This is a genomic window from Paenarthrobacter sp. NPDC089322 (genome assembly GCF_040684895.1).
Lineage (GTDB): Bacteria > Actinomycetota > Actinomycetes > Actinomycetales > Micrococcaceae > Arthrobacter.
In genome coordinates this window covers 57,672-114,907 of sequence record NZ_JBFBGW010000011.1, presented here as the reverse complement: position 1 = coordinate 114,907, position 57,236 = coordinate 57,672, and the positions used below count along the sequence as shown (strand labels likewise).

The 57,236-nt window shown below is 63.1% G+C and carries 54 protein-coding genes (1 of these 54 only partly in view); 29 read left to right on the top strand and 25 right to left on the bottom strand.

Annotation, left to right across the window (positions count from 1 at the left end; genetic code table 11):
• Positions 1-146: 146 nt before the first annotated feature.
• The 3 genes from AB0N65_RS12900 (at position 147) to AB0N65_RS12890 (ending at position 4,930) form a co-directional block, all read left to right on the top strand.
• Complete coding sequence (locus AB0N65_RS12900) at positions 147-1,436, top strand: IniB N-terminal domain-containing protein (protein ID WP_364161863.1); 1,290 nt, start codon at positions 147-149, stop codon at positions 1,434-1,436.
• A 144-nt stretch (positions 1,437-1,580) separates the two neighbouring features.
• On the top strand, positions 1,581-3,467 hold the full coding sequence (locus tag AB0N65_RS12895) for a dynamin family protein (protein WP_364161860.1): 1,887 nt from the start codon (positions 1,581-1,583) through the stop codon (positions 3,465-3,467).
• A complete protein-coding gene (locus tag AB0N65_RS12890; RefSeq protein ID WP_364161857.1) occupies positions 3,464-4,930 on the top strand; it encodes a dynamin family protein in 1,467 nt (488 codons plus the stop codon). Before AB0N65_RS12895 ends, AB0N65_RS12890 begins: the two co-directional genes overlap by 4 nt.
• Before the next feature lie 2 nt (positions 4,931-4,932).
• Here the strand turns inward: AB0N65_RS12890 and AB0N65_RS12885 are convergent, their stop codons facing one another.
• Together AB0N65_RS12885 and AB0N65_RS12880 are read right to left on the bottom strand one after the other, a co-directional pair.
• Positions 4,933-5,553, bottom strand: coding sequence for a hypothetical protein (locus AB0N65_RS12885; RefSeq protein ID WP_364161854.1), 621 nt, complete (start codon positions 5,551-5,553; stop codon positions 4,933-4,935).
• A 5-nt stretch (positions 5,554-5,558) separates the two neighbouring features.
• Positions 5,559-6,002, bottom strand: a complete 444-nt coding sequence (locus AB0N65_RS12880; RefSeq protein WP_364161851.1) for a PLD nuclease N-terminal domain-containing protein — start codon at positions 6,000-6,002, stop codon at positions 5,559-5,561.
• Positions 6,003-6,090: 88 nt separating this feature from the next.
• Between AB0N65_RS12880 and AB0N65_RS12875 the strand changes: the two genes are divergently transcribed.
• A complete protein-coding gene (locus AB0N65_RS12875) occupies positions 6,091-6,402 on the top strand; it encodes a DUF4229 domain-containing protein (protein WP_364161915.1) in 312 nt (103 codons plus the stop codon).
• 29 nt (positions 6,403-6,431) lie between these two features.
• On the opposite strand, the gene AB0N65_RS12870 is transcribed toward AB0N65_RS12875, so the two are convergent.
• The 5 genes from AB0N65_RS12870 to AB0N65_RS12850 all read right to left on the bottom strand — a co-directional run bounded on the left by AB0N65_RS12870 (position 6,432) and on the right by AB0N65_RS12850 (position 10,778).
• Complete coding sequence (locus AB0N65_RS12870; protein WP_364161848.1) at positions 6,432-7,313, bottom strand: 1,4-dihydroxy-2-naphthoate polyprenyltransferase; 882 nt, start codon at positions 7,311-7,313, stop codon at positions 6,432-6,434.
• Positions 7,314-7,374: 61 nt separating this feature from the next.
• Complete coding sequence (locus AB0N65_RS12865; protein WP_364161845.1) at positions 7,375-8,505, bottom strand: AMP-binding protein; 1,131 nt, start codon at positions 8,503-8,505, stop codon at positions 7,375-7,377.
• A 10-nt stretch (positions 8,506-8,515) separates the two neighbouring features.
• The gene (locus AB0N65_RS12860; protein WP_364161842.1) at positions 8,516-9,466 is read right to left on the bottom strand and encodes a 1,4-dihydroxy-2-naphthoyl-CoA synthase; all 951 of its coding nucleotides are present in this window, start codon (positions 9,464-9,466) and stop codon (positions 8,516-8,518) included.
• Positions 9,467-9,488: 22 nt separating this feature from the next.
• Positions 9,489-9,926, bottom strand: coding sequence for a VOC family protein (locus tag AB0N65_RS12855; RefSeq protein WP_364161840.1), 438 nt, complete (start codon positions 9,924-9,926; stop codon positions 9,489-9,491).
• Positions 9,927-10,049: 123 nt separating this feature from the next.
• Positions 10,050-10,778: a CPBP family intramembrane glutamic endopeptidase gene (locus tag AB0N65_RS12850; protein ID WP_364161837.1), complete on the bottom strand. Its 729-nt coding sequence runs from the start codon at positions 10,776-10,778 to the stop codon at positions 10,050-10,052.
• A 52-nt stretch (positions 10,779-10,830) separates the two neighbouring features.
• Here AB0N65_RS12850 and AB0N65_RS12845 point away from each other — a divergent pair, with 52 nt between their 5' ends.
• From AB0N65_RS12845 to AB0N65_RS12785, 13 genes are all read left to right on the top strand, one after another.
• Positions 10,831-11,775: a metal ABC transporter substrate-binding protein gene (locus AB0N65_RS12845; RefSeq protein ID WP_364161912.1), complete on the top strand. Its 945-nt coding sequence runs from the start codon at positions 10,831-10,833 to the stop codon at positions 11,773-11,775.
• Positions 11,772-12,506, top strand: coding sequence for a metal ABC transporter ATP-binding protein (locus AB0N65_RS12840; protein ID WP_364161834.1), 735 nt, complete (start codon positions 11,772-11,774; stop codon positions 12,504-12,506). The genes AB0N65_RS12845 and AB0N65_RS12840 overlap by 4 nt, the downstream gene beginning before the upstream one ends.
• A gap of 1 nt (position 12,507) precedes the next feature.
• A complete protein-coding gene (locus AB0N65_RS12835) occupies positions 12,508-13,371 on the top strand; it encodes a metal ABC transporter permease (protein ID WP_364161831.1) in 864 nt (287 codons plus the stop codon).
• A 126-nt stretch (positions 13,372-13,497) separates the two neighbouring features.
• Positions 13,498-15,165 carry an ABC-F family ATP-binding cassette domain-containing protein gene (locus AB0N65_RS12830; RefSeq protein WP_364161828.1) on the top strand — a complete coding sequence of 556 codons (1,668 nt, stop codon included), beginning with the start codon at positions 13,498-13,500 and terminating at the stop codon, positions 15,163-15,165.
• A gap of 198 nt (positions 15,166-15,363) precedes the next feature.
• The gene (locus tag AB0N65_RS12825; protein WP_364161825.1) at positions 15,364-16,827 is read left to right on the top strand and encodes an amino acid permease; all 1,464 of its coding nucleotides are present in this window, start codon (positions 15,364-15,366) and stop codon (positions 16,825-16,827) included.
• 154 nt (positions 16,828-16,981) lie between these two features.
• The gene (locus tag AB0N65_RS12820; protein ID WP_364161822.1) at positions 16,982-17,440 is read left to right on the top strand and encodes an SRPBCC family protein; all 459 of its coding nucleotides are present in this window, start codon (positions 16,982-16,984) and stop codon (positions 17,438-17,440) included.
• Positions 17,440-18,096: a pentapeptide repeat-containing protein gene (locus tag AB0N65_RS12815; protein WP_364161819.1), complete on the top strand. Its 657-nt coding sequence runs from the start codon at positions 17,440-17,442 to the stop codon at positions 18,094-18,096. Before AB0N65_RS12820 ends, AB0N65_RS12815 begins: the two co-directional genes overlap by 1 nt.
• Positions 18,097-18,250: 154 nt before the next feature.
• A complete protein-coding gene (locus tag AB0N65_RS12810; protein ID WP_364161816.1) occupies positions 18,251-19,477 on the top strand; it encodes an acetyl-CoA C-acyltransferase in 1,227 nt (408 codons plus the stop codon).
• Positions 19,477-20,271 carry an enoyl-CoA hydratase/isomerase family protein gene (locus AB0N65_RS12805; RefSeq protein WP_364161813.1) on the top strand — a complete coding sequence of 265 codons (795 nt, stop codon included), beginning with the start codon at positions 19,477-19,479 and terminating at the stop codon, positions 20,269-20,271. Before AB0N65_RS12810 ends, AB0N65_RS12805 begins: the two co-directional genes overlap by 1 nt.
• Positions 20,268-21,131 carry a 3-hydroxyacyl-CoA dehydrogenase family protein gene (locus AB0N65_RS12800; protein WP_364161810.1) on the top strand — a complete coding sequence of 288 codons (864 nt, stop codon included), beginning with the start codon at positions 20,268-20,270 and terminating at the stop codon, positions 21,129-21,131. The genes AB0N65_RS12805 and AB0N65_RS12800 overlap by 4 nt, the downstream gene beginning before the upstream one ends.
• 25 nt (positions 21,132-21,156) lie before the next feature.
• Entirely contained in the window at positions 21,157-21,753 is a 597-nt protein-coding gene (locus AB0N65_RS12795) for a GNAT family protein (RefSeq protein ID WP_364161807.1), read from the top strand.
• Positions 21,750-22,208, top strand: coding sequence for a hypothetical protein (locus AB0N65_RS12790; RefSeq protein ID WP_364161804.1), 459 nt, complete (start codon positions 21,750-21,752; stop codon positions 22,206-22,208). Before AB0N65_RS12795 ends, AB0N65_RS12790 begins: the two co-directional genes overlap by 4 nt.
• Before the next feature lie 164 nt (positions 22,209-22,372).
• Positions 22,373-23,281: an SGNH/GDSL hydrolase family protein gene (locus AB0N65_RS12785; protein WP_364161801.1), complete on the top strand. Its 909-nt coding sequence runs from the start codon at positions 22,373-22,375 to the stop codon at positions 23,279-23,281.
• A 90-nt stretch (positions 23,282-23,371) separates the two neighbouring features.
• Here the strand turns inward: AB0N65_RS12785 and AB0N65_RS12780 are convergent, their stop codons facing one another.
• From AB0N65_RS12780 to AB0N65_RS12750, 7 genes are all read right to left on the bottom strand, one after another.
• Positions 23,372-24,544, bottom strand: a complete 1,173-nt coding sequence (locus AB0N65_RS12780; protein ID WP_364161909.1) for a Gfo/Idh/MocA family oxidoreductase — start codon at positions 24,542-24,544, stop codon at positions 23,372-23,374.
• Between the two features lie 20 nt (positions 24,545-24,564).
• Positions 24,565-25,713: a Gfo/Idh/MocA family oxidoreductase gene (locus tag AB0N65_RS12775; protein ID WP_364161798.1), complete on the bottom strand. Its 1,149-nt coding sequence runs from the start codon at positions 25,711-25,713 to the stop codon at positions 24,565-24,567.
• Positions 25,710-26,486: a ThuA domain-containing protein gene (locus tag AB0N65_RS12770; protein WP_364161796.1), complete on the bottom strand. Its 777-nt coding sequence runs from the start codon at positions 26,484-26,486 to the stop codon at positions 25,710-25,712. Before AB0N65_RS12770 ends, AB0N65_RS12775 begins: the two co-directional genes overlap by 4 nt.
• Positions 26,487-26,513: 27 nt before the next feature.
• On the bottom strand, positions 26,514-27,371 hold the full coding sequence (locus AB0N65_RS12765) for a carbohydrate ABC transporter permease (RefSeq protein WP_364161793.1): 858 nt from the start codon (positions 27,369-27,371) through the stop codon (positions 26,514-26,516).
• A 7-nt stretch (positions 27,372-27,378) separates the two neighbouring features.
• Positions 27,379-28,380, bottom strand: coding sequence for a sugar ABC transporter permease (locus AB0N65_RS12760; RefSeq protein WP_364161790.1), 1,002 nt, complete (start codon positions 28,378-28,380; stop codon positions 27,379-27,381).
• Between the two features lie 11 nt (positions 28,381-28,391).
• Positions 28,392-29,627: an extracellular solute-binding protein gene (locus AB0N65_RS12755; RefSeq protein ID WP_364161788.1), complete on the bottom strand. Its 1,236-nt coding sequence runs from the start codon at positions 29,625-29,627 to the stop codon at positions 28,392-28,394.
• A 101-nt stretch (positions 29,628-29,728) separates the two neighbouring features.
• Entirely contained in the window at positions 29,729-30,754 is a 1,026-nt protein-coding gene (locus AB0N65_RS12750; RefSeq protein ID WP_364161785.1) for a LacI family DNA-binding transcriptional regulator, read from the bottom strand.
• A 196-nt stretch (positions 30,755-30,950) separates the two neighbouring features.
• On the opposite strand from AB0N65_RS12750, the gene AB0N65_RS12745 reads away from it, so the two are divergent.
• The 3 genes from AB0N65_RS12745 to paaZ all read left to right on the top strand — a co-directional run bounded on the left by AB0N65_RS12745 (position 30,951) and on the right by paaZ (position 34,995).
• Positions 30,951-31,697 carry a tyrosine-protein phosphatase gene (locus AB0N65_RS12745; protein ID WP_364161782.1) on the top strand — a complete coding sequence of 249 codons (747 nt, stop codon included), beginning with the start codon at positions 30,951-30,953 and terminating at the stop codon, positions 31,695-31,697.
• 29 nt (positions 31,698-31,726) lie between these two features.
• Positions 31,727-32,710 carry a glycosyltransferase family 2 protein gene (locus AB0N65_RS12740; RefSeq protein WP_364161779.1) on the top strand — a complete coding sequence of 328 codons (984 nt, stop codon included), beginning with the start codon at positions 31,727-31,729 and terminating at the stop codon, positions 32,708-32,710.
• 185 nt (positions 32,711-32,895) lie between these two features.
• Positions 32,896-34,995 carry a phenylacetic acid degradation bifunctional protein PaaZ gene (gene paaZ, locus AB0N65_RS12735; protein WP_364161776.1) on the top strand — a complete coding sequence of 700 codons (2,100 nt, stop codon included), beginning with the start codon at positions 32,896-32,898 and terminating at the stop codon, positions 34,993-34,995.
• 89 nt (positions 34,996-35,084) lie between these two features.
• Here paaZ and AB0N65_RS12730 read toward each other — a convergent pair whose 3' ends face one another.
• The 4 genes from AB0N65_RS12730 to AB0N65_RS12715 all read right to left on the bottom strand — a co-directional run bounded on the left by AB0N65_RS12730 (position 35,085) and on the right by AB0N65_RS12715 (position 38,579).
• Entirely contained in the window at positions 35,085-35,909 is an 825-nt protein-coding gene (locus AB0N65_RS12730) for a hypothetical protein (protein WP_364161774.1), read from the bottom strand.
• Between the two features lie 205 nt (positions 35,910-36,114).
• Entirely contained in the window at positions 36,115-36,717 is a 603-nt protein-coding gene (locus AB0N65_RS12725) for a TetR/AcrR family transcriptional regulator (RefSeq protein WP_364161771.1), read from the bottom strand.
• Between the two features lie 53 nt (positions 36,718-36,770).
• Positions 36,771-38,108, bottom strand: coding sequence for a phenylacetate--CoA ligase PaaK (gene paaK, locus AB0N65_RS12720; RefSeq protein ID WP_364161768.1), 1,338 nt, complete (start codon positions 38,106-38,108; stop codon positions 36,771-36,773).
• 9 nt (positions 38,109-38,117) lie between these two features.
• On the bottom strand, positions 38,118-38,579 hold the full coding sequence (locus tag AB0N65_RS12715; RefSeq protein WP_364161765.1) for a hotdog fold thioesterase: 462 nt from the start codon (positions 38,577-38,579) through the stop codon (positions 38,118-38,120).
• A gap of 156 nt (positions 38,580-38,735) precedes the next feature.
• On the opposite strand from AB0N65_RS12715, the gene AB0N65_RS12710 reads away from it, so the two are divergent.
• Entirely contained in the window at positions 38,736-39,320 is a 585-nt protein-coding gene (locus AB0N65_RS12710; RefSeq protein WP_364161762.1) for a GNAT family protein, read from the top strand.
• Between the two features lie 38 nt (positions 39,321-39,358).
• Here the strand turns inward: AB0N65_RS12710 and AB0N65_RS12705 are convergent, their stop codons facing one another.
• Both AB0N65_RS12705 and AB0N65_RS12700 read right to left on the bottom strand, forming a co-directional pair.
• Positions 39,359-40,915 (bottom strand): EAL domain-containing protein, encoded by a 1,557-nt coding sequence (locus AB0N65_RS12705; RefSeq protein ID WP_364161759.1) that lies wholly within the window; start codon positions 40,913-40,915, stop codon positions 39,359-39,361.
• A 2-nt stretch (positions 40,916-40,917) separates the two neighbouring features.
• Positions 40,918-42,000 (bottom strand): hypothetical protein, encoded by a 1,083-nt coding sequence (locus tag AB0N65_RS12700; RefSeq protein WP_364161757.1) that lies wholly within the window; start codon positions 41,998-42,000, stop codon positions 40,918-40,920.
• A gap of 105 nt (positions 42,001-42,105) precedes the next feature.
• Between AB0N65_RS12700 and AB0N65_RS12695 the strand changes: the two genes are divergently transcribed.
• Complete coding sequence (locus AB0N65_RS12695) at positions 42,106-42,273, top strand: hypothetical protein (RefSeq protein WP_364161755.1); 168 nt, start codon at positions 42,106-42,108, stop codon at positions 42,271-42,273.
• 146 nt (positions 42,274-42,419) lie between these two features.
• Here the strand turns inward: AB0N65_RS12695 and AB0N65_RS12690 are convergent, their stop codons facing one another.
• Positions 42,420-44,057, bottom strand: a complete 1,638-nt coding sequence (locus AB0N65_RS12690; protein WP_364161752.1) for an ATP-binding protein — start codon at positions 44,055-44,057, stop codon at positions 42,420-42,422.
• 267 nt (positions 44,058-44,324) lie between these two features.
• Between AB0N65_RS12690 and AB0N65_RS12685 the strand changes: the two genes are divergently transcribed.
• From AB0N65_RS12685 to AB0N65_RS12675, 3 genes are all read left to right on the top strand, one after another.
• Positions 44,325-44,708, top strand: a complete 384-nt coding sequence (locus AB0N65_RS12685) for an STAS/SEC14 domain-containing protein (RefSeq protein WP_364161749.1) — start codon at positions 44,325-44,327, stop codon at positions 44,706-44,708.
• A gap of 19 nt (positions 44,709-44,727) precedes the next feature.
• Positions 44,728-45,537, top strand: a complete 810-nt coding sequence (locus AB0N65_RS12680) for a class I SAM-dependent methyltransferase (RefSeq protein WP_364161746.1) — start codon at positions 44,728-44,730, stop codon at positions 45,535-45,537.
• Positions 45,538-45,598: 61 nt separating this feature from the next.
• Positions 45,599-45,856, top strand: a complete 258-nt coding sequence (locus AB0N65_RS12675; protein ID WP_364161743.1) for a hypothetical protein — start codon at positions 45,599-45,601, stop codon at positions 45,854-45,856.
• 26 nt (positions 45,857-45,882) lie between these two features.
• On the opposite strand, the gene AB0N65_RS12670 is transcribed toward AB0N65_RS12675, so the two are convergent.
• From AB0N65_RS12670 to AB0N65_RS12655, 4 genes are all read right to left on the bottom strand, one after another.
• Positions 45,883-48,102, bottom strand: coding sequence for a S9 family peptidase (locus AB0N65_RS12670; RefSeq protein ID WP_364161740.1), 2,220 nt, complete (start codon positions 48,100-48,102; stop codon positions 45,883-45,885).
• 93 nt (positions 48,103-48,195) lie between these two features.
• Entirely contained in the window at positions 48,196-49,125 is a 930-nt protein-coding gene (locus AB0N65_RS12665; protein ID WP_364161737.1) for a diguanylate cyclase, read from the bottom strand.
• Complete coding sequence (locus AB0N65_RS12660) at positions 49,122-52,523, bottom strand: response regulator (protein WP_364161735.1); 3,402 nt, start codon at positions 52,521-52,523, stop codon at positions 49,122-49,124. Before AB0N65_RS12660 ends, AB0N65_RS12665 begins: the two co-directional genes overlap by 4 nt.
• A 306-nt stretch (positions 52,524-52,829) precedes the next feature.
• Positions 52,830-54,494, bottom strand: coding sequence for an alkaline phosphatase D family protein (locus tag AB0N65_RS12655; RefSeq protein WP_364161732.1), 1,665 nt, complete (start codon positions 54,492-54,494; stop codon positions 52,830-52,832).
• A 122-nt stretch (positions 54,495-54,616) separates the two neighbouring features.
• Between AB0N65_RS12655 and paaA the strand changes: the two genes are divergently transcribed.
• The 4 genes in view from paaA to paaD are tightly spaced (each overlapping or abutting the next) and all read left to right on the top strand, a layout consistent with a single transcriptional unit that may run on beyond the window.
• The gene (paaA, locus tag AB0N65_RS12650; protein WP_364161729.1) at positions 54,617-55,612 is read left to right on the top strand and encodes a 1,2-phenylacetyl-CoA epoxidase subunit PaaA; all 996 of its coding nucleotides are present in this window, start codon (positions 54,617-54,619) and stop codon (positions 55,610-55,612) included.
• A complete protein-coding gene (gene paaB, locus AB0N65_RS12645) occupies positions 55,612-56,040 on the top strand; it encodes a 1,2-phenylacetyl-CoA epoxidase subunit PaaB (RefSeq protein ID WP_364161906.1) in 429 nt (142 codons plus the stop codon). The genes paaA and paaB overlap by 1 nt, the downstream gene beginning before the upstream one ends.
• The gene (gene paaC / locus AB0N65_RS12640) at positions 56,037-56,954 is read left to right on the top strand and encodes a 1,2-phenylacetyl-CoA epoxidase subunit PaaC (RefSeq protein ID WP_364161726.1); all 918 of its coding nucleotides are present in this window, start codon (positions 56,037-56,039) and stop codon (positions 56,952-56,954) included. Before paaB ends, paaC begins: the two co-directional genes overlap by 4 nt.
• A protein-coding gene (gene paaD / locus AB0N65_RS12635) for a 1,2-phenylacetyl-CoA epoxidase subunit PaaD (RefSeq protein WP_364161723.1) crosses the window boundary here: on the top strand, positions 56,951-57,236 show its 5' portion. The gene runs 284 nt beyond the window's last position; only the first 286 of its 570 coding nucleotides appear in the window; its start codon is at positions 56,951-56,953; its stop codon lies off the right edge, out of view. The genes paaC and paaD overlap by 4 nt, the downstream gene beginning before the upstream one ends.

The following is a 57,236-nucleotide window of genomic DNA, read 5'->3' as shown; positions in this document are numbered from 1 at the left end:
GGGGGCACACGAATCCCCTAACGGGTGGGGCAACGATAGGGGGACCGGCCCCGATGCCCCGGCCCTCCCCCCACGAATACGTTGAATGCAAGCCCGGCAGAGTTGCCTGGCGGCCCATCCACCACAGAATTTGAGGGAGCATTCCAATGCCAACACTCGCACAGCAGCTCGTGCAGTTCCTGATGAGCCTGTTCAACGACCCCGAAGCAGCTGAAGAATTCGTCCGGGACCCGGAAGCTGCCCTCGCAGCCGCCGGCCTTCGCGATGTGTCCTCGGCGGATGTGGACGCCGTTCGCCCGGTTGTCCTGGATTACGCGCCCATCAACGCCCGTTCATCCTTCGACCGTGAATACAACACGGGTGGAAACCACGCCTCCACCGGTGGCGGCTGGGGCGGCCACGATGACAACGATCACGACGGCGGCTACGGCGGCGGTGGCGGTGGCGGCTGGGGCGGCCACGACGACGATGACCACGACGGCGGCTACGGCGGCGGTGGCGGTGGTGACTGGGACGGCCACGACGACGATGACCACGATGACGATCACGACGGCGGTCACGGCGGCGGTGGCTGGGACGGCCACGACGACGATGACCACGACGGCGGTCATGGCGGCGGCGATTGGGATGACCATGCACACGCAGTGCAGCAACTGATCCACGTTGTGAACAACTACTCCTACACCACCACGATCGATGACCGGGACACCACCCTGGATCAGTCCGTGAACCAGAACATCTGGGCCAACGGAGACGTTGCCCAAGTGTTCGAGAACGAGGCGGTCATTGCTTCCGGTGACGGTGCAGTTGCTGCCGGTAACAACGCATCGATGACTGATTCCAACAACGTTGACAACTCCGTAGACAACTCGGAAGACAACTCCGTGACGGTGGACGCTCGTGGCAACAACGACATCTCGATCGGCAACGAGTACGACGACCACTCCGTGACCAAGGACTCGTACAACACTGATGTTGATGTGGACATTGATGCCGAGTTCAAGGACTCCTTCAACGACGACCACTCCACCAACACCGACAATTCGCACACGAATATCCACAACACGGATTCGTACAACGACGACTCGTACAACGATGACCACTCGAAGGAGCTTGAGGTTGGAGACGTGGACGTGGACTACACGAACATCGAGCACTCCACGATCGTCAAGGACAACGAGGTGGATCTGGAGTACACCAACGATCACTCCACGAACATCGAAGTGGACGACGTAAACATCGTCAAGGACTCCACCGTCATCGCCAACAACGATCTCGGCGAAGAATCCGTTCTGGCCAACGACTCCCACGTCATCGCCCACAACGAACTGGAAATCGATAACTCCAAGGAGCTCGAAGTGGACGACATCGATGTCGAGTACAACGACATCGACCATTCAACCGTCATCGCGAAGAACGAGGTGGAACTCGACTAACAGCCGGAAGTTTCCGGGTCTTCGGGATTACCTGAAGCCCGGCACGAAGCCCCGGCAGTGCCCGGCAGGCGATCAGCCTGCCGGGCGCTTCGCGGCCTTAAACCCTGACGCCCCCGGGTGTGGACAACGAGCGAAGGACAGAGAGTGCCGGAAACAGTACGCATGACCACCCTGGTTGAGCAGGCCTTGGCGCTGGTTGGAGACCGGAACGACCTGCGCCGACGACTCGACAACACGCTGGGGCGCTTGGGCGATCCGAGCGTTCGCGTGATCGTGGTGGGGGAGTTCAAGCAGGGCAAGAGCCAACTCATCAACGCCCTCGTCAACGCCCCCGTTTGTCCCGTCGATGACGACATTGCCACCACAGTGCCGACCGTCGTACGCCAGGGGGAACCGGCGTCGGCCGTTGTCCTGCTCCCCGGCCGGGACGCCGGAACGGAAGCGGACGACGCCGGCGCGGAAGCGCGGCTTGAGCGGCAGGACGTCAGGCTGGAGGAACTGGCCGATTACGTGTCCGAAAAGGGAAACCCGGGCAACGCAAAGAACATCGTTGCTGCCGAAGTAGCACTGCCGAGGAAGCTCCTGGCGGGCGGACTGACCATCGTCGATTCCCCGGGCGTGGGCGGCCTCGGCTCGTCCCACACGCTCACGACCCTGACAGCACTGCCTTCCGCCCACGCCATGGTGTTCGTCTCCGATGCGTCCCAGGAGTACACCGAACCGGAGATACGCTTCCTCCGCCAAGCCATGCGAGTGAGCCCCAACGTCCTGTGCGTGCTCTCCAAAACCGACCTCTACCCTGCTTGGCGCCATATCGAAGCGTTGGACCGCAAACACCTGGCGGACGTCGCTGAGGACATCCCGCTGTTTCCGGTCTCTTCCGAGCTTCGCCTGCAGGCCGCCCGGTTGCAGGACGCTGAGTTGAACGAGGAATCAGGCTTCCCGGCCCTCATTGCCTACCTTCGCCACGACATCGTGGGAGCGGTGGCAAGGATCCAGCGACGATCCGTCAGCCATGACCTGCAATCCGTCACCGAACACCTGCGATTGGCGCTCCAATCAGAACTCGGCCCCTTGGAAAACCCCGAAGGCACTCCGCAATTAATCGCCGGACTGGAAGCTGCCAAGTCAGACGCGGACGCCCTCAGGAAACGCTCCGCCCGGTGGCAGATCACGCTCAACGACGGCATCAGCGACCTCATCGCGGACATGGAATACGACCTGAGGGACAGGCTGCGCCGCATCCAGCGCGAAGCGGAGACAGCCATCGACCAAGGCGATCCAGGCCCAGCGTGGGAGCAGTTCAGCACGTGGCTCGAGCAAAGCACAGCCGCCGCGGTCTCGGACACTTTCGTATGGACGAGCGAGCGTGCACAGTGGCTGGCTGCCCAGGTCGCCGAGCACTTTTCCGAAGACGAGGTGGAGCTGCCCGCCCTCCAGGTATCGGACACCGGCGGGGTGTTGGATCCTGTCGGGGACCTCCAACACCTCGACGACGGACGACTGGGACCGCTTCAAAAGGTCCTCATCGGGATGCGCGGCTCTTATGGAGGCGTCCTTATGTTCGGCCTGTTGACGGGAATTTTCGGGATGGCGCTGATCAATCCCTTGTCCGTGGGCGCCGGGCTCATGCTGGGCCGGAAGGCCTACCGGGAAGAGAAGGCGGCCCGGCTCAAACAGCGGCAATCGGAAGCCAAGATCCTGGTTCGCAAGCAGGTGGACGACGTCATCTTCCAGGTAGGCAAGCAGTTGAAGGACAGGCTGCGCTTGGTTCAGCGTGCCACGCGTGACCACTTCACGGATATCGCTGAAGAGCACCACAGATCGCTGACTGAATCCGTGGCGGCTGCCCAAAGAGCTGCTGCCACGTATGCGGCCGAGCGTGACCTGCGAATCAAGGAGCTCCGAAACCAACTCCGAGCCGTCGACGCTCTCAGCAAGGCCGCCCTGCAGTTGCAGGACGGCGCTGCCGCCCAAGACTCTCCGCGGTCCTCCGCCGTTCCACAACGGTCCACGGTGCCGGCGGAATGACGGATTCCGGGATAGCAGCACTGCTCCACCAGGCGAGGGAGGTCCTGCACGACGACGCTTCAGCGCTCGCCGTGCTGGACGAACTGGACGCGAGGTTATCCGGTCCACTCCGGATAGCGGTGGCCGGCATGGTCAAAGCGGGCAAGTCCACCCTCCTCAACGCCATCATCGGCGAGGAGATCGCCCCAACGGACGCAGGGGAATGCACCCGGATTGTCACGTGGTACCGGTACGGACCCACACCCAAGGTGACGTTGTACCCCTTGATGGGTGAGCCCCGGAACCTACCCGTTACGCGGGAGGAGGGGCGCTTGGTCTTCCCGCTGGGCCGTGTCCGGGCAGAGGACGTGGAAAGGCTGGTGGTGGACTGGCCGGTTGCGGGCCTGCGCGAACTGACGCTCATCGATACGCCAGGGATCGCATCCCTCTCCCTCGATGTTTCCGTGCGGTCCACGGCGTTCCTGCTCCCGGAAGACTCACCTACGGCCGCGGACGCTGTCATCTACCTCATGCGCCACCTGCATGCGTCCGACGTGCGGTTCCTTGAGTCGTTCAAGGACACTGCGGCCGGGCAGTCGGGAACTGTCAACGCGTTGGCTGTGTTGTCGCGGGCAGACGAGATCGGTGCCGGACGGATCGACTCGCTCATCTCGGCCGCCGCGATCGCAGAACGTTACAGCCGGGACCAGAACCTAAGGCCCCTCGCCCTTGGCGTGGTGCCCGTCGCCGGGCTGCTGGCGCAAAGCTCCCGGACCATGCGACAAGCAGACTTCGAGGCACTGCTCCTGCTGGCCCGAATGGACAGGACACAGCGGGAACGGCTGATGTTGTCAGCCGACCGGTTCGCCAAGGGCACGGAGCCACCGGGCCTGGACCAGGCAACACGCACAGACCTCCTCGACCGCTTCGGCCTGTTCGGAATCCGGCTGGGCACCGCGCTGATTCGCGGCGGGATCGACGGCCCGACGGAGTTGGCACACGAATTGGCCCGGCGCAGCGGCCTCGGCCAATTGCTGGAGACCATCACGTTGCTGTTCCAAACGCGGGCCGAGGCACTCAAGGCGCGTGCCGCCGTCGTGGGTTTTGAGTCGCTGCTGCGTGGCCTGCCGCAGGATCGGACGGCACCGTTGGCCACCGCCTTGGAAAGAGTGCAGGCAGGGGCGCACGAATTCCGCGAATTGAGACTGCTGGCAGCACTGCGGACCGGAAGTGTGGCCTTGAGCGCCGGGCAAGTGGCGGAGGCTGAGAGGTTGGTGGGTGGCGGGGGCAGCTTGCCGACGCGCAGGCTGGCGCTACCGCCGGACGCCACCCTTGACCAGATCCACGATGCCGCACGCGAATGCCTCAACCGATGGCGTGTGTTGGCCGGGAATCCGTTGGCGGAGCCGTCAGCCGTGGATGCCTGCCGCGTAGTGCTGCGCAGCTGCGAAGGAATGCTTGCAGCGATCCCTGCCGGACGCTGAAGCTAGGGAGCACGCTTGCGCTCGCTCACCAGCCACGTGGTAGTGGACGGGAGGAAGAGCAGGACCAGGCCCGCGGCGGCGAGGATGTACTGGGCGGCGAGCAAGCCGATGGCCGGAATACCCTCCGAACCCGGCGCGATCAGGAAATCTGCCGTGATGACGGTGACAACGGCGTGCAGCAAGACCACGGGAACCAGCGTCCAGCGGGCCCAGGTGCGTCGCTTGAAGACAATGGCCAACAAGACGGCTTCCATCGCCACCACCAGGGCGACCATGGCCAGGCTCCCAAGGAATACGACGGCGGTGGCGCCCTCGACGGCCTCGGTTCCGCCATCGGGGACCATGCCCGCGATGACGCCCTTCAGGCGTTCAAAATGCGAATCACGTGCCAGGAAGCCCGTGACGACAACCGCGACTCCAGCAATGAAACTTGCGATCCAGAGAGATCGTGAGAGCACGGCGGGACCCGGCGGCCGCACCACCGCTTCGATCGGCGGGGGAGCGGACAACGAAATGCCGGGGCGGGGCGGTGGCACTGGCGCCCTGGACGGGGCTGGCGGTGGCCCGCTGGCTGATGACTCGGTGGTGAACGACTGCCGTGATCCATCAGCTTGCTGGGCCATGTTGCCTACTTCAGCTCGTCGGTGTCATGGGGGTCCGGCTCGCCGCGTTTGGCATCACCGGGGTTGAAACCGGGGGTTCCCTTGCCGTTGTCGCCGTCAGCCTCGTTGGAGCCGTTGAGCTTGCGCTCCTTGGCTTCCAGCTCTGCCCTGAGCTTCTTGAGGCGGTCCTCCTCAGCCTTGTTCCGGCGACGGGTTTCCAGGTTGCGGAGGAATTCGGGGTCGTCGTCCGGGGCCGTGGGCTGGCGGCGGACGGGCTTGGCTGTGGGCTTGCCGTAGGGATGCCCGAAAATGAACCACAGGATGGCGCCCAGCACGGGCAGCAGGATCATGACCACGATCCACGCAGGCTTGGAGATGCCGCGCGTATCACGGCCATCGGTGCGGATAACATCCACGAGGGCATAGACGAAGATGACAAGGACGACGACGACGCCAACAACCCGGAGCATGCACCAAGTCTAGTCGCCGGAAGCCTCTCACTGGGTGCCCCTCAGACGGCCGTGATCAGAGTGCAACCATCCTGGCGGCTAAACTTGGATAGTGGCTTTCCTGAAGTATTCCCTGATCCGTTTGGCGCTCTTCGTGCCTTTGTTCGTGCTGTTCCTGTTTTTGGGGACCGGAGTGGTCCTGGCTGTGATCTTCGCGGGTTTGATCGCCTTCGCCATCAGCTACTTGTTCTTCCAGAAACAGCGCGACGCCGCCACGTCGGCCATGCGGGAACGGTTCTCAGGGCGGGCCAAGCCGATCCGCACCGCCGGGGAAGTTGACGACGCCGCTGCCGAGGACGGCCTGGTGGAGAAGAACCCCGGAGTTGAAATCAACAACGACAAGCGCCCCGGCGCCCAATAGTCCCCGGACAGCCTCAAGTACCAGGCAGCTTAGAATCCTGTGCTTAGCACCAGGCCGAGCGAGAACAGCAGGCTGTAGCCCAGGTTGATCATGCCGGTCTGCTTGAGCACTGGGATAAGGCTCTTGCGCTTCTTGCCGTTGACCATCAGCCAGGCCGGCATGAGGCATGCGGGGATCAGCAGCAGCACGATCAGCATCCATGGCTTGGTGGGCGCCAGCACCACCACCAGCAGGATGGCGACACCCAGCATCAGCACGTAGCTTTCGCGTGCGTGGCGGTCTCCAAGCCGCACAGCCAGGGTTCGTTTCCCTGCTGCGGTGTCCGTAGGAATGTCCCTGACGTTGTTTGCCATGAGGAGCGCACAGGCAATCAGGCCCGTCCCGATGGCGCCGATCACGGCTGCCAGGCTGACCTGGCCGGCTTGCGTGTAGGTGGTGCCGAGCGTGGCCACGAGCCCAAAGAACACGAATACGAAAACGTCACCCAGGCCCAGGTAGCCGTAGGGGTTCTTGCCTCCCGTGTACCCCCACGCCGCGAGGACGCAGCCCAGGCCCACAAGGATCAGCCACCAGGTCTGCGTGATGATCACCAGGATCAGTCCGCACAGCATTGCCGCGCCAAAGAGTCCGAAGGCAGCCCACTTGACCTGTTCCGGCTTGGCGACGCCGGAACCCACCAACCGGAGCGGGCCTACACGGTCCTCGTCAGTGCCCCGGATTCCATCCGAGTAATCGTTGGCGTAGTTGACGCCCACTTGGAGGAGGAGCGCCACGAGCGCCGCCAGGATTGCGTTCGGCAGCCTGAATGCATGGAGTTCAAACGCCGCTGCCGAGCCGATCAGGACGGGTGCAATCGCCGCGGGCAGTGTGCGGAGCCGGGCTCCTTGGATCCATTGTGCAGCTGTCGCCACGTGTAGTACCTCGTGTATTTCGCGTAGATCTATTAGTCAGGGTCGTGAGGGCAGAACTTGTCTATTGTCCCTGATGCAGCTCGGAAAGCCGGTTGATCATGGCCAGCCTGTCCGGTTTCCCGTTGGGGAGCATGATCAGTTCACCCGTGGCGAGCACGGTTTTGGGCGCCAGGATGCCCAAAGCCGCTTCCCGCTTCGCAGTGAAACCGCGGATGCCTTCCGGCGTCGGATCCTCCACCGCGACATAAGCCGCCACAGCTTGGCCCCACTCCCGCGAGGGCACACCGGCGACGAAAGCCGCCTTCACGCCGTCGAGCTCTTCCAGCTTGCCCTGGATGTAAGCGGCGGACGCCTTGACGCCGCCGGTGATGATGACGTCGTCGGCTCGGCCGAGGACGGTGAGCTTCCCGTCCTCCGAGAGTTCGCCGAGGTCGCCGGTGACGTACCAGCGGACTCCGTCCTCTTCGAAAAACGCGTCGGGGCCGGCGTCCAGGTAGCCGGCCGCCACGGTGTCGCCGCCCAGCAGGATGCGGCCTTCCAGTGCGCCCTCGCCAAGACGGACCTCGACCCCGTCCAACGGCTCGCCGTCGTAAACGCACCCTCCGCAGGTCTCGGCCGAGCCGTACGTGGTGACCACGTTGAGGCCTTCAGCATGGGCTGTGGCCAGAAGTTCGGCTGACGCAGGGGCACCGCCGAGGAGGATGGCGTTGAAGCGGCGCAGCACGGCGAGGGTTTCCGGCGCGGGAGACTCCAGCAGCCGTTGCAGCTGAGTGGGCACCAGGGACGTGAAACGGATCTTGTCGGTCAGTTCCTCCGCCGCGGCAACAAAGGCCTCGGGAGTGAAACCGCCGGACTGGTCCATGACCCACGGTCGCGTCCCGGCGTAGAGGGACCGAACCAAGACCTGCACGCCGGCGATGTACTGCAGCGGGAGCGCAAGCAGCCATTGACCTTCGCCGCGGAGCGCCATGGCGGTGCCCACGGACGAGGCAGCCAGGGCGTCAACGGTCAGCACTGTGGCTTTGGGCGTGCCCGTGGAACCTGACGTACGGACCACCACAGCGGCATCCTCGACGCCGGTTTCCACCGGTATGGCGTTCGGCTCGCCGTGGGCGTCCACGACGATTTCGACGGCGGGACCCTCTCCGTGCAGGGCAGCGGCCAGTGCTTTGAGAACGGGATCGATATCCACGGGGGGAGTCCTAGAAGTAGTAGGGGAAGTTGGACCAGTCGGGGTCGCGCTTCTGGAGGAACGCTTCCTTGCCCTCCACTGCTTCGTCTGTCATGTAAGCCAAACGTGTCGCTTCCCCGGCGAAAACCTGCTGTCCGGCCAGGCCGTCGTCGGCGAGGTTGAAGGCGAACTTGAGCATCCGAATGGCCTGGGGGGACTGCCGGGCGATGTCTGCCGCGTACTCGAGGGCAACCTCCTCGAGGCGCTCATGGTCCACGGCTTCATTGACGGCGCCCATGCGGACCATGTCATCCGCCGAGTATTCGCGGGCGAGGAAAAAGATCTCCCGCGCGGCTTTTTGCCCGATCTGGCGGGCCAACAGTGCTGAGCCGTATCCGGCGTCGAAACTTCCTACGGTGGCGTCGGTCTGCTTGAACTTGCCGTGCTGGCGGGAGGCGATGGTGAGGTCGCTGACCACATGCAGCGAATGCCCGCCGCCGGCGGCCCAACCATTCACGACGGCGATAACCACTTTGGGCATGGTCCGCATCAACCGCTGGACTTCCAGGATGTGGAGCCGTCCGGCGCGGGCGGGGTCGATCGTTTCCTGGGTATCGCCTTCTGCATAGCGGTAGCCGTCGCGGCCCCGGATGCGTTGGTCGCCGCCGGAACAGAATGAGTGCCCGCCGTCCTTCTCGGACGGACCGTTGCCCGTGAGCAGGACGGTGGCGACGTCCGGGGTCATTCTGGCGTGGTCCATGGCGCGGTAGAGCTCATCCACCGTGCCCGGGCGGAACGCGTTGCGGACTTCGGGGCGGTTGAACGCAATCCGCACAGTGGGAAGGTCCTTGACTGTGCCGTCTGCTGAACGCTCCACCTGCCGGTGGTAAGTCATGTCCTTGAAATCGTCAAAGCCGGAAACGGTGCGCCAGCGCGAGGGGTCAAAGACGTCGGAAACCTTGGCAGGGAGATCGTTGTTCACAGTCCGAGTCTAGTAATTGCCCCTAGCTGATGCAGAACTCGTTGCCCTCGGGGTCGGCCATGGTGTGCCATTCGTGGGGTCCTTGGCTGGCGGTCCACAAGTGCTTGGCGCCCCTGGATTCGAGTTCCTTCCGCACCACGTCCTTGTCCCGGCCGTCCAGCCGTACGTCCCAGTGCACGCGGTTCTTGACGGTCTTTTCATTCGGGTCTGCCTGAAAGAGGATGCGCCTGCCTGTCTTGGGGTCGGTGTCCTCTGCCGGAACTATTGCACAGCCTTCCGCCCAGACAAGCTTGCCTTTGTGGGTGATGGTCTGGTCCTCGGTGGCGTAGCCCTGCTCGATCATGGAGCGGATGAAGGCTTCGTCCTGGGGTTCGACGTTCCATTCAAGTGTCTCTGCCCACCAATCGGCGAGTTCGTGCGGTTTCTTGCAGTCCACTACTACCTGGATGTTCAGTGTCATGCGTTGAACCTAACCCCGGGAGGGGGTGGCCGGGTAGCGTCATGCGGTCATCTTCCGTCCGGGTTTCCCAACTGAGTCGCAGTAGAGCGCGTTTAGAGGGCTCTAAACGCGCTCTACTGCGACCTAGTTGGGGAAGAGTTCGGGTGGGATCGCGTAAAGAAGGACCACGGCCAGCAGGTTCTTGGCGGCATGGACGAAGTAGGAGAACATCAGGTTCTTTCCCGTCCATACGTACACCGCCACCAGCACCACCCCCATGCCCAGGTAAGGGGCAAGGGCCGACAACACGAGCCCTTCGCGTCCGATGACGTGGATGGATGCGAAGACCAGCACCGAAACCAGGCAACAGATCCAGATGTTCACGTACCTTGACAATTTGCCGATCAGCAGGTGCCGGAACAGGTACTCCTCAACAAAGGGACCAAGAACCACAAGGAGCGGCACCATGAGCCAGGCCGGGACGTGCTGCAACAGGCCCTGGATGCCCAATTGGTTTTGGCTGCTTTGCGTACTCCCCATCGCAGCCACGAGAATGGCCGTGAAAATCAGCATGACCACCAACGACAACGGCACCATGCCCAGCGTGAACCAGGGCCTGGTGCCCAGGATCCTAAGGTCCCGGCCCACCACCCGCCAGGCGGACAGGAACGCGAAAACCCCGACGGCGGCATAGAAGACTGCGTTGACGGCGTACGACGCTGTGGCCGGTTCGGGAAAAACCTCAAGCATGAGCCGCACGACCGATTCACCGGCAAACGCGAAGAGCGCCGTGAAACCCACGTAGGCCCCAACGGCCACAGCGTCGAGGGCGGTGAAGCGGTACAGCCTCGCCTGCGTCGAAATCATGCCCATGTAAACAGCGTAGCTTTGCCGCGCAGGCACAGCATTGGCTACACTTTTCGGTATGCCTAACTTTCCGTTTCGGCGCGCCAAAGATGTCCGCCGTTTCGCTGCTGCCCTGACCGCCTTGGCCCTCATGCTTGGCCTTTCCGCATGCGGTGGAAATTCCGCGGCCGGGGGCGCTGACAAGCCCGTTGTCCTCACTACCTTCACCGTGCTGGCTGACATCGCCAAGAATGTAGCCGGGGACAAACTCCAAGTGGAATCCATCACCAAGGCCGGCGCTGAGATCCACGGCTACGAGCCCACTCCGGGCGACATCCGCAAAGCCGCCCAGGCCGACCTGATCCTGGACAACGGCCTCAACCTCGAGGCCTGGTTCTCGCAATTCGTCGAAGGCCTGGACGTGCCCCATGCAGTGGTGAGCGAAGGCGTGGACGTCATGGAGATCGGCGAGGATTCCTACCAGGGAAAGCCAAACCCGCACGCCTGGATGTCGCCACGGAACGTCCAGATCTACGCCGACAACATGGCCAAGGCCTTCGCCAAACTGGACCCCGGCCATGCGTCCGAATTCGAAGCCAACGCGAAGGCTTACAGCGCTGAACTCCAAGCCGTCCAGGATGAGATGGTGTCCAAGCTGTCCGTCCTTCCCGAAGCCCACCGTGCTTTGGTGACGTGCGAGGGCGCCTTCTCCTACCTTGCCCGGGACGCCGGTCTCAAGGAGGTCTACATCTGGGCCGTGAACGCTGAACAACAGGCCACACCGCAGCAGATCGCTCGGGCCATCGAGTTCGTCAAGGACAACCAAGTGCCGGCCGTGTTCTGCGAATCCACCGTGTCCGATGCCCCCATGCAACAGGTAGTAGGCGCTACGGGGACCAAGTTTGGCGGCGTTCTCTACGTTGACTCCTTGTCGGAAGCGGACGGTCCGGTTCCCACCTACCTCGACCTCATCCGGCATGACGCGAAAACCATCACCACGGCACTCACAGGAGGATCGTCATGAGCAGCCCCGCGATTGTCGTCGAGAACGTCACTGTCCACTACGGGGAGGTCCTCGCCCTGGACTCTGCTTCCCTGAGCCTGGAGCATTCACGCATCTGTGGCCTGGTGGGCATGAACGGGTCAGGAAAATCCACGCTCTTCAAGACCATCATGGGCATGGTCAAGCCGGACTCCGGGCGGGTGCTGATCAACGGCCACCCGCCGGTGAAAATTCGCAAGGAAGCGGGCATCGGCTATGTGCCCCAGAGCGAGGATGTGGACTGGGCCTTTCCCCTGTCTGTGCGGGATGTGGTGATGATGGGCCGTTACGGGCATCTGGGTTTCACCCGCCGCCCACGCAAGGCGGACCGGGACGCCGTCGAGCATGCCTTGGAACGCGTGGAACTGGCCGACTTTGCCGACCGGCAGATCGGGCAACTGTCCGGTGGGCAGAAGAAGCGGGCCTTCGTCGCCCGCGGAATAGCCCAGGGCGCCACCATGATGCTTCTCGATGAACCGTTCGCCGGTGTGGACAAGCGGTCCGAGGCCACCATCACCAGGCTCCTGCGGGAACTCGCAGCTGACGGTGCCACGATCCTTGTCTCTACGCACGACCTTCACGCCCTCCCGCAGCTCTGTGATGAAGCAGTGCTGCTGATGCGCAAGGTGTTGATGCACGGAAGCCCGGACGTGGTCCTGCAACCCGAGAACCTTGCCATGGCTTTCGGCCTCGATGTCATGAACAGGGGCTGAAGTGGACTTCCTGCTCGAACCCCTCAGCTACGACTTCATGGTCCGTGCCTTGGCGACTACCGCGATCGCCGCCGTCGTCTGTGCGGTCCTTAGCTGCTGGCTCGTCCTCATCGGCTGGTCCCTCATGGGCGACGCCGTCTCGCATGCCGTGCTGCCCGGCGTCGTCCTTGCCTACATCGTGGGTGCGCCGTTCGCGCTTGGGGCGCTGGTGTTCGCCCTTATCGCAGTGACGCTCATCGGCGTGGTGCGGAACACGAGCAGGGTGAAGGAAGACGCCGCGATCGGCATTGTCTTCACCTCGCTGTTCGCCCTTGGCTTGGTGTTGATTTCCGTGACGCCAAGCCAGACCGACCTGAACCACATCATCTTCGGCAACCTGCTCGGCGTCAGCGTTCCGGACCTCATCCAGGTGGTCGTGCTGGGTGTGGTTGCGTTCGCCATCCTGATCCTCAAGCGCCGCGACCTGACCCTCTACGCCTTCGACCCCACGCATGCCCATGCCATCGGATTGTCACCCCGCCGGTTGGGGGCCCTGCTGTTGGGCCTGCTGGCTCTGACCTCGGTTGTCGCATTACAGACTGTCGGCGTGGTACTGGTGGTGGCGATGCTCATCATTCCGGGTGCCACTGCCTACCTGCTCACTGACAGGTTCTCCCGCATGCTGGTCATTGCCCCGGTCATTTCGGTACTGTGCTCCGTCACCGGCATTTACCTGAGCTATTACCTGGACACTGCATCGGGGGCCATGGTGGTGGTCACCCAGGGTGCCGTGTTCGCCGTCGTGTATTTGTTCAGTCCGCGGCAGGGACTGATAGGTACGCGGCTCGCCAAAGCCCGCCGCAGACGGGCCGTCGCGACCACCTGAACTTGACTCGCCCGCGGTCACCGGGCACGCTGGACCAATGAAGTCTTGAGAGCAGCCCCTTCTTTCCGGCTGCATCCCCAGTACCCATCGGCTTAGGCCTTAACTGCGGACTTGCGAGGATACCTCTTGACTAACCACCTTCATCTTTCATGCGTTTCCCACGGCTACGGGGACCGCAAACTCCTGGATTCAGTTGACCTTGTCATTGACCACGGCGAGCATGTGGCCATTGTCGGTGAGAACGGGGCAGGAAAATCGACGCTGCTGCGGCTGCTCGCGGGAGAGGAAACGCCCGACGACGGCACGGCCGGCTTGCTGGGTGACTCCGCCTACCGCGTGGGCTACCTCGCGCAAACGCATGGACTTCCGGAGTCGTTGACCGTCGGTGACGCCATCGATGAGTCGTTGTCTGCGTTGCGTTCCCTGGAGCAACGCGCTGGTGAGCTTGAACGCGATCTGGCAGACGCAGACCCGGCAACCTTGGAGCTCTACGGGAGCCTCCAGACGCAATACCAGCTCAGGGAAGGCTACGCTGCCGAATCCCGGGTGGAAGCAGCGTTGGACCGGCTGGGGCTGGGAGGCTTGGACCGCCGTCGAACGCTCGGCTCCCTGTCCGGGGGCGAGCAGGAGCGCGTGGCGCTTGCGTGCTTGCTTGCCGACCCTGCCGAAGCACTGCTGCTGGACGAGCCCACCAACCACTTGGACGCCAAGGGAACGGCTTGGCTGGAGTCGCGGTTGGCGGCGCATCGAGGGACAGTCGTGGTTGTTTCGCACGATCGCGTGCTCCTGCGCAAGGTTGCCGGTGTGGTGATCGAAGTCGACGCCGAGCGCCGTTCTGTTTCCCGCTACGGAAACGGTTACGACGGTTACTTGCGGGAGAAAGCCGCACAACGGGCCCGCTGGGTCCAGCAGTACGACGGGTGGATCACCGCGATGGCTGCCGAGCGGTTCCAAGCGGCCACGGTATCCGGAGGCATGGCCTACGGCCGTGTGCGCGATAATGACAAGTTTGCCATCGGCTTCAAGGCCGGGACGTGGGAACGTGCCGCGGCGAGCAAAGTCCGCAACGCCCAGGAACGGCTCCGGCGTCTGGAGGAGAACCCCGTGGAGCAGCCGCCCGTGCCGTTGAAGCTGGCGGTCTCCTTGGACGGTGGTTCCGTGGCCGGCGCATCTGTGGGCAGGCTGGTGCTGCCTGCCATTGAAGCCCGCAGCATTGCAGTGCCAGGACGGCTGGCATCCACGGACCTGCGAGTGGAATCCGGGGAGAAGGTGCTCATCACCGGTGCCAACGGTGCGGGGAAATCGACCCTGCTCTCTGTCTTGGCAGGGACCCTGGAACCTGCGGCGGGCACTGTGCAGCTCTCCGGCAGCGTGGGTTACCTGCGGCAGGAGCTGGACATTCCGCGGCACCCCCGGCTGAGGCTTTTGCCCGCCTTCGCAGCTGGCTTCAGCGGCAGTATCGACGAGCATGCGGAAGCGCTCCTCCGCCTCGGCCTGTTCAGGCCGGCTGAGTTCCATGTTCCCGTGGGCAGCTTGTCCGCGGGGCAGCAACGCCGCCTCGCCCTGGCCCGATTGCTCCTGGGCAGCCACAGCACTTTGCTCCTGGACGAGCCCACCAACCATTTGGCCCCCGTGCTGGTGGAACAGTTGGAGGATGCGCTCGCGGAGTTCTCAGGGACGGTGGTCATCGTGAGCCATGACCGAGCCTTGGGGGAGTGGTTCGACCGCTGCGCAGCCCGCGCGAAAACAGGCAATTGGGTCCGCTACGGCATGCAGGACGGCGAGTTGCTGTAGGTAGCTTGTTGCCTGCGTCACGGGTGCTCCGTCACATGGCGTAAGATAGACGGGTTGCGCGAACCTTCGGCGTTCTGCGGCCCACGTCACACAGAGGGATCCTCAAAGCGGAAAACCCCGAATATTGTGTGGCAAAGCCGCCCGTGTTCCGGCACTGGCGCAACCCCTACAGCAACCCCCGACCCACAAGGAACGGCTGTGCCGCAAAGTACCCCCACAGAAGTCCAGAACCCCACGGCCTCATCCACCGCCGTCGGATCCACCCTCAGCGCAGAGGGTTACCAGAAGACACTGAGCCGCCGCCACGTGACCATGATCGCCATGGGCGGTGCCATCGGCGTCGGCCTGTTCATGGGCGCCGGCGGCCGCTTGGCCTCCACCGGCCCGGCCCTCATTTTCTCGTACGCCATTGCGGGCGTCATCGCCTACCTGCTGATGCGCGCCCTCGGCGAACTCATCATGTACCGACAGACGTCAGGCTCGTTCGTGAGCTACGCCGGCGAGATGTTCGGCAAGAAGGGCGCCTACCTGTCCGGGTGGATGTACTTCATCAACTGGGCCATGACAGGCATTGCCGAGCTCATCGCCATCGGCCTCTATTTCCAGTTCTTCTTCCCGAACGTTCCAGTGGAACTGTCCGCCATCGCTGCGCTGGTGCTGCTGGTGGCCGTGAACCTGTTCAGCGTCAAGGCGTTCGGTGAGTTCGAATTCTGGGCATCCTGCTTGAAGGTCGCAGCCATTGTGATCTTCCTGGCCGTGGGCACGTTCATGGTGGTCACCAACGCCAAGGTGGGTGAGGGCAACGCATCCGTTGCCAACCTGTTCCACGACGACGGCGGCATGTTCCCCAAGGGTGCCCTCGTGATGATCCTCGTCCTGAACGCCGTGATCTTCGCTTACAACGCCATCGAGCTCGTCGGTATCACCGCTGGCGAGATGGAGAATCCGGAGCGTGAAGTTCCCAAGGCGATCCGCGCCGTCGTGCTCCGCATTGTGGTGTTCTACGTCGGTTCCGTGACCCTGCTGGCAATGCTTCTGCCGTCGGACCAGTACAAGGCCGGTACGTCTCCGTTCGTTACTGTTTTCGGCCAGATGGGCCTTGGTTGGATGGGCGACGTCATGAACATGATCGTCATCACCGCTGCGTTGTCTTCCTGCAATTCGGGTCTCTACTCGATCGGCCGAATTTTCCGCACCATGGCCAACAACGGTCACGCGCCGCAGTGGCTCACCAAGATGTCCACCCGCCATGTTCCCTACGCGGCAATCCTGGCGATTGGCGGCGTTTACCTCGTAGGCATCCTGCTGAACATCTGGCTCGGTGGTTCGCATGCGTTCGACCTCGCCCTGAACACCGCTTCCATTGGTGTGATCTTCACATGGGGTTCCATCTTCGCGAGCCAGATAGCCCTGCGTAAGAAGAAGGGCGCAGTGTCGTCCCTGCCCATGCCGGGTTCGCCGTGGACCAGCTGGCTCGGCCTGTTCGCGCTGCTGGCCATCACCGTTCTGATCGGCTTCGACACCATCACGAACAAGGAAACCGGGGAGGTCTTCCTTCTTGGCCTCTGGACGCTGGCGACCATACCGTTCTTCGCCCTGGTCCTCTGGCTCGGTTGGCAGAAGGTCAAGAACCGGGAGCCGAAGAGCGAGCTGTTCAGCTAGCGCTCCTGGCTTCAACGCTCGACGGCGGGTGCTCCCTTTTCGGGGGCGCCCGCCGTTCGCGTTGTGGGGCCTGCTTAGGAGTTTGGGGCGCAGTGCGGGTCTGGCAACGGGGGGATCGGTTGGGAGTGTCGGTGGCCGGGTCTAGGCTCGACATATGGAACACACCACCACTCTCACCCAGCACATCAACGCCAGCCCGGAGAAAGTCTGGGCCGTCATCTCGGACATTCCGGGATCAGCCGCCACGATCTCCGGGATCGACTCGATTCAGATGCTCAGCGAAGGCCCGTACGGCGAGGGCACGCGCTGGAAGGAAACCCGCACCATGATGGGCCGCCAGGAGACCGTGGAGATGTGGGTTTCCCAGACGGATCCGCCACGCAGCACCACCGTCAAAGCCCTTCAAGGCGGGGCCGACTACACCACTCGTTTCAACTTGGCAGAACGCGACGGCGGCACGGACCTCACGCTGACTTTCGGCGCTGACGTCGTGAAACCCACGCTCCTGAGCAAGATCACCATGGCATTGTTCGGCAAGATCGGGATGAGCATGACCCGCAAGGCCCTCAGCAAGGACCTCGCAGAAATTGCGGCAAAGGCGGAATCCCTCTGATGGCGGCAGCCAAGGTTGCTGCCCCCAGGATTCCGGTTGTCCGGTTGGAAGAACTGCGCGACGACGACGCCCCGGACTTCCAGCGTGGGGAACGGTATGACGGGATCAGGTTTAACCGGTCGTTGGCCGACGGCGCGGAATTGAGCGGCGCCGACTTCATCGAGTGTGAGTTCAATGCTGTGTCCTTCAATGAGGCACAGTTGCGGGGCGTAACCTTCCGCGAGTGCATCCTGGCTGAACCGTACGCCCCTGTCTTCACGGCAGCCCGCACGTCGTGGCAGGACGTTGAGATCAGGAACCCGAGATGGGGTTCGGCCGAACTTTATGAGGGCACGTGGCGCTCCGTGCGAATCGACGGCGGCAAACTGGATTACGTGAACCTGCGCGCGTCCAAGCTCATGGACGTACAGATCTCCGACTGCATCATCAATGAGTTGGACCTCGGAGGCTGCACCGGAACGCGCGTGGCGTTGAAGAACTGCACTATCGGCACCCTGGACGTCACGGGCGCAAAACTCAAGGACGTGGACCTTCGGAGTTCCGAGTTCCGCGGCATCAACGGATTGGCAGGCTTGGCCGGTGTGATTATCGATGATTACCAGCTGAGCCTTATGGCCCCGCTGCTCGCGGGACACCTGGGGATCCGGGTGATCTGACGCGATAGGGCTTCAGGGGAGGCTTCGTTGACGGAGGTGGCTTCATCTGCGGACTGGCCTGTTGACCGGCACACATGTCCGTGTAATCTTTATAGAACGAACGGTCGGTATATTATTCCGAGCCGATCCCTTTCACTTCGCGAAGGATGTTCTCATGGTCGAGGCTTTTCTTGTTGGCGGCGCACGTACGCCGGTCGGTCGCTACGGCGGGGCGCTCTCGTCCGTCCGCCCCGACGACCTCGCCGCTTTGGTGGTCCGCGAGGCCGTGGCGCGTGCCGGCGTCGATCCTGATTCCATTGACGAGGTCATCCTCGGCAACGCGAATGGCGCCGGTGAGGAAAACCGTAACGTGGCGCGCATGGCGACACTCCTGGCGGGTCTGCCACTCCACATCCCCGGCATCACCGTGAACAGGCTGTGTGCATCGGGCCTCAGCGCCATCATCATGGCCAGCCAGATGATCAAGGCCGGAGCGGCGGACATCGTGGTGGCCGGCGGCGTCGAGTCCATGAGCCGCGCGCCCTGGGTTCAGGAGAAGCCGGCTGCGGCCTTCGCCAAGCCCGGCCAGATCTTTGATACTTCCATCGGATGGCGCTTCGCCAACCCCCTGTTCACCAAGGGTGAGCTGTCCCGCGACGGCAAGATGACGTACTCAATGCCTGAAACGGCCGAGGAAGTGGGGCGGGTGGACAACATCTCCCGCGAAGATGCAGATGCCTTTGCCGTCCGCTCCCATGAACGCGCGCTGGCCGCAATCGCCGGCGGGCGTTTCAAGGAGGAGATCGTCCCGGTGACCGTGAAGACGCGCAAGGCCGAGACCGTCGTCGACACGGACGAAGGCCCCCGCGAGGGCACCACCATGGACGTGCTCGCAGGATTGCGGCCCGTAGTGCCGGGAGGTTCGGTGGTGACGGCCGGCAATTCGTCCAGCCTCAACGACGGCGCCTCGGCCATCATCGTCGCGTCTGAAGCCGCTATCAACAAGTTCGGCTTGACGCCTCGGGCCCGGATCATCGACGGCGCCTCCGCCGGTTGCGAGCCTGAAATCATGGGCATCGGCCCCGTCCCGGCCACCCAAAAGGTGCTCGCGAGGACAGGACTCAGCGTGGAGCAGCTCGGCGCGGTTGAACTCAACGAGGCGTTCGCGACGCAATCGCTGGCGACCATGCGCCGCCTTGGGTTGGACCAAGAGATAGTGAACAACGACGGCGGTGCCATCAGTCTGGGGCATCCGCTGGGTTCCAGCGGCTCGCGTATCGCGATTACGCTGTTGGGCCGCATGGAGCGCGAGCTCACCTCGAACAACGGACCGAAGCTCGGCTTGGCGACGATGTGCATCGGTGTGGGCCAGGGAACCGCGATGCTTGTGGAAGGCGTGTAATGCCACTGAACCCGGATAACTTCAGCACCCTCCTTATCGAGGAACGCGACGACCGAGTTACTGTCTTGCTGAATCGCCCTGAGGTTCGCAACGCCATCGACCAGAAAATGGTCGATGAACTGCACTTCGTCTGCGCCGAGCTGGAACGCAACCCCAAAATCCTGATCATCGCCGGTACTGACGGGGTGTTCGCATCGGGAGCTGACATCGGCCAACTGCGGGAGCGGCGCCGCGACGACGCCCTGCAAGGCATCAACTCGACAATCTTCGTGCGCATCGCCAAACTGCCGATGCCCGTCATCGCGGCGCTTGACGGCTATTGCCTCGGCGGCGGCGCTGAGCTCGCTTATGCAGCGGACTTCCGCATCGGAACCCCGAGCGTGCGGATCGGCAATCCGGAAACGGGCTTGGGAATCCTGGCGGCAGCCGGTGCTACGTGGAGGCTCAAGGAACTCATCGGGGAGCCTAAAGCCAAGGAGATCCTGCTGGCCGGCGCTGTCCTCAGGGCCGAGGAAGCCCTGCGGATCAACCTGATCACGGCGATCCACGAGGCTCCGGAACTTATGGATGCAGCACACAACTTGGCTGATCGGATCAGCCGCCAAGACCCCCTCGCTGTCCGGATCACCAAGTCCGTTTTCCACGCTCCGGCAGAAGCCCACCCGGTGATCGACACCCTTGCCCAAGGGATCCTTTTCGAATCACAGGCCAAGTTCGACCGCATGCAGGCGTTCCTGGACAAGAAGTCCGCCAAGAATACAGAAGCCCCGGCCCAGGACAGGACCCAACAATGACCAGCAACCCTGAAATTCCCCACGTCGTCGGAGTCCTCGGCGGCGGCCGCATGGGCGCGGGTATTGCCCATGCGTTCCTCACCAAGGGAGCAACGGTGATCGTCGTGGAGCGGGATCACGAGGCAGCCGCTGGTGCCCAGGGCAGGGTCGAGGAGGCCGTAACGAAATCAGCTGCCCGCGGGACGCTGACTGAAACGCCTGAGCAAGCCATGGGTCGCTTCAGTACGTCCACGGATTACGCTTCCTTTATCCACTGTGGCCTGGTTGTTGAGGCTGTTCCCGAGGATTACGAGCTCAAAGTCACTGCGCTGAAGGCTGTGGAGGAGCACCTCTCTGCCGACGCTTACTTGGCGTCGAACACGTCGTCTCTCTCCGTGACGGGACTGGCCAATGAACTGCGCCGGCCCGCCAACTTCGTGGGCCTGCACTTCTTCAACCCCGTGCCTGCGTCCACTCTCATCGAGGTGGTGCTGGCCAAGGAAACCTCGCCGGAACTCGCTGAAGCGGCGAAAAGCTGGACCGAGGCACTCGGCAAGACCGCCGTCGTCGTCAATGACGCTCCCGGCTTTGCGTCCTCACGGCTGGGCGTCGCTATTGCCTTGGAAGCGATGCGCATGGTGGAGGAAGGAGTGGCTTCGGCGGAGGACATCGACGCCGCCATGGTCCTGGGTTACAAGCACCCCACCGGTCCGTTGAAGACCACTGACATCGTGGGGCTGGATGTGCGGCTCGGCATCGCAGAGTACCTGCACTCCACACTTGGGGACCGTTTCGCTCCGCCGCAGATCCTTCGCGACAAGGTGGCACGCGGCGAACTGGGGCGAAAGACCGGCAAGGGATTCTTCGAGTGGAATGACTGACGCCGGCCCCGGTTAGGCTAATCGGGTGACTTCCATTGAACCCATCATCCTGACAGGCAAATTCGTGACGCTGGAACCTTTGCGGACTGATCATCACGATGGTTTGGTGGAGGCCGCCAAGGACGGCGCGCTCTGGAAGCTTTGGTACACCTCGGTCCCGACGCCGGAAGGCATGGCCGCCGAGATCGAACGTCGTCTGGACTTGCAGGTGAAGGGCTCCATGGTGCCGTTCGCCACACGCTTGAACAGCACCGGCAAGCTCATCGGGATGACCACGTACATGAACATCGACGCCGACACGCCACGCGTCGAGATCGGCTCCACCTGGAACGCGGCTTCCGCCCACGGAACCGGCACGAATCCGGATTCCAAGCTGCTGCTTCTTCGGCACGCATTCGAAGTGCTGCAATGCCCGGCCGTCGAGTTCCGCACGCACTGGCTCAACCACCAGTCCCGGGAAGCCATCGCCCGGCTCGGTGCCAAGCAGGATGGAGTCCTAAGGAACCACTCGCGCACCAAAGACGGCGTCCTCCGCGACACCGTGGTCTTTTCCATCCTCGAGCACGAATGGCCTGCCGTGCGCAATGGACTGGAGTACCGGCTGGCAAAGTACGGCGCGTGACTGACAAGGACATGGCAACGCTTCCGCCAAGCACGCCCCGAAAGCCCCGCTTCAGCCTTCGCACGGCAATTATCGCCCTCATCCTTGGATGCCTTTGGCTGCTTCTCTTCCACAACGCGCCTCCGCCGGAGGGGACAGTGGCCGGGCAAGGGACAGTGGTGGACCAGGAAATCAGCTCCAAGGGCCTGTGCGAGCCCATCGCCGATGTGGTGGTTGACGGCATTACCCACCGGACGCCGCCAGGTACCAGCGCCGAACCTTGTGCGTACGAGATCGGCGAATCCATCGACGTCACCTACCACCCCGATGACGTGGCAGGGACGCTGGAGATTCCCTTGGAAGGTTCGTCCAAGAACGCTGTGGCGATGCTGCCGTTGGTAGGTGTGATGCTGCTGATCGGCGGCCTCATCTCCTTGGTGGGAAACATCCTGTACCGTCGTCGTACCAAAGCCTGAGGGCAACCTGCAGCAAGGTCTTTTCCCCGTGCCCGCCCAGGCGTAATGTGACCAACACATTGCCCCGGTATGCGGCCGACTGGTGGGGCGGGCCGCGACTTCCGCGAAGAGCATTCAGCAGTGAACGGAACACCGGAGCCCCAAACAGCGCGAAGGGGAAAGTCATGGCAACTCATCAATCACGACGGCGGTACCCGGCTCTCGCGGGCGGCCTCGCCATAGCAGCACTCACCATGGGATTCGTTGCGGGCCCGGCAACGGCTGCCCCTCCGCCGCCCGTCGACTACGTGGCATTGGGTGATTCGTATACGGCGGGGACGGGGGCTGGCGGCGTGACCAGGCCTTCAGGTGTTGCCTGCTGGCAAAGCGAGGGCGGCTATGTCGATCTCGTTGACGACTCTCCCAAGGTCAGCCTGGTGGCGAACCTCGCATGCCACGGCGCGGTGCTCTCTTCCACCAGTCCGTTTTATGACTTCATGACGCCAACAGTTGCGGAACAGATCTTCAGCCCCGTGGGGCAACAAGCCCTTGCTGACGCCGAGCTGGTGAGCATCACCGCCGGGGCGGTGGACGCCGGCAGCTTGCTTGCCCTGCAGGCCTGCGCCTCACCCGATACTGTGACATGCGCTGCCACTGTTGCCGGAATCATTCAAAACCTGGGAACACTCGAAGCCGGACTGGAAGCCACGTACCAGGCCATTCAGGCTTCTGCGCCTGATGCTGTCATTGCAGTTTTGGGCTACCCGCGGCTGTTCGATCCTTCCCAAGGCGACATTGTGGTGAACGGCGTAACCGTAGTCCCCGTAGAAAACCAGATCCTGGTGAACCAGGCTATTGATGCACTCAACGCGACCATCGCGAAAGCCGTGGCTGAGAGTGGGACGAACGCGGTGTTCATCGATGTCACCAAACGGTTCACCGGGCATGCCGTGAACTCCGACAACCCATGGATTGTGCTGGACCTGACTCAGCCGCTTGCCGACGCCAACTTCCACCCGAACGATGAAGGACATCAGGCCTATGCTTCAGCACTGCTGTCCTCGGTGAAGCTGACCCAGCTCGCCAAACGTTGAAAGCAGGCGCCGAGGGGTCGCCTTCCGGCCACAGCAAACGCCTAAGCTGAAAGCCAACCCCTTCGGCGACCCCCATCGTGTGAGCCAAAATCACACCTTCTCCCAGCGGCTTTCCGCTTCGGCGCTCGCTTCCACCGCTGCGAGCACCTTTTGGACCTGCAGTGCGTCAGCGAATGACGGCTCGGGCCGGTGACCGTCAGCGATGGCGTTCACGAGGTCCACCACTTGGTGCGTGAATCCGTGTTCGTAGCCCAGGCCGTGTCCTGTGGGCCACCAGTTTCCGACGTAGGGGTGTGATGGTTCCGTCACGATGATCCGGCGGAAACCGGCGTCCTCCTCGGAGGCATCGTAGAAGGACAGCGAGTTCATGTCCTCGAAGTCGAAAGCCAACGAGCCGAGCGTGCCGTTGAGTTCCAGCCGCATGGCGTTCTTCCGTCCCAGGGCGAACCGCGACGCCTCGAACACACCTATGGGGCCGGCGTCGGATGTCTTTCCGCCCGCGGATGTCTTTGCCTGGAAACGGGCGGTGAAGATCGCCGCGTCGTCCACGGTGACGGGACCGCGCGGACCGTCTGTACCACCATGCCCACCGAGCCCTACGAACTCCCCGCCGATCGGCCGTTCCTTCACGAACGTCTCCATGAGGGCCGAAACCCCTGTGATGGTGGACCCGGTGATCCACTGGGCGGCGTCGATACTGTGGGCACCGATATCGCCCAAGGAACCAGAGCCGGACTTTGACTTGTCCAGGCGCCACGTCAGGGGAGCGTCCGCGTCGGTCAACCAGTCCTGGAGATACTGGGCGCGTACGTGCCGGAGTTGGCCCAACCGGCCGTCGTCCACCATCCGCTTTGCCAGGGCCAGCGCGGGAGTTCGCCGATACGTGAAACCGCACATCGAGTACACGCCCCGCTCAGCAGCCGAGGATGCGACAGCGGTCATCTTCTCGGCCTCAGCCACACTGTTGGCCAAGGGTTTCTCGCAGAGCACGTGTTTGCCCGCTTCCAAAGCGGCAATCGCAATCTCGGCGTGGGTGTTTCCGGGGGAACAGATATCGATCAGGTTGATGTCATCCCGTTCAATGAGGCGGCGCCAGTCCGTCTCCACGGAATCCCAGCCGAACTTGTCCGCGGCTGTCTGAACACCGGCGGCACTCCTGCCAGCCAGCGCCGTCAGTTCGGGCGCAAGTGGGAGATCGAAGAAGCGGGGCGCGGTTCGCCACGCATGCGAGTGGGCCGCACCCATGAAGGAGTAGCCCACCATGCCCACCCGCAGCTTCCGCGTCACAGCCGAACGCCTTCCCCCGCGAGCGCACTGCCTCCCGCGAGCGCACTGCGAACCGAGGTCCATGACTTCAAGACCTCCAACACAGCGGGGTCCCGCTCAGCAAGGAGGGCCTGTTGGTACGAGTCCTCAAGCAGCGCATCCACCGAAATTCGGGCCCCGGACGAGGCACTCAGGATGGCCGCCTCCACCATGGCCAGGCTCATGATGTTCCGGTGCACCTCGCCCATTGGGGTGCTTCCCGTGCGGACTGCAGAGACGAAGTCCCGAAGGGAACCGGCGATCTCCTGGCCGGGGTCCTCCGAACCAGCACCGGCACCACTGGAAACAGAGGAAACCGGTTCGTTGTCCCCATCCCACAAGACTGTGCCGTGCTCGCCGCTGATACGCCATGAGGCGTTCCACGAGGTTTCCTGGCCGGGGCTGCACCAGCTTCCGTTGAACACGAAGCGCTCCCCGCCGGTCATTTCGAAGACGGCCGTGGCCCCGGCATCCCCGCGGTACCAACTCCACGAGGGGTTGTACTCCTCGCAGAAAACAGAGACGGGATCGGCGTCGAGCAGGAACCGGGCCATGTCGAATTGATGAATCGCCATGTCCAGCAACAGTGGGTGGTCCATGGCATCGCGGAAGCCGCCAAAGTGCGGCGCCTTGAAGAACTCGGCAGAAACAATGCCAACGGCGCCCAAGGACCCGGACAGCCGCTTGGCGTCAAACAGTTGCCGGTTATATCGCCGGGACTGGCTGACCATGAACAGCTGGCCGTGAAGCTCAGCGGCTGCCGCGAGGGAAAGCCCCTGCGCCACCGTAGAGGCCACGGGCTTTTCGCCAAGGACCGGCAGGCCCGCAGCGAGGGCCTCGGTAGTGACCGGATGATGCGCTGCTGGAACGGTGACGTTGATGACCGCTTGGGCTCCGACGTCGGACGCCAGCGCCGTTGTCCCGGCACCGACCGGGAGGTCGGGCCGCCCCAGTGAGGCTGCCGCTGCAGAAGCCGTGGCAAGTTCCAGATCCACGATGCCCACAAGCTCTACCAACGGTGAGGATTCGACGGCCCGAAGCCACGCACGGCCCATCCCCCCGGCGCCGACCACTACGACGCGCAGGGGAGTGCCGTCGTCGGGGATCGTGGCGAAAGGCGTGTTCACGCGTTTGCTCCTTGGTAGGTCTTGCCGTTGAAGAAGTCGTCGGTTTCATACCTGAGCAGCTCCGGGACGGCGCGTTCGGGACGGTCGGTGACGGCCCATTCCACGGCGTTGGCGATGACGCGCCGGATGTCTTTGTGGTGATAGACCGGGTAGTCCTGGTCGCCTGGGCTGAAGAAGAAGATCTTGCCGTGCCCGCGGCGGAACGTGCAGCCGGATCGGAACACTTCGCCGCCGCTGAATGAGCTGATGAACACGAGTTCCTCGGGCGTGGGGATGTCGAAGAATTCGCCGTACATTTCCTGCTCCGGGATCACGATCGGGTGCGGCACGCCCTTGGCGATGGGGTGGGTCGGGTCCACGGTCCAGACGAGTTCGCGGTCGTGTTCCGAACGCCAGCGCAACGTGCAGGTGGTGCCCATGAGCTTGGTGAAGATCTTGGACCAATGCCCGGAATGCAGCACGATCAGCCCCATGCCGGCCAGCACGTGCCGGTGGACGCGTTCCACGATTTCGTCGTCAACATCCGCATGTGACATGTGGCCCCACCACGTGAGGACGTCGGTGTTGGCGAGGACTTCCTCGGTGAGGCCGTGCTCGGGTTCGTCCAGGGTGGCGGTCCGGACCTCGACGGCGGAACCCAGGTTCTCCTCGATGCCCGCCTTGACGGCGCCGTGCATTCCTTCCGGGTAGAGGCGGGCCACCAGTTCGTCGCGCTTCTCGTGCCGGTTTTCGCTCCAGACGGTGACTCGGATGGGCTTGCTTGTTTCGGGCATGATTCTTTCCTTCTGATGAGTGACGGTCTACTTGACCGCGCCGCCGGTAGTACCTGCGGCGATGTATTTTTGGGCGGCGACCAACAAGACGATGGCCGGGATGGAGGCGAGTACCGCCGTCGCCATCACTGAACTCCAGTCGTTCACATAGGCGCCGATGTACTGGAAAATGCCCAGGGTGACGGGACGGACGGCTTCGGTTGTAGTCAGGGTGAGGGCAAACAGGAAGTCGCTCCACGCGAACAGGAAGGTGAAGAGCCCGGCGGTGATCAAGGAGTTCCGGCTCAGCGGAATCACGATCGACCAGAACGCCCTGATGTGGCCCGCCCCGTCCACCCGTGCTGCCTCGATCACGGACGCGGGCATGCCGTTCATGAAGGCGCGGATGATAAGGATGGCGAACGGGATACCGTGCGCCGAGTCCGCGAGGATCAGGCCGGGGATGGAGTTGAGCAGGCCGAGATCGTTGTAGGCGGTGTAGAGGGCGTTGGCCACTACGATGCCCGGGATCATTTGGCTGATGAGGATGGCAAAAAGGACCACGCCGGCTCCGCGTACTTTGAAGTAGGCCAGCGCGTAGGCCGCAGGCGCTGCTATTGCCAGGCTCAACAGGACGCTGCCGAGGGAGATGACAAGGCTGGTGCCGAGGTTCCCGGCTTGCTCGTTGATGGCTGTGGCGTAGCCGGTGAAGTCCGGTTTCAAGGGCAGCCAGGAGGTTTCCAGCGTGGTGCCGTTGGGCTGCAGGGAGGCGTTGACCATCCAGTACACCGGGAACAGCATGATGGCCAGGAAGAAGACGGCCAACGCGGTGTAGCCCCAGTTCCTTCTTGCCGGAGGCATTATCCGTGCAGGTTGGCGGACGGACTTTTTCAGTACGGTTGTCATGGTGTCCTCACTCGTCCACTGCGCGTCGGCTGGCCCGCAGGTACAGGACCGCGAACACCAGGGAGATGATCACCAGCACGTTGCCCAGGGCCGCGCCTTCGCCGAACTTGAATTCGTGGAAGGAAAGGTCATAGGACTGGGTAGCGATGGTTTGGGTGGAGTTTGCCGGGCCGCCGTTGGTCAGGCCCAGGATGATATCCAATACCTTCAGGGTGTAGACGACGCCCAGCACCAGCACCACGCTCACCACCGGCCGGAGCATCGGCCACGTGATGTGCCGGAACGCTTTCCAGCCAGTGGCGCCATCGAGGGAACCGGCCTCATAGAGTTCGTCCGGGATTTCCTGGAGACCGCCGTAGAGAATGGTCAGGTTGAACGGAATGCCGATCCAGATGTTCACGCCAATTACGGCGATGAGCGCCAGCGAAGTACTGGTCAGCCATGGAACGCCGGTGTCAATGATGCCGAGGTCTCCCAGAAAACGGTTCAACGCTCCGCTGTCCTTGTCCAGGATCCAGCGCCAAACGGCGCTGGAGACGATCAGGGGCAGGAGCCAAGGCAACAGCAACAATGAGCGGAGGATGCCGTTGAGCGGGAATTTGCGCTGGAAGAAGATCGCCAAGGCAAGTCCGATGACGAACTGCCCCACGATGGAGCCAAGCGTGAAGAGCACGGTGTTCAACAGCGAGGTGGAAAACAACGACGACGTCAGTACAGTTGCGTAGTTCGCCACGCCCACCCAGGGGGCTTCTCCAGTGAAGAAGGTGGCGGTGGTGTACTCCTGGAAACTCATGACGATGTTCTTGACCACGGGATAGCCAAAGAACAGGGCCATGTAGACCACAGCGGGAACGAGGAAGAGCCACTGGAAGATGCGCTCGCGGCGTTGGCGGGTACGGCGCCGTGGCCGTGGAGGCTTGTTTCCTCCGTGGTTCGCGGAGCTGCGCTTCCGGGACGTTTTACCCGTGGCAGGCGCCGCCGTTTGCGATAGATCTGTTGTCAATGACATGGGCTTGCTGCTTACTGGCCTTGTGCTTGCTTGAGGGCATCGGCCGGGGAAGCGTTGCCGGTCAGCGATGTCTGGATGGCGGTGTAGATTTTGGTGGCTTGGGCCGGCCATTCCTCGCCGAGTTGGCCGGTGCGGGCACGTGCGGTCTTGATCAGTTCCGTGAAGGTGGCGAGTTTGGGGTTTTCCGTGGCGAACTGGTCCGCGAGCGTGGTCTTGGAAGGGATGGTGTTGCGGGCTTTCGCCATGGCCAACTGGTTCTCGTCGCTGTTGAGGCACGAGACCACCTCAGCGGCCTTGGCCTGACGCGCCTTGTTGCCGGTCTGGGGGACAGTCCACACTTCGCCACCCAAGGGAGCAACGGACGTCTGGCCGGCTTCACGGACCGGAATCTTCACAACGCCGTACTGGAGAGCGGGTTGCTTATCCAGGGCCGGGATCTGCCAGGGACCGTTGACCATCATGGCTGCCTTGCCGGCCATGAACTGGTCCTTCACGTCCGCCTGGGTCCAGTTCAGGGCGGAGGACGATACTGAGCCACTCTTGACCAGGTCGGTCCAGAGCTGCAGGGCCTGCTCGGTCTCCGGGGTGTCGATCTTCTTCTCATCTCCGCCGTTGGACCACATGACCGGGAGGAACTGCCACGTGCCCTCGTACGTGGGGTTCGCGTTGAAGGCCAGCCCATACTGGTCGCCGGCCGTGAGCTTGGCGGCTGCTGCCTTCAGCTCATCCCACGTCGTGGGCGGAGTAACGCCGGCCGCCGAAAGGATGTCCTTGTTGTAGAAGAGAGCAATCGTGTTGACCGTCGGAGCCAGGCCGTAGACCTTGTCCTTATAGGTGCCTGCGCTGAGGACGCCCTGGGCAAAATTGTCCGTGCTGATCTTGAAGTCAGCCAGGGGAGCCAGCGCCCCCGTCGCGGCAATCTGCTGCAGGTCCGGGTTGTCCAGCATGAGCACATCCGGCAGCGTCTTGGAGGAGGACTGCTGCAGCACCTTGGAGATGAGGGATTTGCCGGGGACAGTTTCCCGCTTGATGGTGACGCCTGCCTCGGTCCCGCATCGCGTCAGGGCGTCGCCGATGAAGGACTTGTCCGGCTCGTTATTGTAGTAGTCCATCACCGAGATTTCGGTGACCGCCTCCGACTGGGATGCCGCCGTGGATGTTCCGCAGCCTGAGAGGGCAAGCGGCAAGCCGACGGCTGCGGCTAGGGCGAGGGCGAGAGGGCGGGCTGTCCTTTGTGCTGACTTCATTGTCTGTTCCTTTTGTTCTGGAGTTGGTTATCGATGCGTATCGACGATGCGTATCGATAAATTCGGAAACGGATGTCGTGCAGAGTGCTGTGAAAAGGGGTTTAGCTGCCGTGGGGTGGACGGAGCGTGCTGGCACGGTGCGTAATGACCGTTGGAACCAATTCCAAGGATTCGGTTGGTCCCTGGCTATCGGATTCGAGGAGATCGCAAATAATCTTCACCGCACGGCGGGAGACTTCTGCGGGACGGAGATCGATGGTGGAAAGCGGAACGGGCTGAAGCTCAGCCAAGGTGGGGGAGGCACTGCCAATCACGGAGACGTCCTTGCCGGGAGTGAGGCCTCGGCTGGTCAGTGCGCGTCGAAGAACGTCCTGGACGGTGCCGTCGGGGGCAATAAACGCAGGGACTCCGGTGGTCTGCGCCAAAGCCTTGTCTACCGAATCGGCGATAACCTCACGGTCGCTGCCGCCTGGCAAGTGCAGCACTTTCACGCCCAAGGATTTTGCGGCCTTGTTGGTGCCGGAGATGAAGCGATCAACGTAGTTGACATGCCGGTCCACCACTTCCGGCTGCCAACCGATGACGGAAATAACCGTGTGCCCGGCAGCAGCGAGGTCCTGCACGCATTGCTCTCCGGCCATCTCAAAGTCCGCATCAATGCAGACCAGGCCAGAGGGGTCGTGCGGAATGCCGATCAGCACCACAGGAACGTGGAGGCTCCGCACCACCGGGAGTCGCTCGTCGTCGCCTTCCACCTGCATCAGGATCAGCCCATCGCAGATCTGCTGGCCCACCACTCGCTGCAGGCCCGGCGCGCCCTCGTCTTCGGTGACCAGCAGGATGTCGTGGTCGTAGAGTCGGGCGGTGTTGGCGATCACCGAGACGAATTCCATGATCGATGCCATGTGCAATTCGGGGATGAAGGGGATGACCAGCCCGATGACTCGGGTTTTGCGGCTTGCCAACGCACGGGCTCCGGCGTTGGGCTGATACGTCAACTGCTGGATGGCGTCTTCGACCTTTTTCCGGGTCTTCTCGGAGATGGGGCGCTTCCCGCTGAGGACATAGGAGACTGTGCTTTGCGCGACTCCGGCGGCTTGGGCAACGTCCTTGCTGGTGGGCACCACCAGGCCTCCTTCTGCTCGCTTCTGAACGGTCTGATGATAGGCCTCAGCCCATCATCGATACGTATCGTCGATGCGTATCGAGAAGAAGTATGACATGAGTCACTTCCGCTGCGCAAGACCCTGTATCTTTCGATCGTCCTTGGGTTTCCCGCCGAATCCCCTTCCTCGGAGTCGCCGGTGTGCTTAGCTAACTCCTATGGATGGGACAGATTCAGCGGGTTCGCACCTTCGCGCCAACTGGGACGGCGCCGTTAATGCGTGGCGGATCGCCGGTGACGTATTTCGGATGGGCCGCCACGAATGGGTCACCGAGGCCGGGTGGCAGCAAATGTACGACGACGGCATCCGCACCATTATCGACCTGCGCGCCGCGGGGGAGCGGCGGCAACGCGACACCGATCCGGAGGTTCCGGACGACGTAAAGGCGCGGATCGACGTCGTACATTGCCCGACAGAAGACCCCAACCACGGTGAGTTTGATGAGCTTTTTGGTCCCTATCTCAAGGACCCGGCGCAGTACGGCGACTACGTGAGGCTGTTCGGGGACAAGATTGCGGCGGTTTTCAAAGCGATCGCGGCATCTCCCGGCAAGGTGGTGGTTCATTGCTCGGCGGGGAGGGATCGCAGCGGTGTGATCGCTTTGATGCTGCAGCGGATGGCCGGTGCCAGTGACGAGGAAATCGTGCACGGCTACGAGCTGGCCGCCCGCGGAATCAACGAGCGCCACCGCACGCATGGAGCTCCCCACGCGCACGATCCTTACCTGTCGGACGAGGATCTTGAAGCTATGTTGCTGCGACGCCGGGCCAGTTTGAGGGAGTTCCTGGACGCGCTGGATGTCGTGTCCTTCCTGGTCGCGAACGGGGTCTCGGAAAGCGAGGTTGTGGCGGTTCGCGCAAAGCTCGCTTCCGAACCCGCCCGCGCTGCTAACATGCAGGATTGATCACACTTCCCGAACGGAACGGACGAGCCATGACTGCCGGTGCCCGCGTCACCATTGTGACCCGAACCAAGAACCGCCCGATTTTCCTGGCACGCGCCCTGGACGACATCTTCAGTCAGACCTTCCAGGATTTCGAAGTGGTGATTGTGAACGACGGCGGCAACCCGGCCGACGTCGACCGACTCACCTCCCAGCGGGCGGACTCCGAGCGGAGCCGCATCACCACCCTGCACCATGCTGAATCCGTAGGCATGGAGGCGGCCTCCAATGCTGGAATCAAGGCCGGAGCCGGCGAGTTCATCGTGATCCACGATGACGACGACTTCTGGGCGCCAACCTTCCTGGAGAGCGCGGTCGACTACTTGGAGGACCCTGCGCATTCAGCCGAAAGCGGCGTGATGGTCCGCACAGAGATTGTCATCGAGGAAGTTACGGAGGGCAGGATCGAGCCCGTCCGTCGTGAGATCTTTTGGGCCGACATGCGGCAGATAACCCTGGCCGACATGCTCAAGATCAACCGGGCCGTGCCCATTTCTTTCCTGTACCGCCGGAGCCTGCACGACGCCATCGGCTACTTTGACGAAAACCTGCCTGTGGTGGGCGACTGGGAGTTCCACCTGCGTGTCCTCAGCCACTCCCCTGTAGGTTTCCTGGACGGCGAGCCCTTGGCGTTCTGGTCGCAGCGCCCGGATTCCCAAGGACATGACGGCAACAGCATCTTCGCCCAGGCCTCGGAACACGCCGAATATGACGCCCTGGTTCGCGACAGCCACCTCCGCGATGACCTGGCCAAGGGTGGCTTGGGCGGGCTGCTCTACCTGACCCGCGTTCTTGCCGAGCAGGAGGAGCTCATTCGGGCCCAGCAGCGGCGTCTTGATGAATCAGCCGCCAAGCTGGACCACGTGCTCGAAAGGCTGGATGCTCTTAACGAGACGCTCATTGTGCGTACCAGCGTGGGGGAGTTCTTGAAGAAGCCGATGAAACTTGCGCGTAAGCTGGGCGGCCGCGCCTAACGCTCTCTCACGGTTGGCCGCTGTGGGCCGCACGCTCGCTCGCTCACGCCTGAAAAATTCTGCTGTACTCCGCCGGGCATTCATGTACCCTGTATATATTACCGAACGGCCGGTCAGTAATCCTTGGATTTCAGCAGTAGCCCTGACCGAGCCGATTCCACGTGCCTTGGAAGGACCCGTCGACGATGACCACAACCGCAGTCGCCCCGGAAACCACAGCCGTCGCAACCGTGCCCAGTTACGTTCAGGACGCCTGGTGGACGCCGGCGCCCGACGCCAAAACCGTTCCCGTCAGGGATGCCAGCACCGGAGAAGTCCTGGCCAACGTCAGCACCGACGGCCTGGACCTTGCCGCCGTCGTAAATCACGGACGCACCACAGGCCAAACGGAACTCGGCAAGCTGACCTTCCACCAGCGTGCGCTCAAGCTCAAAGAGCTGGCGATGTACCTCAACGGGCGCCGCGAAGAGTTGTATGCATCGTCATCGCAGTCGGGTGCCACCAAGATCGACAACATGATCGACATCGATGGCGGCATCGGCGTGCTTTTCACTTTCGGCTCCAAGGGCCGCCGCGAACTGCCTAATTCGCAGGTGGTGGTGGACGGGCCCATGGAGGTCCTGTCCAAGGACGGATCGTTCATCGGTGAGCATATCTACACCCGTATTCCCGGCGTGGCCGTGCAGATCAACGCGTTCAACTTCCCGGTGTGGGGCATGCTCGAGAAGTTTGCTCCCGCGTTCCTCGCCGGGGTTCCCACCATCGTCAAGCCGGCCACGCCCACAGGGTATGTCGCGGCCGCCGCGGTGAAGGCCATTGTGGAATCCGGCATCCTCCCGGCAGGTTCCCTGCAGCTGATTTCCGGCTCGGCCCGGACGCTCTTGGATGAGCTCGACTACCGGGACCTCGTCGCCTTCACGGGCTCGGCGTCCACAGCCAACTCGCTGAAGTCGCACTCGAATGTCGTCCAGGGCGGCGTTCGCTTCACCTCTGAAACGGACTCCCTGAACGCCGCGATCCTGGGGCCGGACGCAGTGCCCGGCACCCCGGAGTTCGACGCCTTCGTCAAGGCCGTAGTCACCGAGATGACGGTCAAGGCCGGCCAGAAGTGTACCGCCATTCGGCGAGTTATCGTCCCGCGCGAGCTGACCGCGGAGGTCGCTGCCGCCGTCGGAGCCCGCATCAATGAGCGCGTGGTCCTCGGCGACCCGCGCGCAGAGGGCGTCACCATGGGCGCGCTGGCGTCGCTGGAACAGCTGGCCGATGTCCGGGCTGCTGTTCAGTCAATGCTCGACGCCGGTGGTGAGCTTGCGTACGGATCTCTCGATTCGCCGTCGGTCACCTCCGTTGGCGGCACTGTGGGCGTGGTGGAAGACGGCGCGTTTATGTCGCCGGTGCTGCTGAGCTGGGCAGACGCCGAGGCCGAAGAGGTCCACTCCCTTGAAGCTTTCGGGCCAGTCTCCTCCGTGATCGGCTACTCGGACCTTGCAGACGCTGTTCGCCTTGCTGCCCGCGGCTCGGGCTCCTTGGTTGCCTCCGTATGCACTAACGATCCCGCCGTCGCCCGCGAGTTGGTCACTGGAATCGCTGCCCACCATGGCCGCGTCCACATGCTCAACCGCGAAGATGCACGCTCGTCTACCGGTCACGGCTCACCGGTTCCGCACCTGGTCCATGGTGGGCCGGGTCGTGCAGGTGGTGGCGAGGAACTGGGCGGCATTCGTTCTGTGCTGCACCACATGCAGCGGACCGCCATCCAGGGTTCTCCAAACATGCTTACCGCCGTTACAGGGCAGTGGCACACCGGCGCCGACCGCAACTTCACGGTGGAAACTGAAGGTGTGCACCCGTTCCGGAAGTCGCTGGGAACGCTTCGGATCGGCGACGCTGTCCGCTCCGATCTTCGCCAGGTCACCCTGGATGACATTACGGCCTTCGCCAACTCCACGGGTGACACCTTCTACGCGCACACCAACCAGGAAGCGGCCGAAGCCAACCCGTTCTTCCCGGGTATCGTGGCCCACGGGTACCTGCTCCTGAGTTGGGCTGCCGGCCTGTTTGTGGAACCCGCGCCGGGTCCTGTCCTGGCCAACTACGGGCTGGAGAACCTGCGCTTCATCACGCCAGTTGCGGCTGGCGACTCCATCCGCGTGACGCTGACGGCCAAGAAGATCACACCCCGCGAAACGGACGAGTACGGCGAGGTTGCCTGGGATGCCGCCCTGACCAACCAGAACGATGAGATCGTGGCTACGTACGATGTCCTGACCCTCGTGGAAAAGTAAGCCCAACTGAGTCGCAGATAAGCGCGTTCTGACCGTTCAAAACGCGCTTATCTGCGACTTACATGGCTTTGGCAGGTGCTGCCAGTCGGTTAGTTCGGACTCCCACGAAGCCCTGCCAGTGCTGGGTGGCCCTCCAGCGCGAATCGTCCATGGATAGCGGCGAGAACCATGACGCAGACCGAGGGAATATCCGGTCCATGCAGTCTGAGGGTTTCTGTGTCCGAAAATTCGAGGGCAATGGTCCGTGCAGCCGGTTCCGGATGGCAGGCGCTGACACCACTGAGATAAAAGCTCAACCACCCTTGCGTCGTGCGGCACATTATCCGTTGACTTGTAACAAGCGTTCGTGTGAATTGGTGCTCCCTCCACATCGGCCTCGAGGCGGCAATGGCCGCTTTCCGTGCCATTGCATTGCCGACTGCATTACCGACAGCGTTGCCAACGACGAACGAGGCCCGGCCCACGGCAAGCGCGGAAGTATGTCGATATTGCGCATCGGTTCCGTAGAAGCGGGAATACTCCATTTGCGTGTCGAGGTAGAGGGATTCGTCTGCGTTGAGGACGATTTCCCAGGTGCCGACGGCTGTTGGTATCCCTCCGTTCGCCATAAAGGCAAGCAGATCCGCACCTCGATTCCATCCCTCACTGAAGATACGCTGTGTTTCCAGCGCTCGCTTTTCGGGCTTCGTGAACCAGCCACAGTGTCGGCGAACCATCCCCAAAGCTCGAAAGACTTTAACAATGCTCCAGACTACAAACATGAGGCAGAGGGCTAGCAAGACCAGAATAACCAAGCTTGCCCAAATCGGCTGGTCTCCTTTGATGGACGCACCAAATAAGGCAAGTCCGATGTACGACCCGCACAGTGCCCATAGGGGCCAGAAGAAGCCCAGAATTCTGCCCAGCCTGCTCACTGGTGTCCCCTTCCCTGAATTGTGGCGCACATGTTTAGTGATGCGGCTACCGCTTACGTGATGCGGAGAACCCAGGTTCGGTTTCGGGCACTTCGAGCCTTAGGGGCCAGCTGTCGAGCCATGGTGTTTGGTGAGAGAAGGTTGGGGGTTTGGGGGTCTTTGGTGAGAGACGGTTGGGCCGGGAGGGGTCTTTGGTGAGAGAGCGTTAGGCTGCGGTGTGGAGGCCGTCGAAGGCCATGGTGATCACGTCGTCCGCGAGTTTTTCCGGGGACAGCGAGCCGCCGGGCTTGTACCACTCCACGATCGAGTTGATCGTGCCGAACAGCAAACGCGTGACGGTGCGGGGATCGATGTCCTGGCGCAGGGAGCCGTCCTCGCGTGCGGCCGATATGAGGGCTGCCACCTTGTGGTCGAAAGCGCGGCGGCGTTCCAGGGCGTCGCGCTCGATCTCGGTATTGCCCCGCAGGCGAAGCAGCAGCGTCACGAACGGCAGCCTGTCCACCAGCACGGCAATCGTCTGCCGCAGGACGAACTCAAGCCGCTCATCAGCAGGCCCGGTCAAAGCAGCGGGCTGGTCGAGGATGGCTTCCAGTCCGCCCAAGGCGTGGTCCAGGGCGAGCTTCAGGAGGTCGCCCTTGGACGGCACATGGTGGTAAATGGCTGACTTCGAGATCCCGAGGTTTTCGGCCAGGATGCCCATGGACGTTGCGTCGTAGCCGTGGCGGTTGAAGACGTCGACGGCGATGCGGAGCACCGACTGCTGGTCGTAACCGGGCCGTCCGCGCTTGGTGCTTGTCTCAGTAGGCATGGTGGCATTTTCTCACGATCTGTAGGCGGGCCTCCGTTCAGCGACGCCGCATGTCAGCCCTTGGGGCGCATGTCGTAGATGCGGCGGAGCTTACCGTTGGAACGCTCGAGCGAACCGGGCTCTACGACGTCAACCACGCAAGAGGACCCGACGTGAATCTTGATCTGCTCGCGCAAGGTGCGTGCCGCCGTCGTACCTGCCTCCGCCGGTACCGTTTCCCGCCGCTCGATGCGGACGGTCAACTCATCCATGCGCTTGCCCTCGGGGCGGGTGATTTCCAGCTGGAAGTGCGGGCTGAGTTCGGGGATGCGCAGGGCAATTTCCTCGATCTGGGACGGGAAGAGGTTTACGCCCCGGAGGATGATCATGTCATCGCTGCGGCCGGTGATGCGACCCATGCGGCGGTGCGCCGGGCGCGCTGTGCCGGGGAGCAGGCGCGTGAGGTCCTTGGTGCGGTAGCGGATGATCGGCAGCGCTTCCTTGGTCAGGGACGTAAAGACGAGTTCGCCGGGTTCGCCGTCGCCGAGCACCGTTGAGTGGTCGAACGGGTCGATGATTTCGGGGCGGAAGTGGTCTTCCCAGATGTGGCAGCCGTCCTGCGTCTCGACGGCTTCGCCTGCGACGCCCGGCCCCATGACTTCGGAGAGTCCGTAAATGTCCGACGCCTTGATGTTCATGGTGGTTTCGAGTTCGTGGCGCATCTCTTCGGTCCACGGTTCGGCGCCGAGTACCGCGTATTTGAGCGAGGTGGACGTGGGGTCGATGCCCATGTGCGCCATGGCGTCCGCGATGGTCAGCAGGTACGTGGGCGTGCAGAGGATCGCGTCCGGCTGGAAGTCCTGGATGAGCTGGATCTGGCGTTCGGTTTGGCCGCCGGACATCGGGATGACGGTGCAGCCAAGCGCCTCGGCGCCTGCATGGGCGCCCAGGCCGCCGGTGAACAGGCCATAGCCGTAGGCGTTGTGGACCTTCATGCCCGGGCGGATGCCGGAAGCGCGCAATGAGCGCGCAACAAGGGTGCCCCAATTGGCGAGGTCGTTCTTGGTGTAGCCGACGACGGTCGGGCGGCCGGTGGTGCCGGAGCTCGCATGGATGCGGGCTACCTCGTTCTGGGGGACGGCGAACATGCCGAACGGGTACTCCAGGCGCAGGTCTTCCTTGGTGGTGAAGGGGAACTTGCCAAGGTCGGCGAGTTCGCGCAGGTCCGTGGGGTGTACGCCGGCCTCGTCGAACTTGCGTTTGTAAAGCGGCACGCGGTCGTAGGCGTACGCCACCGTGTGCTGGAGGCGGGTGAGCTGCAGGGCTTCGAGCTCGTCGCGGGACATGGTCTCTTCGCGGTCCAGCACGGGCGCCTCGGATGCGGCGGGCGCGGCGACGGTGTTCTGTGTCATTGTGACTTCCTACTTCTTGGAGATGGTGCGGCTGCGGCCACGGAACTCTGCAATGAGTTCGCCTGGTGCGTCCGGGGAAGGAGTTGCTGAGGCGTCGGCCGCGTAGATCTGGATGTCATAAAGGCCGCTGCGGCCAGTGCTGGCGCGGCGGTTCGCGACGGCGGTGATCACCTGGCCTTGATAGGCCGGCTTGATGAAATTGATGTCGACGCCGGACGCCACCGTGATGTTGGCAGCTTGCTTGGGCGTCGGGTTGGCCGGGTTGCAGGCCAGGGCAAAGGCTGTGTCTGCGAAGGCGAAGATCATTCCGCCGTGGGCCATGCCGAAACCGTTGAGCATCTCTTGCCGGAGGTTCATGCGGATGGTGGCGTGGCCGTCGTCGAGCTTGAGGACCTCGATGCCCATCCATTCGGACGCGTAGTCGTTGGTCAGGATGTGGTGCGTTGCACCGGAGAGGGTTGTTTCAACCATGCGTCATTGCCTCCAGCTTTATTTACCGAATGTTCATTAGGTAATCCCAGATCGAGCCAACTGTCAAGACCGGACAAGCATCCGGGCACGGATCCGGGCATGGATCCGGGCATGGATCGAGGCACGGATTGACGGAGACGCGATAGCCTCAAAGGCATGCCGGAAATTGTGCTCCCGATCCTCACCGAACGACTCATCCTGCGGCGTTTCGAAGCCGAGGACCTGGAGCGTTTCCACGGGTACCAATCGCTTCCCGAAACGGCCCGCTTCCTGCTGCGGCCCGAACTCAGCAAGACCAAGTCCATGGAAGTCCTGGGGCGCTATGCGAACTTCGAGTTCAAGCAGGAGGGGGACTGGGTGTGCTTGGCGATCGAACGGCAGGACAAGCCCGGGCTCATGGGCGAAGTGGTGCTCAAATGGCTGGAAGGCCCGGGCCAGGCGGAAATCGGCTGGATCCTCCATCCCGATGGCCGGGGGCAAGGCATCGCGACCGAGGCAGCGGAAGCCGTCCTGGATCTGGCCTTCGGGCTCCTTGCGTTCCATCGGGTTGACGCGAAGCTCGATTCCCTCAACACAGGCTCAGCGGGAATCTGCCGTCGCATCGGCATGCGCCTTGAAGCATCCTTGGTGGACATCTGGCATTACAAAGGGCAATGGGCAACAGAGGACATCTACGCGATTCTCGACTCCGAATGGCGGGAACGCCGGGCAGCCAACACCCCGGGCCACCGCCCCGACTAGAGGCGCGGCACCAGACCAGGCCGTCCGCCGTCGGGCATTCAGTCCGTAACCGGCCACGCCTTGTGGTGCCTCAACTGCTCCGTGAGCTGCGCCTCCGGCAACGGCCGGCTGAAGTAGTACCCCTGCCCGCTGGTGCAACCGATGCTGAGCAAGTACTCGGCCTGTTCTTCGGTCTCGATGCCCTCCCACACAGCGCCCAGGCCGCAGGCCCGGATGAGCTGCAGCACCGCAGCCAACAGTGCCGGCTGCGCGGGATCGCTGCCGAGCGCGGAGAGCAACGTCCTGTCCACTTTGACGGCGCTGACAGGGAGCCGCCGAAGGTAGTCGATGGAGGAATAGCCCGTGCCGAAATCGTCAATCTCCATCTCCACGCCCAGCCGCTGCAAGCTCAGCAGCGTATAGCGGTCCAGGTCGTTGCCCTGGATGACGGCGCTCTCGGTCAGCTCCAGGACCAACAGCGAAGGATCGAGGTCGGCCGACTTCAGCGCGTCCCGCACGTCCTCCACGAACTCGAGCCTCTGGAGGTCGGCGGCCGAAACATTGATGCGCATGTTGAAGTTGTGGCTCGCCGTGAGCGGGTCGCTGCGCCACCGCTGCAACTGCTCGACGGCGGTGCGGAGCACCCAGCCGCCCAGATCGGAAATCATCCCGGTTTCCTCCGCGATGGGGATGAATTGGTCCGGCATGATCATTCCCCGGGTAGGGTGGTTCCACCGCACCAGTGCTTCCACGCCCTCGATGCCACGAGTGTCCAAGCGGATGATGGGTTGGTAGTAGAGCACCAGTTGGGAACCAGCTATGGCCTCCTTGAGCTCGCCTTCAAGCTGGTTCCGTAGCTGCCTGGCATGAAGCATGGCCGCTTGGAAAACCTTGAGCTTGCCCCTGCCCTCGGCCTTGGATTCGTACATCGCGATGTCCGCTTCCATCATGAGGTCCTGGGCGGTCCGGCCCGGCTCCGCCATGCGCAAACCCATGCTGGCCCCGCACCTGACGTGCTGACCGTCGATCTCCATGACCCCGTCCAGTGCAGCAAGGACCCTGTTGCCGATGGAACTCGCGATCGCGGGGGTCACTTCCTGCAGCAGTATGGCAAACTCATCGCCGCCCATGCGGGCAACCATGTCCTGCTCGCGGACCGCTCCGGTGATGCGTTGGGCCACTGTTTCCAGGACCCTGTCCCCGAAAGCGTGGCCCTGTGAGTCATTGATGCCCTTGAAGCCGTTCATGTCCAGCAGGAGGATGGCCGGGCGCGGGCCTCCGTCTTTGCCGGCTGCTTGCGCCGCGGCGAGGGCGTCCGAGAAAGCCGACCGGTTGTGCAGCCCCGTGAGGGGATCGGTCATCGCCATGTGCTGCATCTCGCGGTGGGCCTCGTGGAGCTGCTGAGTCCGCGCCTCGACCCTTTGTTCAAGCTCGGCGTAGATGATCTGGAGGTCCTCGGCAAGGAGGTTGGTGCCCATGATCACGGCATCAATCTCATCCCGGGCGTCGGAGACTTCGATCCTGGCGTTGAGGTCTCCTGCTGCCAGCCTGACGATGCCATCCAGGAGGAGCGCAAGGCGCGGATCGTTGCCGGAGTATGCGTTTCCTTCGGACATGTTCACCCCCCGTGCGGCCCGCTCCGGTCTTCGGCGTCCCGGTTGTCCGTGGCTTCCTGATCGTCCATAGCATCCCGAAAGTATTCGCGGACGGCAAGGCTTCGTTCCGGAAGTGCTGCCTGGTCAAAGAGCTTGACTGTTTCATCAAAGGTCGCCTGCGCCTCTCCGCGTAGGCCAAGCGCTACGAGCGTACGGGCAAGGAGGAAGTGCGCCTCAGCGGATGTCTGGGTTGCCAGGATGGAGGAGCGTGCACACAGGGGTTCGAGGATGGCCTGAGCTTCCCGCATATCCCCGTTGAGGTAGTTCCAGTGGGCGCGGACCAAGGACATCTCCATATGGTCCCGCTCCGAGCCGCCCACGATGTCCGTGGCGAGTTCGGCCCTTTCGATGCAGCGCAGCGTTGCCGCATCGCTGAGTTTTGCCTGGAGCCGCATCTCGGCCGAGGCGCGGTTGAACCGTGCCCAAAGATCCACGTCCTTGGAAGGAGAGAGTCTTTCCGCGGCGAGGTCATGGTAGAGGCTGCCATCCGAGACGCGGTCTGCAAGGAACGCTACGTTGCCGATCACCCAGTAGCCTTTGCCCGCAGTATCTTCGTCGACATCAGCCAGCAGGTTTTCCAACTCAAGGCACTCGCGCCAGGCGTCGTCCAGCAGGCGGCTTTCGGCCAGCGCTGCGATCAGGGAACGTTGGGCCAGGATTTGCACGTGCAGCAGGTCGGCATCCCGGGCTGCGAGCTTTGCAGCGTCGGATGCCATGGCTGCGGCCTCGGCAAGCCGGCCGAGTCCCTGCAAGGCCACGGCCACCATGGTTCCGGCTTTCGCTCCACGCTCGGGCGAGTCTGCAGTGAGTGGATGGTCGTTGAGTTCGGTGGCGAGCGTGAGGTATTCCTCGATCCGGCCTTGGTCGCGACGGCACTCTGCCTGCAGATAACGCATGTCCCACCAAGCCGCGTCGTCACCCGCGGCGGTTGCGAGTTCTGCCGCCTCGCCTGCCAAACGGAAGGACTCATCAAAGTCCCGCTCTTTCCATTTGGCGCGTGCATTGAGCCCTGCTACAAGATGGGACGCTAGTTGGGGACTCTGCATGTGCCCATTATCCATGTCTTTAGTGAAGAAAAGCTCGTATAGTTTGCCCCGTGGCTTTATTCAAGTCACACGCAACAAATTCGCATCAACGAAAGGGCACAGCGGATGAAAAAATTTGCGGCAACCCTGCTCATGGCAGCAGTCCTGGCAGTAACAGGATTCGCTGCTCCGGCTAATGCCGAGCCTTCGCAGGACAGCACGGCAATCGGCTGGTGGCCGAACAGCACTACCACCAAGACGAACACCACCAGCATTGGTTGGTGGCCGAACTAAATTGGGGGAGCGCCTCTTTAGGCCACATGACGCAAAAACGGTGCCCCGGGCAACAGCCCGGGGCACCGTTTATTTCGTTGTGTGTCGCGCATTAGTGACCGGACCGGTCAGTGCGAGGATACGCATTGACAGTCTTGTCACAAGGCTTAGGGCCCGCCAACGGGGAGTTCAACGGACACAGTAGTTCCGGAACCCAGCGTCGAGTCCAGGTTCAGCCGACCCATATGGCGGCTGACGATATCGTGCGCGATAGCAAGACCCAACCCGCTCCCCGGGACTGCCGCCGAGGTCGCATTGGAGGCGCGGTAAAAGCGGGTGAAGATGTGCGGCAAATCGTGCTCCGGAATGCCGAGTCCCGTATCAGCTACGCGAACAAGGGCCGCACGGCCGCCGTCCTCCCCGGCGGACAGGGCGCTGGTGATACCAACCCTGCCACCTTCGGGAGTGAACTTGATGGCGTTTGCCACGATGTTCGTGAAGACCTGCTCAAGCTTGGCCTCATCGGCAGTGACTTCAATGTCTTCCGACGCTTCGGTGAAGTACACGGAGATGTGCCGGGACTCCGCCAGGGGGCGCAGTGTAGCGACCACCACCTGGAGCAGCTTGTCGAGGTCCACAGGCTTGAGGTCCAGGTTGCTTCCGTCCTGCATGGAGACCGTCAGCATGTCTTCGATGAGCCGGCGCAACCGATCAGAGTTCCTCGCGATGACATCCAGCATTTTGTCGATGCCCTCGGGTACCGGACCACCTGAACCGTCGCGGATCATGTCCAGATAGGCGGTGATCGAGGTAAGGGGTGTCCGAAGCTCATGGTTGACCGTTGCCAGGAAGTCGGTCTTGGCCTTGTCCAGTTGGCGCAGCTGGTGCAGGACCCGTTGCTGGGCACTGATGAGGTGACCTTGGATAAGGCCGTGAGCCACGTTGCCGGCCACGTGCTGCATCAAGGCGATCTCAGGCCGGGTCCAGTCGTGCCGGTTTTCGACGGTGGACAGGAGGATGATGCCCAGCGCGGAGGCTCCTTCGCCCACCGGCAGGAGAACGGATGATACAGGACTGAGCTCGTCCGACCATTCGTGCAGGGCTTTGGTGATTTTGGAGTCAGGTTCAGCCCCGTGGTCCGCCACGGCCAGGACGTCGGCCTCGGTCCACAACCTGTTGGCCACTTCAACGATCGTCGCCTCGCTGTCGCCGAGCTTGGCGGGAAGGTGGGCTGCACCCGGCCGGTTCCACTGGGCCCTGATAGAGGGGACCCTTTCGTCACGGAACGTCGCGAACCATACGTGGTCCATGCCCAGGGCTTCGCCGAAGCCGCGGACCACATGGTCTGCAATGAGTTGCGGATCGTTGGTTTCCCGGATTGCCGAAGAAACGTTGCGCAGGCTTTCGCGGAGGGCTTCGATCTCGCCCCGCGACCGCGAACGCTCCCTTGAGCGGCCGATCAACGTTTCCACGCGATGCACCAGTTCGTCAGCGCGCACGGGGTTGATCACGTAGTCGACGACGCGCCAGGCTTCCACTTCTTCAAGGTCCACGGCTTCGCCGGCGTCGAGCAACAGCAACACCGGCACCCCTGGACTGCGGAGGCCATGGGCCAACGAGTTTTCCAGGACAATCACCTCTGGGGCATGATGCTCCAACTGGACAGCCAGGGACGAGGCGTTCGAGGCGGGGAAGACATCGAAACCTACGGTGCTGAGGGCGGCCGTAATCAAAGCCATTCGTTCCGCGTCGGTATCCGCCACCACTGCGGCGCGGGAAACGTGCTGCCCATCGGCTCCGTTCATACTACTGAGCCCCTTCCGCTACAACGTTCGTCCCACGGTATTTCCAGATTTGGCAACACCCTATCAGCGCAATTGCAGCATGCGGTCACGTCACGCGAAAAGGCTCTTTGTTGCGTCGCGGGCGCGGTTGCGTCGGGCGGATGTGTCGCGCGGGTGGTCACGGGACGTGGGCTGGCCTTTACATTGGCCCGAGGATTAGCCAGCCTTGAGAGTGCCAGTCAGGGGGAGGCCGCCAACCGCCCTCTGTGAGATCCCACGAGGAGCATTGTGAACCAGCCTGCATCACCACACGGTCATCACGAAGTGATGTTCGATCTTGAACTCGAAGATTCGGGCATACTGCGGTTGACGTGGCCGCGGGGCGCGAGGATCACCGAGGCTGACGCCCAGCGGGCCATGGACCGTGTTAATGAGCTCTGCGGCGACGACCGGCATCCGATGATCGTGGACATGGCAACCACCGATGACGTGACACGCGGCGCCCGTTCCGTCTTCGCCAAACCATGCCAGGCCTCCCGGATCGCCTTGTGGGGCTCATCGCCGGTGGACCGGGTCATAGCCAACTTTTTCATCGGCATCATGAAGCCGCCGTGTCCCACGAGGTTCTTCACGGACGAAACAGAAGCCTTGGAGTGGCTGAAAACGGTTTAGGGCCACCTATATTTGGAGCATGCTCTCCGCGTTCAGGAAGTACCTGCTGATTCCCCGCCTCATCAGGCTTTCTTCCGGTGCGCCAAAGGACCCGCAGACGGCGTGGGACCAGTACTGGGGCAACGTACGGTCAACCGGCGCTACGGGCGATGTGTTGTGGGATTCCGGGAGCGCCCATGAACTGGAGGGTTACCTGCCCAAGTTGGCGCACTTGGACCCCTCACTTCCCGTGGTGGATGTCGGATGCGGCAATGGCAGCTTCACGCGGCAGTTGGCCCAGAGGTTCCCGCATGCGTTGGGTTTGGACTATTCAGAGAACGCGGTGGAACGCGCCCGGCAAGAGTCATGTGAAATCCCGACGACGTCGTTCGCCGTCTGCGACATGACGGCACCTGACGCCGCGCAAACCGTAGAGACGGCCCTTGAAGCGGTAGGCATGGCAGGGGACGCCAACGTGTTCATCCGCGGGGTTCTCCACGTCCTCGACCGCAAAGGCCGCTCCGCGCTGGCTGCCAACCTGCTGCCGGTTGTGGGCAAACGCGGGGGCGTCTTCCTGGCCGAGACCAACTTCCGCGGTACGCCCGTGGATTACGTCAGCCACCTCGGCGCGACGCGGCACTACATTCCGGCGCCTCTCGAGTGGGCCATCCGGGGCCTGCCCATGCCGGGGCGCTTCGGTCCCGCGCAGCGCGCCAAGGCCTTCCCGACGACGGATTGGAACCTGCTGGACGAAGGCTCAGCCAGCATCGAAACCCGTCCCCTGAGCAACCCCTCGTCCCCGGACGTCATTCCCGGTTACTACGCAGTCCTCCGGTCCGCCCGTTCCTGACCAGGAGGGGTGTTGGGCGGCCACCGGATGTGAGACATTACGGTCTATGAAAGATCCCGAAATGGATGATCTTCGGTCCCAGGCAGCGCAGGGCAACCAGGATGCCATTGATCAGCTTGTCGAAATGGCCGCCGAGCAAGGTGACCTCGAGGAACTACGCCGCTTCGCCGCACAAGGCAGCACCGATGCCGTCGACTTGCTCATCGAGTCAGCCACGGAACGCGAGGACCTTGAGGAGTTGAAGCGGTTGGCCGATGCGGGGAGCACCACAGCTGCTGAGGTGCTGGCTGAGCTCACGGACGAGGACGGCCAAGGCTGAACCCGGGTTCAGCCGAATCGAACCAGCTACTTCAGCCCGGCGCCCGGCAGCAACTCCGTGGCACCGAGGGAGTCGGCCACAAATGCGTAGTCCCATGCCCGCTCGCGCCACTGAACGTATCGTCCGGACGCGCCCCCGTGCCCGCCGTCCATCTCGATCTTCATGACAATCGGCTCCGAACCCGTGGACGACGACCGCAGCGCCTGTACCCACTTGGCCGGCTCCACATACAGGACCCGTGTGTCGTTGAAAGACGTCACTGCCGCGATCTTCGGGTACGCAACTGAACGCACATTCTCATACGGAGAGTAGGACTTCATGTACGCGTAGGCGTCGGGATCCGTGATCGGGTTGCCCCACTCCTCCCACTCCAACGCAGACAACGGCAGTTCGGGGTCCAGGATGGTGGTGAGTGCATCCACGAACGGCACCTGGGCAACCACGGCTGCGTACTTTTCGGGGGCCATGTTGGCCACGGCACCCATCAGCAAGCCACCCGCTGATCCGCCCATCGCCGCGATCCGGGACGGGTCAACCCAGCCGGAGCCAGCCAGCCAGTCCGTTGCCGCGATGAAGTCGGTAAACGTGTTCTTCTTGGTGAGTTTCTTGCCGTCCTCGTACCACTGGCGTCCCAGCTCCCCGCCGCCGCGGATATGGGCGATGACCATCACGATCCCACGGTCCAGCAGCGACAACCGCGCCACGCCGAACCCCGGATCCATGCTCAACTCATAGGAGCCATAGCCGTACACCAAACCTGCGGCCGTGCCGTCCTGCTGTAGCGAGGCGTGACGCAGCACAGACAGCGGGACCCGGGTGCCGTCGTCGGCGGTCGCCCACTCACGCGTGGCTACATAGTCCGAGGCGGTGTAACCGCCCAGCACCGGACTTTCCTTGCGGAGGAGCAGCTCGCCGCCGGGCACTGAAGCGGTAGGCAGGACGAAGTCGTATACCCGCGACGGAGTGAAATAGGACGTGTAGCCTATGCGGATCACGGGAGCCTCGTAGTCCGAACCGGATACACCGGCCGTGTAAAGCTCCTCGTCAAAGGCAGGCTCCACAGGAGCGGCCTGGTCCGGGGTTCCAAGACCGGCAAGCGGCAGTACCTGGACGCGTTCAATGGTGTCCTTGCGGACCGACAAGACCAGATGCGTGGACGTCACGCCGGCTCCGTTGACGCGCACCTCACTGGAATGCTCGACGACGGTACGCCAGTGCTGCCCGGACAGCGGCTTGGTCAGTTCTTCCGGATCAACCAGGCTCACCATGGAGTTGATGGCGTCCTTGTTGTGGGTCAGCAGGAGGGTTTCGCGACCGTCCAGGAGGAAGGGCTCGGCCTCGTACAGGATGTGTTCGTCGCGGGAAATAACAGTGGTCAGTCCGGCGTCGGAATCGTCGAAGCGCAGCAGGCGCGTTTCGCTGAACTCCGAGCAGCCGATGCTGAGCACGAGGTGACGGCGGTCGGAGGCGAGGTCGAAGCCCAGCCACATGGCGACGTCGTCCTCCTGGTAAAGCACCTCATCCTCGGTGACCGGTGTGCCCAGGACATGAACCTTGACCTGGTATGGGCGCCAGGAATCGTCCACCACGGTGTAGAAGAGGCGGGTGCCGTCGGGGGAGAAGGCCACGCCGTAGAAGATGTTCTCGATGACGTCCGGCAGGAGTTCACCCGTGCGGAGGTCCTTGATGCGCAGGGTGAAGCGTTCGTCCCCTGAGTTGTCCACGGCATACGCATATAGGTTGCCGTCGATGGTCACTGCAGCGCCGCCGACACTGAAGAAGGGCTGGCCCTCGGCCTCCAGATTTCCGTCCAGGAGGACCTGCTCCCCGGCAATGGCCACGCCCGGTTCAACCCGCGGGGGTGTCCAGTCCGCCACGCGATCACCTGTGTCCTGTGCCGGAACCCGGCACTGGATGCTGTATTCCTTGCCCTCCACGGACCGGCTGTAATACCACCAACCGTCCTTGCGGCTGGGCACAGAAAGGTCAGTTTCCTGGGTGCGTCCCTTGATCTCCTGGAACATGGCCTCGCGCAGCGGTTCCTGATGGGCGGTCACGGCTTCCTGATAAGCGTTTTCCGCCTTCAGGTGCTCCACGACCTCATCGGATTCCTTGTCCCTGAGCCATTCGTAGTTGTCCACGAAGACGTCGCCGTGGTGCTCGCGCCGGCTCGGGACGCGTTTGGCAACGGGAGGCTGAATAGACGATTCCATGGCAGCTGCGGGCGCAGAGGACGTGTGGCTCATACGGAAACTCTATAGAGGCCCTCTGACACTGAACCAGCAATTTCGCTCAGAGCGCCGATGACGCCCGGCCCCACGCGGCCCCGCGCCAGCCGCCTAATCCGCCGCCCGCCCCAGCGAACTTGCCAGTGTCACCCTGTTCCTGCCGGACGCCTTGGCTGCATAGAGCGCCAGGTCGGCCTCGCGAAGGAGCTGCTCTGCCCCTGCCCGATGTCCGTCCGTGAACGCAGAGACGCCCGCGCTGATGGTGAGCACCCCGTCGGGGTCGCCGGAGTGCTCGATCTGCAGGGCATGAACAGCCGAGCGGATGCGCTCCAGGACAACCTCGGCGCCGGCCGCCGTCTGCTCCCGGAGAACCAACAGGAACTCCTCGCCACCGAACCTGTAGACGCCATCGGATTGCCGGACCTGGCCTGCCAACGTGGACGCAATGGCCACCAACGCTGCATCCCCCGCCTGATGGCCGTAGATGTCGTTGTAGCTCTTGAAGTTGTCCACATCCACCATGGCCAGGCAGTAATCCTGTGAGTACCGCTGGCTGATGCCGTGCAAGTCACCGAGGTCTTCGGTGAGCTTGAGCCTGTTGTGAAGCTTGGTCAGGGGGTCAGTGCGGGCTTGCTTGGTCAAGGCAGAGCGGTATCGGGCAAGGTCAGCGTGCAGTGACGTGATGCGCTGCGCAGCGAGGAGCCGGATGTGAAGGTTGAACGGGTCGAGGGGTTTGGTGACGTAATCGTCCGCGCCTGCTTCCATGCCGGCCAGGACGTCATCCCGCGAGCCGTGGGAGGTCACCAGAATGACGTACGTGTAGCTGTCTTCCTCCGAGGCCCTGATCGCCCGGCAGAGGGCAAGGCCGTTGAGCCCGGGCATCATCAGGTCCGTCACTACGGCCTCCGGGGCGTGCTCTTGATAGAGCTGCCAGGCCGAGTCGCCGTCCACTGCCACGATGCACTCATGGCCTGACTGCTCGACGGCCGCCTTGGTGATCATCCTGGAGATCTGGTCGTCGTCGGCGATGAGGACTTTCATTGTGCTCCCGATAGTGTGCGCTCGAGTGCCCCATCCACTCGCGCGAGCTCTGTTTGAAGTTGGTTGAACATACGGGTCCCGCCTGCTGCGAAATCCGCACCGGCCTCCAGCCCCAGCCGTTCCAAGTTCTTGCACAGGACGGCGGCACGGTCAGCGCCGATATTTGCCGCCGCGCCCGCCAGCTTGTGGCCGGCCGCAGCCACCGCGTGGGCATCATCGTTGTCGAGTGCGGAGCGGAGGGTTTCCAGGGACCGGCGGGATTCTTCGCGGAAAGCCTCGATCGTCGCGGGCAACAATCCCGGTCCCAGGTCCCGCAGGAGCTGCAGCCGGTTTTGATCCAGCACATCGCCGTCCACCCTGGCCGGGCCCGGCTCTCCGTCAACAAGGTTCGACGCCGGTGCTTCCGCCGGCTCTTGCTCGACGGTCCCCGCCGCAGGGCTGCTTCCGCTGGCGGGCGGCTCCTGTGGAACCCACCTGGCCAGGACCTCCCCGAGCTTGTCCACATCCACCGGCTTGCTGATGTAATCGTCCATGCCGGCGTCGAAGCAGCGCTCGCGGTCCTCGTCCAGCGCGCCGGCGGTCATGGCAATGATGGGTATCCGTGCACGCTGCGCATCCCGGGCACGGATGGTCCGGGTTGCTTCGAAGCCGTCCATCACCGGCATGTGGCAGTCCATGAGCACGGCGGCGTACGTTCCGGAGAGAGTTGCTTCCACGGCTTGCGCGCCATCGACCACGATGTCCACGTCGTAGCCCAGCCTATTTGCCATGCCGCGGGCCACGAGTTGGTTGACCTCGTTGTCCTCGGCCACCAGGAGTTTCCCGAGCCGCAGCGGTGACCGCTCGAAAAGCGGCACGTCCGTGACTCCGGTACGTGCCGCCGTCGTGATTCCACTTGCCTTGTCCACCGTCTTGGTGGACATGAGGCGCAAAAGCCGGTTGTAGAACTCGGAGCTGCGGACCGGTTTGGTGAGGTATTCACGGATGCCGGCCGCGGTGAGATCCGCCCGCTCCACGCCCATGGTGGACGTGAGGAGGATGATGCCCGGTGCGCCGGTGCCGTTGCTCTCCGAGCGGATCCGGCGTGCCAGTTCGAGGCCGTCGGTTTCGGGCATGCACATGTCCACTACGGCGAGTTCGTAGGGATCGCGCGCCGAGGCGGCGGTGCGGAACTCCTCCAGCGCGGAGCGGGCATCGGCGACGGCAACCGGGTGCATGCCCCAGCTGGCAAGTTGGGTTTCGAGCACCAGCCGGTTGGTGGCGTTGTCGTCCACCACCAGGACTTTGCGTCCCGCGAGCGAGGCAGGGATGGTGGCGGTGTCCGAGGGGGCCGGACCAAGAGGCAGGTCAAGGACGAACCAGAACTTGCTGCCCACTCCTACCTCGCTGTCGAGCCCGATTTCCCCGCCCATCACTTGGGTGAGGCGACGGGAAATGGCCAGGCCGAGGCCCGTGCCACCGTAGCGGCGCGTGGTGGAAGCGTCTGCCTGCGCGAACGACTCGAACAGCCGGTGGTGGTCTTCGGCGTTGATGCCGATGCCGGTGTCCCGCACCTCGAACCTCAGTGAAGCCTTATCCGAATCCTGAGCAAGAACGGAGACCTGGATTTCCACTTCGCCCGATGGAGTGAACTTGACCGCGTTGGATGAAAGGTTCAGCAGGATCTGCCTGATGCGCCCCGAGTCACCCATGAGGCGTTCAGGGACGTCCGGGTGGCAGTAGGAGATGAGCTCCAGGTCCTTGCTCTGGGCGCTTTCGGCAACGAGCCCCGCAACCTCATCCACCAGAGCGCGGGGGTCAAAGGCCCTGATGTCCAGGTCAACCTTTCCGGCTTCCAGTTTGGAGAAGTCGAGGATGTCGTTGATAAGCGTCAGGAGGACCTCGCCGGCTCCCTTGACCCCTTGGGCGTACTGGCGTTGGGCTTCGCTGAGTTTGGTGTCCATCAGGAGCGAGGTCAGCCCGATGACGGCGTTGAGCGGCGTCCGGATTTCGTGGCTCATGGTTGCCAGGAACTCGGATTTGAGGCGGCTGGCTTCCAAGGCGGCCTCGCGGGCGGCGAGCAGCTCGGCCTCGGCGGCTTTCCGGCTGGTGATGTCACGCGAAATGGTGGCGACGCCGCGGATGCCCGACTGGCCCCGCACAGGGGACAAGGTCAGCGAGACCGGGATGATGGCACCGTCCGCGCGGAGCCGCTCCGTTTCGTAATTCTGGACTATTGCCGTCTTTGCGGTGGCTTCCAGGTTGGCACGTTCCTTGTCCACCAAGTGCGGCGGAATGAAGAAGTCACCTTTCCTTCCTATTACTTCAGCCGCCGGGTAGCCGTAGATGCGCTCGGCGCCCGGGTTCCAACTGGTGATGACACCGTCCGTGGATTCGCCAACAATGGCATCGCCGGAGGAATTGACGATCGCGCCCAAGCCTTCAAGCTCGGCGGTGCGTTCGGCCACTTTGGACTCGAGCTCGCTGGTCAGCGTCACATTTTCGACGACGATCAGAACCTGCCGCACGATGACGAAGCCGACCACCACCAAGCCGCTCACCAAGAGAACCGGGTCGGTGGCGATCGGACGGCTGCGGCTAAAGAACACAGCGCTGAAGACCGGCAGGTAGGGGAGCAGTTCAAGCATTGCTGCGTAGGCGCGGCCGTCTTTGCGCTCGCTCTCCGATGCCGGAACCAACGGGCTGAATCCGACCAGCAGGAAGGCCAGCACCCAACCCAGCGCCAAAGGGGAACCGGTGACGCCGGCGATGCCTTCAATCGTCAGCCGGACATAGATCATGTCCGTGATGGCAAGTATCCAGAAGCCGACGCCCAGGCAGAGCCAAGGAAGTCGCCGGCCACGGGCCGCCCGCATGGTCAGGACGATCACCACCGAGACCATGAAGACGTCCGCGATGGGGTAGGCCATCTGCGTCGCGAGGGCCAACGGATCTGCATTGGATGCACCGGCCAAGGGACCCAGCAAGGAGCCCCAGACCATGAAGAACATTGCGCTGGCCACAACACCGGCATCCAGGACCGTGCGGCGAATCGAGAAGCGCAGGCCCTGTTCCCTCAACAGCAGGATGAGGCCGATCGAGACCGGGAGGGCATACCAAACAAACCCGACGTCCGCGAAAGACGGAAAAGGGTAGGCGTGGTTGAGCGTGATCCCGTAGAACGTCCAGACGCTCATCCCTGCTGCCCACAACGCCAGGCCGGCCACCACAAACCACCGCCCGGCGGAGTTGTCCTCACGCCGGATTGCGGCCCGGGTATGTGTCACCAGTGCCGTCAGGACAGCTACCAGGAGTGCCATGTCGCCGGCAAACTGCGCGGTGGATGAGCCAAATTCGCTGCCGAGGGCGATGGCCAGAAGGACCGCGCACAGACCGACACCAGTTAAGAAAAGCGGCATGCCCGGCTGCCGCCACGAGCGCACCGGAAGACCCCCGTGCTTCACTCCTGCCACTGAACCCCTGCCTTCAAATGTGGCCCCACCAAAAGCGAACAACGCGTCTTGCCCTTGCGCTGAGGAGAGCATACGCCGAAAGCGCGCTTAAGTGACCTGGACTGCAGAAACGTGACGCCACTTTTAGCTTCATTTTTTTCTGAGGCACTTACGCCACGGTGTCACTTGCCCGAGATGGCGCCGGAACCCAACTGGGTCGCAGTTAAGCGCGTTTTGACGGCTCAAAACGTGCTTAACTGCGACCTACTTGGGTTAGGCGGGGGTGAGGGACTTCGAGAAGACCACCCCGCCGTTCGCGTTCCGCAGGCTCACGTTGAACATGCCGTCGGAACCAAGGTCCACGTGCCCGAAGTACTGGTTCTCGCCGTCGCGCGGGGACTCGCCCGGGAACCGGCCCGCCTTGGAGAACACGACTTCCGGCCCGAACGTCCCGTCCATGTCGTTCGGCCCGAACGAGCCGGCGTTGATCGGACCTGCTACGAATTCCCAGAACGGATCGAAGTCCGTGAACGACGCCCGCTCGGGGGAGTAGTGGTGCGCCGCGCAGTAGTGCACGTCGGCGGTCAGCCACACGATGTTCTTCACGCCGTCCCGCTTGAAGGCCGACAGCACGCCGGCGATCTCCAATTCGCGGCCCAGTGGCGCTCCCGGATCACGGTTGGCCAGGCTCTCCTGGTTCACGGCACCGTCCGGCACGATGATCCCCAACGGCAGGTCGGCCGCGATGACCTTCCACATCGCCTTGGATTTGCGCACTTCCTTGATCAGCCAGTCCACCTGTTCCTGTCCCAGGATGTTGGTGGCGTAGGGTTCCTTGCCGTCGGTGTTGGTGGACTTGAAGGTCCGCATGTCCAGGCAGAAGATGTCCAACTGCGGGCCGCGCGAAATCTTCCGGAAGATGCGCGCCGGTTGGTACTGGCCGCCGTCGAACGTTCCGGGGCGCCACAGCGCAGCCGAGTCCGCGATTGGCATGTTTTCCTGCCACGCCTGGCGGCCGCGCGCAGCGAGGACGTTGACGTTGCGCTCGGTGTAACGGGGGTCGTCCAGGATTTCGCCGGGGTACCAGTTGTTGGTGGTCTCGTGGTCGTCCCACTGTGCAATCACGGGGACGTCCGCAAACATGGCGCGCATGTTGGCGTCAAGGGAGTTGTAGCGGTGCCGTCCACGGTATTCCTTGAGGGTTTCGGCAACCTTGGCGACTTCCTCGGTGACGATGTTCCGCCACACTTGGCCGTCCTTTTCTGCGACCGTGGCGGCGATGGGTCCGTCGGCGTAGACGGTGTCACCGGAGTGGATGAAGAAGTCAGGGTTCGTGTCATGCATGGCCTTGTAGCCGCGCATGCCGCCGATGTCCTCGTTGATGCCCCAGCCTTGGCCGGCGGTATCGCCGGTCCACACGAAGCTTTGGGAGGACGACGACGGCCTGCCGCCTTCGCGCGCGTGTTGAGCGCCGCCGTCGTTGGCTCCGTTAAGCGAACCGGGCGCTGTCCGGAACGTTCCGCGCACGGCTTCGCCGGGTCCGTTCTCGTCCTCGAAGTTCAGTTCCAGCGCGAAACGCGTGCCGGCGGGGAGGCCCCTGGCGTGGATCTTGGCAGTGAAGTCGCTGTCCTCGGTGGCCAGCGGTCCTTGGATGACGCGGCTGAAACCGTAGCGGCCACGGAGAAGTTCCCCTGCGTTGTCGATGGCGCGGAGGGTCGCCGTGATCCGTCCCGGGCCTGAAGCACGGGACCAGAGGACGGCCGAGTCGGTGGTGACGTCGCCGGTGGCTATGCCCGTCGGGAGCGTGAGGCGTTTGCGGACCAGCGGGATGGCGGCGGGGGCGGCGGAGGCGGGGGCGGCGGATGCGGTTGCGGCGCCGGCGAGGGCAATGGAGGCGAGGGACGTCTTGACGAGGGTGCGGCGTGAGAGGTCAGTCATGGCTCCACTCTGGTGAGCCTCCGTGAACAGCGAGTAAGGCCCAGGTGAAGCCCAAAAGCTTGACTGAAAACACCCGCTCAGCATATTCTGAACGAACGGTCGGTAATTTATTAGGAGCAACCATGGCATCGCAGAATCTGCAATCAGTGCCCGCTGAGCTGTCCCCGGAAGAGCAGGAGCGGGAGGCAGCCGGACAGGCGTATTTTGAGCGCATCATTTCGGAAGACTCGCGCATCGAACCCCGCGACTGGATGCCTGCGGCTTACCGCAAGACTTTGCTGCGCCAGATCTCGCAGCACGCACACTCGGAAATCATCGGCATGCAGCCGGAAGCCAACTGGATCACCAGGGCGCCGAGCCTCAAGCGCAAGTCCATCCTCATGGCCAAGGTCCAGGACGAGGCAGGCCACGGCCTCTACCTCTACTCGGCCGCCGAAACGCTGGGCCAGTCCCGGGACCAGATGATGGAAGACCTGATCGCCGGCAAGGCCCGGTACTCGTCAATCTTCAACTACCCCACGATTTCCTGGGCAGACATGGGAGCCATCGGTTGGCTTGTTGATGGCGCCGCCATCTGCAACCAAGTGCCCCTGTGCCGTGCCTCGTACGGTCCTTACGGCCGCGCAATGGTGCGCATCTGCAAGGAAGAGTCGTTCCACCAGCGCCAGGGTTTCGAGATCCTGCTCGAGCTCTCCAACGGCACGCCTGCGCAGAAGCAGATGGCCCAGGACGCGGTGAACCGCTGGTACGCGCCGTCCCTGATGATGTTCGGCCCGCCGGATGACGATTCCCCCAACTCCAAGCAGTCCATGGCGTGGAACATCAAGCGGTTCAGCAACGACGAGCTTCGCAGCCGGTTCGTCGGAATGATGGTGGAGCAGGTCAAGGTCCTCGGCCTGACCCTGCCCGATGAGGACATCCGTTTCAACGAAGAAACCAAGAAGTGGGAGCACGGGCCCCTGGACTGGAATGAGTTCAAGGAAGTCCTGGCCGGCCGCGGTCCCTGCAACTCGCAGCGCATCGAGCGCCGCCGCGAGGCACACGAAAACGGTGCCTGGGTTCGGGAAGCCGCCGTGGCCTATGCCCGCAAGCAAGCACAGAAAGCGAACGCAGCATGATGGCTCCTCACGGAAACCCGGAAGTACCGGCCAGCGCCGCCAGCGAGGTCTATAGCGAGGCACCCAAGGTTGCGGCTACTGATGCAGCAAGCACGACGGCGGCACCCGCCTCCGAGCGCCCGGTCGCCCCGGCCGGCGGCCACGAAGAATCGCCCTGGTCCCTTTGGGAGGTCTTCGTCCGGTCCAGCCGCGGACTGTCCCACGTGCACGCCGGTTCCCTGCATGCGCCGGATGCCGCCATGGCACTGAGGAACGCCCGCGATCTGTACACCCGCCGCAACGAAGGCGTGTCCATCTGGGTTGTGCCCGCCGAAGCCATTGCCTCCAGCGATCCCGACTCCAAGGGCGCGTTCTTTGAGTCGCCGCAAGGCAAGGATTACCGCCATGCCACGTACTACACCAAGAGCGAAGGCGTGAAGCACCTGTGACTGAGAACCAGACTGACTTCGTCATCGAAGGCCACGGCGATATTTCCGTGGGCGTTCACGGCGCCGGTGCTTCCGGCGACGGTTCGGCCAGCGCCACCCGCATCACGCCCGGCAACGCACTCCGTCCGGAAGATATCGCCCTTGAGGTCCGCCGCGGGCAGGTCAAGCCGAGCGAGGACGTGGCCGAGTTCGCGCTCCGCCTTGGCGACGACGGACTGATCCTCGCCCAACGCCTGGGCCACTGGATTTCCCGGGCCCCCGAGCTTGAGGAAGACATCGCCCTGGGCAACATTGCCCTTGATCAGTTGGGCCATGCCCGCTCGTTCCTCACGTACGCGGGGGCGGCGTGGGACAAGTCCGAGGACGACCTCGCCTACTTCCGCCGGGAGCACGAGTTCCGCTCGGCACACCTCTTCGAACAGCCCAACGGGGACTTCGCAGTGACCATCGCGCGGCAGTTCATCGTGAGCTTCTACCAGTTCGAGCTCTACACCGCGCTCACCGCTTCCTCGGATCCCACCATCGCGGCCATCTCCGCCAAGGCCGTCAAGGAAGTGGATTACCACCGCGACCACAGCGCCCAGTGGGTGCTGCGCCTCGCGGGTGGCACGGACGAATCCCGCGCCCGTATGATCCAAGCCTTCAAGCTCGTGTGGCCGTACGTTGACGAACTCTTCGAGGATGACGAGCTCACCACACGCCTGGCCGAGGCCGGCGTCACGGTTCAGCCCTCGAGCCTCCGCGAGGCCTTCGATCGGCTCACCGGCGAGATCTTCGCGGAGGCCGACCTGGAAGCCCCGGCCGTTCCGCAGTCCTTGGGCGGCGGACGGCGTGGCAAGCACTCCGAGCACTTGGGCTATGTTCTTGCCGAGATGCAGGTCCTGGCCCGCGAACACCCCGGCGCGAGCTGGTGATCAGCGTGTCCACGCAAACGCTGACAACCGCCCAGCAGCAGGCATGGGATATCGCGTCCACGGTCTGCGATCCGGAGATCCCGGTCCTCACCATCGAGGACCTGGGGATCCTGCGCGACGTGCGGGTTGTCGAGTCGCCCGAAGCAGCCGCCGCAGAAGGAAAGAACGACGGCGGTCCGGCGAGTACCGCCGTCGAGGTCACCATCACGCCTACCTACTCGGGATGCCCCGCGATGGACGCCATAGGCGATGACCTGCGGGCTGCTTTCCGCAATGCCGGGT

Bases quoted from the DNA above. Each gene is read 5' to 3' on its own strand.
- AB0N65_RS12900 (WP_364161863.1), top strand. From the start codon at position 147: ATGCCAACACTCGCACAGCAGCTCGTGCAGTTCCTGATGAGCCTGTTC.
- AB0N65_RS12890 (WP_364161857.1), top strand. From the start codon at position 3,464: ATGACGGATTCCGGGATAGCAGCACTGCTCCACCAGGCGAGGGAGGTC.
- AB0N65_RS12885 (WP_364161854.1), bottom strand. From the start codon at position 5,553: ATGGCCCAGCAAGCTGATGGATCACGGCAGTCGTTCACCACCGAGTCA.
- AB0N65_RS12880 (WP_364161851.1), bottom strand. From the start codon at position 6,002: ATGCTCCGGGTTGTTGGCGTCGTCGTCGTCCTTGTCATCTTCGTCTAT.
- AB0N65_RS12855 (WP_364161840.1), bottom strand. From the start codon at position 9,926: ATGACACTGAACATCCAGGTAGTAGTGGACTGCAAGAAACCGCACGAA.
- AB0N65_RS12850 (WP_364161837.1), bottom strand. From the start codon at position 10,778: ATGGGCATGATTTCGACGCAGGCGAGGCTGTACCGCTTCACCGCCCTC.
- AB0N65_RS12845 (WP_364161912.1), top strand. From the start codon at position 10,831: ATGCCTAACTTTCCGTTTCGGCGCGCCAAAGATGTCCGCCGTTTCGCT.
- AB0N65_RS12840 (WP_364161834.1), top strand. From the start codon at position 11,772: ATGAGCAGCCCCGCGATTGTCGTCGAGAACGTCACTGTCCACTACGGG.
- AB0N65_RS12820 (WP_364161822.1), top strand. From the start codon at position 16,982: ATGGAACACACCACCACTCTCACCCAGCACATCAACGCCAGCCCGGAG.
- AB0N65_RS12815 (WP_364161819.1), top strand. From the start codon at position 17,440: ATGGCGGCAGCCAAGGTTGCTGCCCCCAGGATTCCGGTTGTCCGGTTG.
- AB0N65_RS12810 (WP_364161816.1), top strand. From the start codon at position 18,251: ATGGTCGAGGCTTTTCTTGTTGGCGGCGCACGTACGCCGGTCGGTCGC.
- AB0N65_RS12805 (WP_364161813.1), top strand. From the start codon at position 19,477: ATGCCACTGAACCCGGATAACTTCAGCACCCTCCTTATCGAGGAACGC.
- AB0N65_RS12800 (WP_364161810.1), top strand. From the start codon at position 20,268: ATGACCAGCAACCCTGAAATTCCCCACGTCGTCGGAGTCCTCGGCGGC.
- AB0N65_RS12785 (WP_364161801.1), top strand. From the start codon at position 22,373: ATGGCAACTCATCAATCACGACGGCGGTACCCGGCTCTCGCGGGCGGC.
- AB0N65_RS12780 (WP_364161909.1), bottom strand. From the start codon at position 24,544: ATGGTGGGCTACTCCTTCATGGGTGCGGCCCACTCGCATGCGTGGCGA.
- AB0N65_RS12770 (WP_364161796.1), bottom strand. From the start codon at position 26,486: ATGCCCGAAACAAGCAAGCCCATCCGAGTCACCGTCTGGAGCGAAAAC.
- AB0N65_RS12765 (WP_364161793.1), bottom strand. From the start codon at position 27,371: ATGACAACCGTACTGAAAAAGTCCGTCCGCCAACCTGCACGGATAATG.
- AB0N65_RS12760 (WP_364161790.1), bottom strand. From the start codon at position 28,380: ATGTCATTGACAACAGATCTATCGCAAACGGCGGCGCCTGCCACGGGT.
- AB0N65_RS12755 (WP_364161788.1), bottom strand. From the start codon at position 29,627: ATGAAGTCAGCACAAAGGACAGCCCGCCCTCTCGCCCTCGCCCTAGCC.
- AB0N65_RS12745 (WP_364161782.1), top strand. From the start codon at position 30,951: ATGGATGGGACAGATTCAGCGGGTTCGCACCTTCGCGCCAACTGGGAC.
- AB0N65_RS12740 (WP_364161779.1), top strand. From the start codon at position 31,727: ATGACTGCCGGTGCCCGCGTCACCATTGTGACCCGAACCAAGAACCGC.
- paaZ (WP_364161776.1), top strand. From the start codon at position 32,896: ATGACCACAACCGCAGTCGCCCCGGAAACCACAGCCGTCGCAACCGTG.
- AB0N65_RS12725 (WP_364161771.1), bottom strand. From the start codon at position 36,717: ATGCCTACTGAGACAAGCACCAAGCGCGGACGGCCCGGTTACGACCAG.
- paaK (WP_364161768.1), bottom strand. From the start codon at position 38,108: ATGACACAGAACACCGTCGCCGCGCCCGCCGCATCCGAGGCGCCCGTG.
- AB0N65_RS12715 (WP_364161765.1), bottom strand. From the start codon at position 38,579: ATGGTTGAAACAACCCTCTCCGGTGCAACGCACCACATCCTGACCAAC.
- AB0N65_RS12710 (WP_364161762.1), top strand. From the start codon at position 38,736: ATGCCGGAAATTGTGCTCCCGATCCTCACCGAACGACTCATCCTGCGG.
- AB0N65_RS12705 (WP_364161759.1), bottom strand. From the start codon at position 40,915: ATGTCCGAAGGAAACGCATACTCCGGCAACGATCCGCGCCTTGCGCTC.
- AB0N65_RS12700 (WP_364161757.1), bottom strand. From the start codon at position 42,000: ATGCAGAGTCCCCAACTAGCGTCCCATCTTGTAGCAGGGCTCAATGCA.
- AB0N65_RS12695 (WP_364161755.1), top strand. From the start codon at position 42,106: ATGAAAAAATTTGCGGCAACCCTGCTCATGGCAGCAGTCCTGGCAGTA.
- AB0N65_RS12690 (WP_364161752.1), bottom strand. From the start codon at position 44,057: ATGAACGGAGCCGATGGGCAGCACGTTTCCCGCGCCGCAGTGGTGGCG.
- AB0N65_RS12680 (WP_364161746.1), top strand. From the start codon at position 44,728: ATGCTCTCCGCGTTCAGGAAGTACCTGCTGATTCCCCGCCTCATCAGG.
- AB0N65_RS12675 (WP_364161743.1), top strand. From the start codon at position 45,599: ATGGATGATCTTCGGTCCCAGGCAGCGCAGGGCAACCAGGATGCCATT.
- AB0N65_RS12670 (WP_364161740.1), bottom strand. From the start codon at position 48,102: ATGAGCCACACGTCCTCTGCGCCCGCAGCTGCCATGGAATCGTCTATT.
- AB0N65_RS12665 (WP_364161737.1), bottom strand. From the start codon at position 49,125: ATGAAAGTCCTCATCGCCGACGACGACCAGATCTCCAGGATGATCACC.
- AB0N65_RS12660 (WP_364161735.1), bottom strand. From the start codon at position 52,523: ATGCCGCTTTTCTTAACTGGTGTCGGTCTGTGCGCGGTCCTTCTGGCC.
- AB0N65_RS12655 (WP_364161732.1), bottom strand. From the start codon at position 54,494: ATGACTGACCTCTCACGCCGCACCCTCGTCAAGACGTCCCTCGCCTCC.
- paaA (WP_364161729.1), top strand. From the start codon at position 54,617: ATGGCATCGCAGAATCTGCAATCAGTGCCCGCTGAGCTGTCCCCGGAA.
- paaB (WP_364161906.1), top strand. From the start codon at position 55,612: ATGGCTCCTCACGGAAACCCGGAAGTACCGGCCAGCGCCGCCAGCGAG.